The organism is Intrasporangium mesophilum, assembly GCF_054783095.1.
The window spans coordinates 112,350-163,860 of record NZ_BAAGRF010000016.1; the positions used below are offsets into that span (position 1 = coordinate 112,350).

Consider the following 51,511-nt stretch of genomic DNA (forward strand, 5'->3'; position numbering starts at 1 on the left):
CCGTGATCACGGCACACCCATGGACGAGATCGAGCTCGATCGTCACGTCGACGACGATGTGCTGCGGCTGATGTTCACCGCGTGCCACCCGGTGCTCTCGGTCGACGCCCGCGTGGCCCTCACCTTGAGGCTGGTCGCCGGCCTGTCGACGGAGGAGATCGCGCGCGCATTCGTCGTGAAGCCGAGCACCATGGCAGCACGGGTCACCCGTGCGAAGAAGGCGCTGTCGGACGCCAACGTGCCCTTCGAGGTCCCGGTGGGCGAGGAGCTCGCCTACCGACTGAGCTCGGTGCTCGAGGCTGTCTACCTGGTCTTCAACGAGGGCTACACGGCCACCGCTGGCAAGGACTGGGCACGCCCTGACCTGTGCCATGAGGCGATGCGACTCGGCCGCATGCTTGCCGCGCTGGCACGCGACGAGCCGGAGGCGCACGCATTGGTCGCGTTGATGGAGATCCAGGCCTCCCGCCTCCGCGCCCGGACCGGGTATGCCGGCGAGATCGTCACGCTCGACAAGCAGGACCGCGCTCGCTGGGACCGGCTGTTGATCACTCACGGTCTTGCGGCGCTCGCTCGTGCCGAGGAGCTCGGCGGCACGGGCTCGTATGCGATCCAGGCGAAGATCGCGGCCTGCCACGCCCGCGCTCCGCGGGTTGGTGACACCGACTGGGCGCGCATCGCCGGCCTGTATGGCGATCTCCTCGTGTTGACGCGTTCGCCGATCGTCGAGCTGAACCGCGCCGTTGCCGTGTCGATGGCCGACGGACCGGCCGCCGGGCTCGCGGTGACCGACGAGCTGCTCGACGTCCCTGCCCTGCTCAGCTACCACCTGCTCCCGAGCGTGCGAGGCGACCTGCTGGCCAAGCTCGGACGCTCGACGGATGCGCGAGCCGAGTTCACTCGCGCGGCCGGCCTCACGGCGAACGAGGCCGAGCGCACACATCTTCTCGCCCGGGCCAGCAGCGCCTGACCCAGACATCCACGGTGGGGTGAGCCGCGTCAGGCCGGTCGTGCGGCGAGTGCGTCGAGGTCACGCACGGCATACCGGTGGTGCTCCCATTCCTCCTCGAGGATCGTGCGCAGGCACGAGAGCACCGTCTCCTCGATATCGGGGTCGTGTGGGTTCCTTCGGGGCGCCGCGAGGTCGAGTGGGACAAGATCGGCCAGGAAGTCGCGCACCATCGCCTGCCGCCCTGCCCGCGCCTGGAGAACCCGGTCGTAGGGCACCTCGGCGGGGGACGCGGACTCGTCGTGGACCCTGGCGGCCTCGGTGTCGGGGTCGTCGTTGGGCAGGCCCGCCGGGTGATAGGGCTGCTCCCGCTCGAGGATCGCCTTCCCGAGCCAGGTGTCTGTCGCATGGACCAGATGGCGCAGCGTCTGGGCCAGCGACCACTCGTTGTCGACGGTCGCGTCCACTGTTCCGGCAGGCATGGCGTCGGCGCGCTCGAGCGTGGCGGCCCAGGTCACCTCCAAGGCTGCCCAGGCGGAGCGCAGGCCGGCGGGGTCCGCTGCCACACGCAGCTCACGACCTGGAAAGCGGTGGTTCAGCTCAGCGTCCACGATCGGCACGACGTCGACACCGTTGACGAGCAGCCGGCCGCCGTCTTCCAAAAGCCACGGGGAGTCGATCTCCATCCCGGCGACCTCGCTCCCGCGCACCACGACCCCGCTCAGGTCGCAGCTGATGAATCTCGTCTGCCGCAGGGTCCGGTTTCGGAAGATCCGGCGGCTCAGGTCTTCGGGGTGCTTCTCCGGCTGGCTCTCGCTCATGTCGTGACCCTGGCACAGCGCACCGACAGCGACGTCGTTCGGGCCCGGTCTCGGTGAATCCGATGGTGAAGGTGACCTACGCGGCTTCCGGAGGGGTCCGCGGTGCCATGAGCCGGATGCGACTGGCGAGGTCGTGGGCGGTCGGGAGGTCGCTGTGCGCGTACACGAGCACGCGGCCGAAGACCAGGACCGAGCTGTTGGGTGACGAAATCTGCCTCATCCCGGCAGGAACCTGCCCCGCCCAACCCGGTCCGGTGATGAGATAGTCGCCTGCCTCCGTCCCCGTGGTGCGCGTGCCGACATAGGCGAAGTTCGTGTTCGTGGACGGATCAGTGAACTGGAGGCTGTAGTAGCGACCTGCCGCGTCCGGCACGTGCACGAGCTGAGGGCCCTTGCGGAGATCCAGCCACCCCGCGGCCATGAGCGTGTCCCTGTTCACTCCCGTGGTCGCCAGTCTCGAACCCGTGGTGGCTCCGAGAGGATCAGCGAAGAGCGCCTGGGACTCCACGTAGAGCGAGTTCACCGGGACAGGGCCGTCGCCGAATCCCTTGACGAGGATCGCTCTCTTGAACACGGACAGGAGCAGGCGGGGCCAGAGATAGATGGCCAGGAACCAGGCAATCGCCATGACCGCGCCGAAGACGAGCAGGTGTTCGAGCCTCATCGCAGAGGTCACGCCGCCTCGGCGACCGGCGGCACGGCATACGCCCCGTCGAGGATGACCTGGCCGGGCAGGTAGACCCGCAGCCAGAGCGTGAACTTTCCTGCGGGCGCAGGCAGCCAGTTGGTCTCGCGACCTGGCGGTGCGCTGTTCTGGATGTAGATGTCGACAGAGCCATCGGCGTTCGGTGCCAGCCCCGACCGGTCGCTCACGCTGTATCGGTCGATCGGGTTCGGAACGAAGCGATTCCTTGTGTCGCCCATCGTCAGCGACCAGAACGCGTCGTTGGGCGGGAGGCCACCCGCGGGAAAGCGCATCACGTAGCGGTGCTGGCCGCTTAAGGACCGGCCCGCCCCGTCGACCTGAGTGATCCAGTACGTCGCCTCTTCGGGCACGTTGACCGGTCCTGGGAAAAGCCATGTACAGGTGGCCCTCATGAGTGGGCCGTTGCCGGGGACGCCGCACCCGAGAATCGTGGTCCAGCCGTTGACTTTCGTGGCCTTGACCCTCGAAAGGACTTCGAGGGTGACGACCGCGAGCCCAATGCCCACGAGTGCGCCCTGCACGATGTCGTTCCGTACGAGTCGCTCAGGGGCCAGCACGATTCTGACGATCGCGTAGACACACACTGCGCCAACGACGGTCGCCAGCAGGGCGGACGTTCTCCTGGTCATGCGAACAGGATTACAGGCCGATCGTCCGGGCGACACAGACAGAGCGCTGCGCCTGTACGACTGGCCGGACGCGGCACAGCCGTATGCCGATCCCCGGCGCTGCGGCGACGCTAGCCGATGGCCTCTGCCAGCTCCAGGTAGGCGGGGACGAGCTCGCCCCACCGAGCCTCGGCGTCGCCGGGCTCGCGGCCCGCGAGGTAGGTGGCCAGGTCCTCGGCGTGGATCTGCCATCCGGCCCCGTAGAAGGCAACCTTGTCCACAGGCATGCCGTGCACCTCGATGACGAGGATGGTCTGACCTCCGTCGGCGGTGAGCGTCGCCGTGACCAGCTCGTCGAACGGCGGCACGCCTTCGCCCTGCTGAAAGGACTCGTCGGTCTCCCTGGTCAGGACCCGCAGCCGGCGCGGAGGCTCGCACTGCTCCACCCGACCGTGCGCGCGCAGGCCGGCATTCTCCAGGTACAGGGTGAACTGCCCGCCAGAGCGGAGGTCACCCTCGACCTCGCCGTACCAGCGCGCCAGACGGAGCGGGTCGGTGAGGGCGGACCACAGGTCCTCGATGTCGGTGTCGTAGCGATCCTCGATGCGTACGACGCCCGTGCCGTCGGCTGATCCGAGGCTTCCCAGGATGCGGGTGCTGCGACCTGCGTGGTCGGTCATGCGGCGCTCCTGCGTGCTCTTGGTCATCTGGTCTTCCTCCGTTCGTGCTGCACCACTACTTCTACAGCATGAGCGTACCGGCATGGTTACGTAACCGTCAAGGTACATAAGGTGGAGGCTTGCCTCGACGCCCTGCACGTATGCCGCGCACCCCCTCGGCGCCGGTGCGCGCGAGCGCTGTTGGCCTCGCCTGTGCCGCCAGGCTGTTGTCGCTCACCGCGCCACAGAGGAGCATGTAGTCATGTCGACGCCCGCGATCGACTCCGTGCGCCGCGTCCCTTCAGCGGCGGCCGTCGGTGGCAGGATCCGTCCTGCCCTCGAGATGCGCCGCGACATGGTCGGCTACCACGAGCGGATGTGGCGCAGACACGGCGACATCGTTCGGCTGCGCATCGGGCCGCCAGGACTCGAGGTCGACGTGTGGATGCTGCACCATCCCGACGCGGCGGCCAGGGTGCTGGGCAGCAGCTCGTGGACCAACTACTCGAAGAACGGGCCGGTCTACGACGAGATCGCGCACTGGCTCGGACACGGGCTGCTCACCTCGCAAGGCGAGCAGTGGACTCGGCAGAAGCGGTTCGTGCAGCCGCTGTTCACGCATGCGGCGGTCGACGGCTACGGCGAGCTCATGGTCGACGAGATCGTCGCCGCCGTGGGCAACCTGCAGGTGGTGAGCCCGACACGGCTCGACCTGGCAGAGCAGATGCAGCGTCTGACTCTGCGGGTGGTCGTTCGGGCGCTGTTCGGCGGATCCGCAGACGAGGTCGTGCCGCACATCCGCGAGTCTTTCCCGATCGTCAGCGACACCATCATGCGGCGAGGTCTCGGCGCGGTTCGGTTGCCACGGTCGGTGCCGACCCCGCGGATCCGGCGTGGCCGAGTGGCCCAGGCCGACCTGCTTCGCGTGTGCGACCGCATCATTGCCGACCGGCGGCTCGGGGCGACCTCAGGTGAGACCGACCTGCTGGGGCGACTTCTCGCGGCGCGCGACGGCGAGGAGCGCATGACCGACGAGGAGATCCGGGACCAGGTGCTCGTCTTCCTCCTTGCCGGCCACGAGACGACGTCGACGGCCCTGACCTTCGCCCTGCACCTGCTCGGCCGCCGCCCCCACCTGCAGCAGCAGGTCCGCGAGGAGTTCGGCACGGCGGTCGCCGGTGCGGCCAACGGGCGGCCCACTGCGGCGATGGCTGCCGGGTTGCCCCTGACGAACGCGGTGCTCAAGGAGACGATGCGGCTCTACCCCTCGGCCCCCTTCTTCGGGCGACTGACGGTGGCCGATGACGAGCTGCTCGGACAACCGGTCCCGGCGGGCACGGTCGTCGTGGTCGCACCCTGGACCATCCACCGCCACCCCGGCTTCTGGGACGACCCCATGACGTTCGACCCCGGCCGGTTCCTCGACCCGGAGGCAGCGAGGTCCCGCCACCGCTATGCGTGGATGCCCTTCGGAGGCGGACCGCGGGCCTGCATCGGCCAGCACTTCTCGATGGTCGAAGCAGCGCTCGCGCTCGGTCTTATCCTCCAGGACCACGGCATCACGTCAGTGAGCGACTCCGACGTCATGCCCGTCGGGTCGCTCATCACCCTCTATCCCCGAGGGCCCGTGATGGCTGACGTGCGGCCGATCGAGCGCTGACGGCGGTTCGGCCTTCGGATTCGCGCGGTTCGCGGGACAGGGCCGGGCAGGTCAGGCAGCCTTGGGCCATGGCGGGGGCACGGCACGCGGCTGGGCACGCGGCCGAGCGCGCGGACGGGCACGCGGACGGGCACGCGGACGGGCACGCGGACGGGCACGCGGACGGGCACGCGCCGGAGAGTCCGAGGCGCATTCCGGCTCTGGACGGCCTCCGGGCCTGCGCAATCCTGCTCGTCGTCGCCGCGCACACCAGCCAGCCGCAGAACCCGTCCCTCGCTGCCGCCGGCGTCACTCTGTTCTTCGTGCTGTCCGGCTATCTGATCACCTCGATCCTGCTGCAGAGCCATGTCGCCGACGGCCGAGCAGTCAGGCTGCGGTCGTTCTACGCGCGCCGGGCTCGACGGCTCCTGCCCGCCCTGGCCATGCTGCTGGCCTTCGACGTGGCATTGAGGGTGGCATCGGGCCAGACGCTGGTGCCGGTGTTCCTGGCGGCCGGGTATGCGACCAACGTCCAGGCATCGATGGGTGAGTGGTCGTCGCTGACGCACACGTGGTCGCTGGCGATGGAAGAGCAGTTCTACCTGCTGTGGCCGTTGCTCCTGCCGTTCTTGGTCCGTCTGCGACGCCCGGTGGTCGCGTTGGCGTGGGCGGCTGTGGCGTCAGCCGCACTGCGGCTCGCGACGTGTCTCGCAGGGGCGTGGGCCTTCGGGTCCTACAGCCCGGTCACGCGCGCCGACGGTCTGCTGGTCGGTTGCGCGCTGGCGTTCAAGGTCGCCCGCGGCTGGCGCTTTCCGGCGGGCTGGGTCGGTCGCGGACTGACATCGGCTGCGCTGGCTGTGTTCGGCGTCTGCTTTGTGTGGGGCGACGGCGTGCTGGCCCTGTTGCCACTCGCCGTGGTCGCGTCCGCGGTGCTCGTCGCCCGGTGCATCGAGGTGACGCGGCCGGGCCTGATGGTCTCGGCATTGCAGCTGGGCCCCTTGCGATACGTCGGGCGCGTGTCCTATGGCGTCTACCTGTGGCACGCGGCCGTGCTCGGGCTCGTGCTGGGGTACGGGCTACCCGTGCCGTTCGTGCTGGTGATGCTGGTGTCGCTCCTGATCGCGTCGGTGTCGTGGGTGCTGATCGAGCGGCCCGTTCTGCAGTCGCGGCCCGTCAGATCGGCACGAGCGAGCCGGCCTGCTCCGTCCACCGCTTCGGGTGGCACGCTTCCGACGCGTGCTTCACCGGCAGCGGGCGAGACGTGAGCGAGCCGACCGAAGAGGTGCCGAGCGAGCACATCCCCGTCGGCCGGGCCGGCATACGGGCTCGGCCAGCGGCAGCTCGCGGTTGAACCATCACCCGGCGAGCACGGCATACGGGCTCGGCGAACGGGAGCTCACGGTTGTGCCCGCCCGCGGCGGCTCACGGCTGAGCCATCACCCGGCGAGGTGGCCCCACCTCTGGGAGAGCTCGCGCCACGGAGCGGTCTCGACAACCCGGCCTCCGTCGAGGACGACGACTCGGTCGGCTTGAGCGAGCGCAGCCGCCTTGCTCGTCGCGCCGATGACGGTCGCCCGGCCGGAGCGCAGCGCCGCCCAGAGCTCGATCTCCGTCGCCGCATCGAGCGCCGAGGACACGTCGTCAGCCAGCAGCAGGTCAGCCTCGCAGGCGAGCGCCCGGGCGAGGGCCAGCCGTTGAACCTGCCCACCGGACAGCCGGACCCCGCGGTGGCCGACGAGCGCGTCGGGTCCGCCGGCTTCGGCAACGTCCCGCTCCATACGAGCCGTGGCGAGTGCGGGCCCGACCTGCCGGTCGGCGTGGTCGAGGGCGATGTTGCCGGTGAAGGTCCCGGACAGGACCCGCGGCACCTGGGCGATGTGGGACACCCGTCCGGGGCGCAGCTCGACCTCCGGCTCGGCCAGGGTGCGGCCGTTCCAGACCACCTGCCCGGTGTGGGAGGTCAGGCCGGCCAGTGAGGAGAGCAGGCTGGACTTGCCCGAGCCGACCTGGCCGAGCAGGAGCACCAGCTCGCCTGCCTCTACCGTGAGGTCGACGTCCTGCACTCCGATGGTGCCGTCGTCGTGGACCGCGGTCAGCTTGCGCAGACTCAAGGTCCGCAACGGCTCACGCTGCCCGGGCCGTGGCTCGTCGGCAGTGCCGTGTACCAGGTCCATGCCCGGCGGGAGGTTCATCAGGTCGCCACCACCGGCGAGCTTGCTCGTGGCCCTCATCCACGCCCGCACCCCGGGTGCCTCGGTCACGACCGAGCCGGCGACCCGGCCGAACCAGTTGAAGCCGCTGACGGCGTTGGCGACGAGCAGGGTGATGGCGAGCGTCCATGTGCCGTGGAGGTAGCCCGCCCAGGCGGCGACGACACCGCACTGGACCATGACCATGGGCACGCCGTCGAGCAGCGCCTGGACCCGATGCTCGCGGACGGCGGCGTCGACTCGGCCACCATCGACCTGGCGAAGGTGCTTGTGCACCTGCGGGGTCGCCGCGGCGAGCTTGACCGTGCGGATGGACTCCAGTGCCGAGACCAGGGAGCGCCCGAAGTTGGCTCGGGCCGTCGAGGCGGCCGCGGCCGAGCGCCCGGCCACCGGTCGGCCGAGGGCCGAGGCCAGCCCCGAGACGACCATGACCACGAGCAGGACCGCGCCCGCGATCCAGGTGCCGGCGATCAGCGCCGTCATCGAGGCGACGACGAGGCCGTTGACGAAGTCGACCCAGCGGTCGGTGTACCGAGCCAGGCGATCGGCGTCCATCGTGCGCGCGACCACCTCGCCCGGCGGGGTCCGCACGAGCCGGCGCTGCGCGGTCTGGCCGGCGAGCACAGCGGCGCGCACGCGGAGCCTGACCTCGACCCACCAGTGGGGATAGGTCCGGAATGCGTGAGACAGCAGGAACGGAGCGACGACCAGGGAGACGACGAGGGCCACGACGAGCCAGCCGGGGTTCTGCGCGGCCTGCAGGTCGGTGACGACGAGCCCCCAGATCCAGCCCGTGACTGCTCCGAACGCGCCCGTCAGCGACGCGACGAGGAAGAGGGAGGCGCCCAGCAGCCCCCACTGGGGCAGGATGCGCACTGCGTGCAGGACCTGCCGGGCCAGGCTCGGCGTCGGACTCAGGGCCGGAGGCGGTGGCGGGCTGGTGCTGCGACGGACCGAGCCGATCGCGGCGTCATCGTGGTGGTGCTCCTCGACCGCCACTTCGTGGGCGGCCGCCTCGAGCAACCGCCGGAACGGCCCCTCGTCGGCGGCCAGTCGGCCGCGGGGACCCTGCTGGACCACGCGGCCCGACTCGAGGACAGCCACGTGCTCGGCCCGCTCGGTCGTCGAGAGGCGATGGGCGACCAGGATGCCCGTGCGCCCCGAGATCAGGCGGTCCGCAGCCCGGACAACGCGCGCCTCGGTGACCGGGTCCATGCGGGCCGTGGCCTCGTCGAGGACGACGACGCGCACGTCGCGCACGAGCAGCCGCGCGAACGCCACGAGCTGCTCCTCGCCCGCCGAGAGGGTGGTGCCACCAGGGCCGAGCATCGTGTCCAGACCGTCGGGCAGCCCGGCCACCCACTCGCTGAGGCCCAGCTCGGCGACCGCGGCCTCGACCCGGGCACGGGGCACGTCGCCGAAGAGCGTCAGGTTCTCCGCGAGGGTGCCGGCGAGCACCTCGGTGCGCTGCGTGACCACACCGACCGCGGCGCGAAGCTGCTGCAGGTCGAGGTCGAGAACGTCGGTGCCGCCCAGCAGCACGGATCCGCGCGGCGGTTCCACAGCGCGTGACAGCAGGGAGGCGAGCGTGGACTTGCCGGAGCCGGTGCGTCCGACGAGCGCGCAGGTGTGTCCCGCGGGGACGACGAGGTTGATGTCCCGCAGAGCGAAAGTGCCTGTGCCATAGCTGAACTCGAGGTCGCGGAAGGCCACGTCGAGCGGTCCCTCGCGCAGTGGCAGCCCGCCGGTCGGCTCGGCCGGAGAGGCGAGCATGGCCCGCAGCCGCAGGACCGCGCCAAAGCCCTCCTGAAGGTCAGGCAGGTGGCGAGCGAGCATGTCGACGCCGCCGACGAACATCGTGGTGACGAGGAAGAGCGTGACCAGCTCGGCGGTTGACAGGTCGTCGGCGAGCACGAGGGCGGTGCCGACGACCGCGACCGCGGCGAGCGCGCCGTGCAGCAGCCCGCCACTGCGTCGGGTGATCCGGGCCTCGACCTGGAGCACCCTGTCGAGTGCTGCGTGGACCCGGGCGGCCATCCGCGCGTTGTGGCGCAGCACATGTGCCTGGCCGAGAGCGGTACGCAGGTCGTCCCGAGCGGTGACGCCCTCCTCGGTGGATGCTGCATGGTCGGTCCACGCGGCTTCCTCGACCACCTTGCGTTCGGCGACCTGGGGCAGCAGCCGGCGCACGACCCAGTACGTCGCGTACCCCGTCAGGGGGAAGAGAAGGGCAGCGGGCCACCAGGCAATGCTCGCGACCACCCACAGCGGTCCCGAGGCGAGCAGGGTGCGCACGGCCTGCCACACACCCCAGCGCATCAGCTGGCCGACCTCCCACGTGTCGTCGTCGATGCGGTCGAGCACCTCACCGACGGCCTGCTCGGACAGCTCGGAGAGCGGCTGGGCCATCGCGGCGTCGAGCAGGTCGGCGCGCAGCCTGCCCTCGGCCCGGTCGCACACCACCCCCCAGATGATCCTGGCGACGGTGTCGATGACGGCACCGCCGACGACACACAGCGCCAGCAGCACGACCAGCGTCGAGGTGGCTTGCTCGGCGAGCCGGCCGGCGACCATGGACCCGAGGGATGCCGCGACGGCACCCAACAGGGACATGGCGAAACACACGATCGTGAGGGGACGACGGACCCGGCGCCAGTCGACGGGGACCCGATCCGCAGGCACTCCCGCCCCGCGAAGGGCCCCGTGCTGTCTCGTGCCCTGCGCCTCGTCGTGCCCCAGTCTGGTCATCGTCACAGTCACCAAACGCTACCGATCGCCGCCGACAGTGCGCCTCCCGTTTTCCAGAGCCCGGTGAGTCGCGGTCTGATACGCCAGCTGAGTTCGCGGATGCAGAACTCCACGGCAGGTGTATGCCGCGCCCCGGCTGGGTTTTCGACCCTAGAGCTCCTGGATATAACAGAGCATTCGATAGTCCTTACCGGCCTCGATGTTGCTGAAACCGTGGCGCTCGTAGAAGCGGCGAGTGTCCTCGTCGATCTCGTCGACATTGATGTGCATCTCGCCCGCTCCCTTGGCGCGCACGGTCTCGATCGCCGTCCTGAGGATCAGAGTGCCGATGCCCTGGTCGCGGAGGGTGGGCACGACGTACAGCTCCTCGAGCTGCGCGAGCGATCCGTCGTAGTAAGGGGTCGGTCGCAGGGTCAGGAGAGCGAAGCCGACGGCTCGGCCGCTGCGGTTGGCCAGGACGACGGAAACGTCGTCCCTGGCCAGGAGCGTGGTGAACCGACCCGCGAACTCAGCAGCGGTCGGGCCTGCGGCCTCGAACTCGTCGTTGAAGTCCCGCAGCAACCGACCAACGGTGTCGGCGTCGGCGACGTCGGCGAGCCGCACGGTGACCTCAGCCATGCACCGATCATGCGCCTCCCGCGGGTCGTTGCGCTCCTCGTGCCCCGCGTTCTCGGCGCCGCAGTCCGGCGCAGCGATCTGGAAGGTCGGCCGATCCGGCTGGAACCCGTGCCAGCAAACCCGTCGCGCTGGTGGCGAGGTTCGCTCTACCGTGCGGTCGTGGACGACGTCGTTATCGAGCCTGAGCAGTTCGCCGACCACGCCGCAGTGGACGAGGTCGTGCGGCGAGCGTTCGCGGACCAGCCGCGGGTCGCCGACATGGTTGCGGCTGTCCGCGTCTCGCCGCGCTTCCGGCCGGGCCTTGCGCTCGTCGCGAGGGTCGGCCATCACGTCGTAGGTTTCGTGATGCTCAGCGGCACGGACCTGGTCGACCACCTGGGAACGCGGCGGGAGGTGCTGACCTTGACGCCGCTGGCCGTGGTGCCTGAGTACGAGCGCCGCGGGATCGGCTCGGCCCTGGTGCGTGCCGCGATCAAGGAGGCGGACCGTTGCGGTGAGCCGCTCGTGGTTCTCGAAGGTAGCCCGCACTACTACGGGCGGCTCGGATTCACCTTCGCGCCCGCGCATGGGATCACCATCGACCTGCCGGACTGGGCGCCGCGCGAAGCCGCGCAGGTATACCCGCTGTCTCGCTATGACCCCCACGTCACAGGACGGGTCGAGTATCCGCCCGCCATCGCGGGCCTCAGCGGCTGACCAGAGGCAGGTGAAACGGCTTTGGCCTCCACGTCCGGAGCCAGGTACGAGCCACGTCGGGAACAGGGGAAGTAGGCCTTTACCGCGCGGCGCACCGACCATAAGGTCGAACGATGTCCATCGGACAAGGGACGCGGGTGGGCCGGCTGAAGATCCGTGTCGATCGGCTGATCTACACGACGATCACGTTGGTGTCCGTCCTGATCATCTACGACGGCTGGAACCAGCTGACCTTCTGGGGCGTCCTGGCCGTCATGCTCGGGCCGTTGCTGGCGATCTTCCTCAGCCATCTGTTTGGTGCCGAGCTCGGGACTCGCGTTGCAAAGGGTCGTCCGCTCACTTCGCGCGAGCGCCGGACGGCATTCGCGGAGGAGTGTCGATTTCTCGTCATCGCCGTACCGCCGGTGCTCATCTTGATCGTGCTGAGCGTGGCAGGCGTCTCGTACGACGACATCATCCGGGTGATCGTTCTGACGGGAGCGGTCTCGCTGGGCGTCTGGGGTGCCGTCGCTGGGCGCAGAGCAGGGTTGACGGGCTGGCGGCTGGTGGCGTCGGCGGGATATGGCCTGCTGCTTGGCTGTGTCATCTTGGCGCTCCAGGCGTTGCTTCAACCTGGGCAGGAGCCTTTTCAGCGGTAGTCGAAGGAGCAGACCACGTTGCTGGGACAGCGCCTCGACGTGTCGTGGGCGGGGCCTCGCCTGGGCAACGTCCGCTCCTGCCGCTGAGCGGACCCGGCCGATTCCGGGCGGTACCGCGGGTGATGCCCTGCACGGGATTCGCCATGTGGTGCGCGATGTTGTCGAGGACCTTCGCGCGGGCGGTGAGCCGATCCCGGAGCCGCTGTCGTCTCGGACCTATTCGGGCAAGTTCAACCTGCGTGTCGGTGAGCGCCTCCACCGCAAGCTGGCCTTGGAAGCTGCGCAGGAGCATCTGAGCCTCAACCAGTACGTCGTGCGACGGCTCAGCGACGCATCCTGAACGGCCAACAGAGACGATGCGGTCTTGAGCCCGTCGGACCAACCTTCGGGCCGTGCAACAAAGTGTGGTCGTGCCGGCCGGTGAGGAAGGTCGGCGGTTGCACGTACGGGGAACGCCGCTGCGCGTGCGAAGGTTGGGAGCGTGAGTGACGAGCTGCCCGCTTTGACGGTCGCTGATCGCGCCGCGTGGCGCTCCTGGCTCCGAGAGCACGACGGTGATGACCGCGGTGTGTGGCTGACCCTGGCGCGGAAGGGCGCCGCCGAGCCCACGAGCCTCGCCTACGATGAGGCGCTTGAGGAGGCGCTGTGTCACGGATGGATCGACGGGCAGGTCCGCGGCGGCGACAAGCACAGCTACCGACAGCGCTTCACGCCTCGTACGCCGCGCAGCGGGTGGTCAAAGCGCAACGTCGCCATCGCTGAGCGGCTGATAGCGGAAGGGCGCATGGAGGCGTCGGGACTCGCCGCGGTGGAGCGCGCCAGGGCTGATGGCCGTTGGGACGCCGCGTATGCCGGACCGGCGAGCATCGAGGTTCCGGCCGATCTCCTCGCGGCCCTCGACTCCCACCCTGCCGCGCGGACGATGTTCCAGAACCTCAACAGCCGAAATCGCTACGCCATCCTCTACCGCATCGAGACTGCGAAGCGTGCCGAGACCCGCAGCCGACGTATCGAGCAGTTCGTCGCCATGCTTGCGCGGGGAGAAACCATCTACCCCACCACCGCGAGGGAACGCGATGATCACCGCGACGCGTAACTGGACGAAACCGCGGCAAGCTCGCGCTCGCAGTGGTTGAGCCTGCCGTGCGACGGGCCGGGAATCCCTGGTGGATCTACTCAGACTCGAGGAGCCTCTTCGCGGTGTCCAGAGACGCCATCTCACCGTCCATGGACTTCTGAACCGGTCCGGACATCACCAGCTTCTTGAGGCCGCTGAGCTCCGCGGTCAGGGAGAAGGTGACCTCGGTCGAGTCGGGCCCTGCGCTCTTGAACGAGAACTCACCGCGAGGCCGTGCGGGCCCCGCGACCACCTTGAAGGCATATCGCGACGATGCCGTGTACTCGGTCACCTCGATATCAGCATCGATGCCGCGACCGCCTGGACCGGAGATCACCTGCCGGACCCGTGCTCCGGTGCGCATCTCCGCCGGACCGTCGATCTCCTTGACGTGGGTTCGCCAGCGAGGATCGTTGGAAGGGGTGCTGAAGAACGCGAAGACGGCTTCCACGGGCCGGTCGATGACGATCGTTCGCTGCGCCGTTGGCATTGGACTCCTTCAGACGATGGTCGCTGCCTCGCGATTGTTGCGCGGCGCATCGCCGGCCACAAGGTCGGCGACCGGACTCGCAGGAAGAGGTCAGGTTGTCGGGCCCGGGAGTGAACATGGCCAGATTGCGGTCCGCCGCTGGTCGCCCTGATCATCTGTGTATGAACGAGACGCCCGCCACGGCAAGGCTAAGACGTGCGGTCCGGGCCGTGATCCTGGCCGAAGATGACCGTGTCCTGCTGTGCCGCTTCAGCTTCCCGCATCCAGCTGTACCGACGGGCGCAACAGTTGTGTGGGCTGCGCCTGGCGGCGGCATCGAGCCCGGTGAAGAGCCGCTGGCGGCCCTGCGCCGGGAGTTGCACGAGGAGACGGGGCTTGTCGTCGATGCCGACCCGCCTCACGTCTGGCACCAGGAGGTCACCGCTCCCGGCCATGCCGATGGCTACGACGGGGTGGTCAACGACTACTTCCTCGTCCGAACGGCGCGCTTTGACCCCCGCGGCGCGCTGTCCGATGACGACCTCGCCGCCGAGCACATCAGCGGCATGCGATGGTGGCGGCACTCAGACATCGCCGCATACGGCGGGACCGACCTGTTCTCGCCTCGTGACTTCGCCACACCGCTGGCGGCGCTGATCGCCGGTGACATCCCGGGCACGCCGTTGATGCTCGGCCTGTGACTCCCCTGCTCTGAGAGTCTCGTGCGTCACGACGACCGCGTGTCGTGGCGGGTCTGTTTTCGGGAGGCGGCCGCCAAGCCGACCGCGGCAACCCCAGCCGTCAAAGCGGCAGGCACGGCTAGAGCCGAGGGCCCGGCCTCCGCGACCAGAAGGCTCGCGGTGGCAGCACCGACGGCGATGCCCCCGTTGAACACCACAGGGATCAGGGCCGCAGCCAGGTCGCGGCGTCTCGTGCCCGCTCGGCGCAGGATCTCGGTCTGAGCCAGTGGCGGCAACGCGCCCGTGACCAGGCCGAGCGCGGGGATCATCACGAGACCAACTGCCGCATGCGATGCCCAGCCCAGGGCCAACAGCGCCGCGGCGGTGCCGGCCGCGGCGGCGACGAGCGCGGTCCCGGTTCGCCTCACCCGTCCGGCGATCCCGACGCCGATCGCGGAGGCGACGCCGAAGACCAGCAGCAGGCTGCTCGCGCCGCCGGGCAGCAAACCTGCGGCGGGTTCCCCGATCCTGGTGATGAAGGTGTACGTGCCGTAGAACCCGATGAGAAGGAGCCCGACGAGCCCGGTCAGGACCACCGTGGGCGCTAGCGATGTCTGTGCGCCAGCCTCGTGAGCGGTCGACTCGGCGCCCATGCGGCTGCGACTCGGTACGACCCCCCGCACGAGCAGGGCGACGCCGAGCGTGACGAGAGCGAGCACGCCGAAGGCCGCTCGCCAGCTCGCGATGTCGGCGATCAGCCGGGTGATCGGCGTACCGACCACCATGCCGAGGGTCGCCCCGCCGAGGACCACGGCGACCGCTCGACCGAGGAGCGCGACGGGAACCAGGTCGGCAACGTGGGCGTTCGCGGTGGACCAGAGCAGGCCGACCGCCGCGGCGCCGGCCAGCCGCGCGCCCAGCACAACGCCGTACGCGGGCGCCACGGCCGTCGCCAGCGAGGACAGGGCCAAGACCCCGAGTCCGTAGACGAGGAGCGTTCGACGGTCCAGTCGCCGGGTGAGGTGAGTCAGCGGCAGGCTGGCTACGACGACGGTGAGGGCCCACGCTGCAACGAGCTGTCCCGTCAGCGACTCGGCAATGCCGAGCCCGTTGCTCATCGGGACGAGGACGGCCGTCGGGAGCATCTCGGCAGTCACCATGACCAGGGTGGCCGTGCCGAGCGCGAGCAACGCAGGCCATGGGAGTTCGGCCGCCGGGACCGGGGTGGGAATGGTGCTGGTCTGGGTCACCCGCCTAACGTAAAGTCTGACACTAATGTCAATGTCAAACTCTGGGGTGAATCGGATGAAGATCGGTGAGGTGGCTGAGCGCACGCAGGTGGCGCCGCGGCTGATCAGGTACTACGAACAGCAGGGCCTGCTCGACGCCGATCGCGCGGACAACGGCTACCGCACCTACACCGAGGAGCACGTGGAGCGAGTCACCCGGATCGCCGGCCTCGTCCAGGCTGGCATCCCGACCAGGCTGGTCAAGGTGCTCCTCGATGCCGAGGATGCCGCCGCCCGGGACGAGCCGAGCTGCCCCGCCGAGGTCGCCGCGCAGCTTGCCGCCGAGCTCGGTCCGCTCGAGAGCCGGATCGCCTGCCTCACCCGCAGCCGCGACACCATCCGCACCTACCTCGAGCGCACCCGACACCAGGCCCTGCTCCACGGGTGACCGGGCCGCAGAACCTGCGGGTCTCAAGAATGTTTGCGCGCTGCTTTTGGGCGTCGCCGGCTCGGGTAGGCATCGGCGACTGGCTGACCAACATCCGGACGCCGAACGTCCGCATCCCCGGGTACATTGCCGAGCATGTCCGACTTCACGATCAAGGAGCTCACGCCGGAGACATTCGACGACTTCGCCGCTCTCGTCGAGCGGAACAAGGGCATGTTCGCCAGCTGCTGGTGCACGCATTTCCATCCCGACTGTGCGGAGAAGGGCCAGACCGCCGAAGGGAACCGGGCCCTCAAGCAACGTCTCGTGGCCGAGGGGATCGCGCACGCGGCACTGGTCTACGACGGCGACCGGGCCGTGGCGTGGGCGGAGTACGGATCACCCGAGGAACTGCCTAACCTCCAGCACCGGAAGGAGTACCTCGCCACCTCCGAGCGACTGCCCGACTACCGGGTCACCTGCATCCTGGTCGAGCGCGGCTTTCGCGATCAGGGCCTGGCGGCCACCGCCCTGCGCGGAGCCGTCGAGCTTATCGCGCGGGCCGGGGGCGGCCTCGTCGAGGGCTACCCGCACGACACCGGCGGGGTTCGGAAGAAGAACTCGTCGTTCCTCTACAACGGCACCCGCACGATGTACGAGCGCGAGGGCTTTACCTACGACCGTCCCAAGGGGCAAGGAAACTGCGTGATGGTGCGCGAGGTGGCCCCCACCGCCCGCGACTGACCCACGAGCCGGTCGCCCAGCTTCGAGAGCGTGACCAGATCGTTCACGGGGCGTCAGGCGAATGCCTCAAGGTCTCGTCGCATCACGCCAAACTCCCGTTGTGGACCGTAGAAGCTCTCCAGGTTCGTAGCTAGTCCATCGTCATTCCTCCACTTCGGCGACCTCTGGTGTTGCACAAGGTGCCACAGCTGGCCGGTCGATCGTGGCGATAGCCCGGATGCTTTGGCCTCGCGCGATCGTGCCCAGCGGAGGTCGCTGCTTTGCGGACCTTGCCGCCTACAGAATCCGGCCCGGGCTGGACCTCGTAGGCCGGGACGGAGGATTCGGCCACCAGGTCCATCCCCGGCTGGATCTTCTAGTGGGCCAGTGCCTTTACGGCCCCTGGCGCCACGACAATCGACCAGATGGTCAGGTGTCGCGTGCCGACCTGGGCCACCGACCGCAACAACCCGCCAACTGGTCGACTGTCGTGCCCCATCCGGAGCTGGGTTGTGGGCGAAGGGATCCCTCATACCGCGGTCGGCGCGGCATACAGTCGCCAGAACGGCGCTGGAGGCGCACGATTGACACCGTGGAAACTTGGGACGCCCTGCGGGCGCGGCGAAACGTTCGGCAGTTCACGGAGCAGCCAGTCCCCGACGAGGCGCTCGACCGCATTCTCGAGGCTGGTCGACGTGCCCCGTCGGCGGGCAACTGGCAGCCGTGGGACTTCGTGCTCGTGACGGACCGGGCGCAGCTGGTCGAGCTGGCGAAGGTCTGGCAGGGCGCCAGACACGTCGCCGGGGCGGCAGCCGCGATCGCGATCGTCGCGCCAGAGCCGCAGGATGACCGGCAGTCGGCTCTGCTCCAGTACGACCTCGGCCAGGCGACGTATGCGATGACGGTCGCCGCGGCTGACCTGGGCGTTGGCACGGGCCATGCGGCAGCTTCAGACCAGGACCAGGCGAGGGCGGTTCTGGGCATTCCGGAGGGACGCTTCCTGGCCTACATGCTTTCCGTCGGTTATCCGTCGGACAGGCCGTTGGCCGTCATCAAGCGGCCGGACCGACGTCCCTTCGACGAGGTCGTGCACCGCGGACGGTGGTGACCAGGCCGTAGGCGGCCTCTCAGGCCTGACGATGCGTAGGCTCGGGATATGGAGCGCATCAACCTGGGTGAGGCCGAGGGCCTGCCGCCGGTGGACTGGGCCGACGTCGTCGCGAAGCTCGAGGCAGGGTCGATCCCGCCACCCGAGGCGGCGAACGCCCGCGCGACCTGGCTGGCTACCGTCAACGAGGACGGCAGCCCGCACGTGACCGCCGTCGGTGCTCTCTGGGTGGACGGCGTGTTCTGGTTCCAGACCGGCGCGGGGACACGCAAGGGACGCAACGTCACGCGCGACCAGCGGTGTTCGGTCGCGGTGTCGATCCGCGACGCGGACGTCGTGATCGAAGGCGACGCGGTGCGGGTCACCGAGCCCGGCGCCCTGGCACGCATTGCCAAGGCCTGGGCGGACAACGGTTGGCCGGCAGAACCCGATGCGAGCGGGTCAGGCATCGCAGCCCCGTTCAACGCGCCGTCGCAGGGCCCTCCGCCGTGGAATGTCTATCGGATCGAGCCACGCTCAGCGACCGTGGTATCGGCAGCAGAGCCGGGAGGCCTGACTCGCTTTCTCTTCTGACGGGCTGAGCGTCGGGTCGTCTGACTGGCGCGGTGAACGCTGGCCCTGCGCCGACGCGGGAGACCACGCTCCCGAGAGCCCGAAGCCCGGTGATGAGTTGTCGCGCCCGCACCCGTCCTATCTACGACGGGACACCACGAGACGGAAGGATGACGTCATGGGTGCGGACACGCGACTGGAGGAGCTGGGCGTGAGCGGGCTGGGCGACGGCGGTCTGGGCGTGAGCGGTCTGGGCGTGAGCGGTCTGGGCGAGGTCGACGAGCCGGCGTTCTCGCGGCTGGCGCAGCGGCACCGGCGGGAGCTGCACGTGCACTGCTACCGGATGCTCGGGTCGTTCGAGGACGCCGAGGACACCGTGCAGGAGACGTTGCTGCGTGCCTGGCGGCGACGGGAGACCTTCGAGGGACGGTCGACGTTCCGGGCGTGGCTGTACCGGATCGCCACCAACGCGTGCCTGGACCTGCTCGCCAAGCGCCGCCCTGAGCCGGCGACCGGCGGCGAGGTGCTGTGGCTGCAGCCCTACCCGGACCGGCTGCTCGACGAGCTGCCGGCGGACGACGCGGACGAGCCGGAGACCGTGGCGGTCGCGCGGGAGACGATCGAGCTGGCGTACCTGGTTGCCGTCCAGCATCTGGCGCCGCGCCCGCGGGCCGTGCTGATCCTGCGCGACGTGCTCGGCTGGCCAGCGAAGGACGTGGCGGAGCTCCTCGGAGACTCCGTCAACTCCGTGAACAGCGCGCTGCAGCGGGCCCGTGCGGGGATGCGCGAGCACCTGCCCGCCGAGCGCCAGGACTGGACCGGGGGCGAGGAGGACGCCGGGACGCGCGAGCTCGTGCGCCGCTATACCGCCGCCAGCGTGGCCAAGGACATCGACGGCGTCGCCGCACTGCTGCGGGACGACGTCCGCTGCTCCATGCCTCCCACGCCGGGCCTGTACGTCGGCCGCGAGGCCGTGGTGAACGACTGGGTCGAGAGCGGATTCGAAGGCTTCGAGCGCCTGCGCGCCGTCCCCACGTCGGTGAACCGGCAGCCCGCCATCGCCTTCTACCTCTGGCAGAAGCAGGAGGGTGCGTACCTGCCGCTGACGATCGACGTCCTCCGCATCGCCGGCGGGGTGATCACCGAGATCGTCACGTTCCACGACGACCAGTTCCCGCGGCTCGGGCTGCCGGAGCAGCTGCCGGCGAACGGCACCGAGTAGTCCGGGTGCGGTCCCTCGCGCTGCGCCGCCACCATCACCTCCCTCATCGCGCTGAACCTGGTCGCCGCGACCGTGACGGTCCCGACCCGGGCGTGGACCCGTCGCCGCTAGAGCCACCTGCGCACGCGAGCGCAGTAAGCCTCGTAGTCCGAGCCGAATTTGCCTGACAGGTAACGCTCTTCGGGGCGGATCGCACCCCAGAACAGCGCGGCCACACCGATGGGCACGAACACGAGCGCCCAGAAAGAGCCCATCAGCGAGAGTCCGATGTCCAGCGCGATCAACCCGAGATAGAGCGGATTGCGGCTGAGACGGAACGGACCCGCCTGAAGGAGCTCGGTCGCCGGACCACCGGGCAGGATCGAGGTGCCGTGCGACGCCATGACCAGCAACGTCCAGCCGTTCCAGAGGGCGAACGCCACGATCAGCAGGCCGCCCGTCCATCTCGCCAGCGCGCCGGTGAGAGGAACCGGGTCGCCCAAGGTCGCCGTGAGGACCAGGCCGCAGGCGAGCGGGATGCCCAGCGCTACGGGTGGCCAGATCCGAAACGATGGCGCGTCCACTCCGTGATCCTCCCATCGGGCACACCGCCTGCACGGCGGGCCGGCTCGTAGGGTGCCTTCATGGCCAGATCCATTGCGACCAACAGCACCGTCGAGCTGCCAGAGCTCCTCGACTTCGTGCGTTCACGCCATCATCTGCTCCTTGCCACCGCTCGCCGGGATGGCCGCCCCCAGATTTCGCCGGTGACCGGGGGAGTGGACGCCCAGGGTCGAATTGTCATCTCGACCTATCCGTCCCGCGCGAAGACCCGAAACGCGGAGCAGGAGCCACACGTCTCGGTGCTCGTCCTCTCAGACGAATGGGACGGTCCGTGGGTGCAGGTGGACGGCGACGCCGAGGTCTTGCACATGCCCGAGGCGGCCGACGGCCTGGTCGACTACTACCGCTGCATCGCCGGAGAACACCCGGACTGGGACGAGTACCGCGAGGCCATGCGCATCCAGGACAAGTCCCTGATCCGCATCACCCCGACGCGCTGGGGCCCGATCGCCACGGGGGGCTTCCCGGCCGACGTCGCCGCCCGACTCGACGGCTGAGCCGGTCACGACCAGCGTCCCAGCGTCAGCGGCGCCCGTATGCCGCATCGTCATCCGCGCGGGTATGCCGGCTGGCCGGTCACGCGGTATGCCGGCTCGCCGGGCACGCGGTATGCCGGCTCGCCGGCACGCGGGCCACCGCGAGACCCGCTCGAGGGGCGGTCACCGGCTGGTGCACTGGGGTGGTCGCACCCGGGGTGCCGGGGTGGTCAGGGGAGCAGGAGGGACTTGATGGCGCGGCGCTCGTCCATGGCGGCATACGCCTCGGCGACCTGCGCGAGCGGCAGCGTGAGGTCGAAGACCTTCCCGGGCTCGATCCGGCGGTCCCAGACGCGCTGGAGCAGGTCGGGCAGGTAGGCCCGCACCGGCGCGGCGCCGCCGCGCAGTCCGACGTTCTTCCAGAACATGTGCTCCTGGGGGATGTCGGTGACGTGGGGGACGCCCACCCAGCCGACCATGCCGCCGGGCCGAGCCGCCTTCAGGGCCTGGACGACAGACTCATCGGTGCCGACGCACTCGAGGACCGAGTCGGCGCCGATGCCCCCGGTCTGCTCCTTGACGGCCTCGATCCCCTCGTCGCCGCGTTCGGCGACGATGTGCGTCGCGCCGAACTCGCGGGCGATCGCCTGCCGGTCGGCGTGCCGGCTCATCGCGATGATCCGCTCTGCGCCGAGCTGCGAGGCGGCCAGGACGCCGGACAGCCCGACCGCGCCGTCGCCGACCACGACGACAGTGCTTCCCGCGCGGACGTCGGCACAGACGGCCGCGTGCCAGCCGGTGCACATGACGTCCGACAGGGCCAGCAGGCTCGGCACGAGATCGTCTGCCGGGTGCTCTGGTGTGGCGACCAGTGTCCCGTCGGCGTTCTGCACACGGATCAGCTCGGCCTGGCAGCCGTCGTAGCCCGTGCCGCGCTGGCAGTTGGCCTGCGCGCCGGCCTTGCACACGGGGCAGGTGTTGTCGCTGGTCAGGAAGCCTCCGACCACGAACTGGCCCGGCTCGACGGTCACGACATCGGACCCGACGGCCTCGACGATCCCGACATACTCGTGACCGATCGGGGTCGGCCGGGGCACGTCGGAGATGCCGCGGTAACGCCACAGGTCAGACCCACATACACAGGCTGCGACGGTGCGCACGATGGCGTCGGTCGGGTCGACGATGGTGGGGTCCGGCCGTTCCTCGAGCCGAATGTCGTTGGGACCATAGATGATCGTTCCGAGCATGAGTGCTCCTGGTCAGCGTCTTGGGTTCGGGGACGGGCGCCGGCCAGGCGAGCGGGACCTCGACGGTCATGCGTCCGGCCGGTGCCGTCAGTACCCACTCCACCAGGGAAGCCTGCGATGTGGCAGGCCCTGACGTGACAGGCACTGCCAGGGCCTCCCTGGGCGGCGTCCTGGCACCGGGTGCCCGCCATCGGACGCGACGGTCCGGCAGGGTCAGTCCGGCAAGCGGCTCCCGTGCGCCTCCGCGACCAGGTATGCGGCATACGACGTGGGCCGGCTGGCGGCGTCGACGGTGACGGTGGTCATGCTGCCTCCAGCAGCCCGGCATACCGGGCCAGGTAGAGCGGCCAGCCCTGTGGGTCGTCGACGCCGTCCCGGACGGACGACCAGCCGGGCCCGTGGCGGTCGAGGTTGCGGTGCTCGAGCTCGACGCGGGTGCGGTCGGAGCCGTCGGCGATGAAGCGGACCTCGACCTCGCTGGCGTTCTCCGGCGGCTGGAGCTGCCAGGTCGGACCGATGTCCCAGCTGAACACCAGCCGGTCCGGTGGCTCATAGGTCAGGACCCGTGCCCATCGGCACTCGCTGCCGTCCTCGGCACGGTCGACGATGTGGCCGCCGACATAGGGCTCGAAGGTCGTCGAGACGATCGGCGAGGAGAGCAGGTTGTGTTCCTTGGGCTTGATGTCGCTCATCCGCTCGATGAATGCGGCGAACGCCTGTGCGGGCGTCCCGCGAACAACAACGTCGTGGCGCACCACTGGTGCTTCGGTCATTCGTTTTCCTCCTCCATCAGGTGTGCGAAGCCGGACATGGTCTGTCTCCAGAAGGTGTCGAGCTGATCCCGCAAGGCGCTGACCCCGGCCTCGCTCAGCCGGTAGATGCGCCTCGTTCCTTGGGCCCGGTCGCTGACCACGCCGACGTGCTTGAGGACCTTGAGATGTTGCGACACGGCCGGCTGGCTGACCGGCAGCGCATCGGCGAGCTCACCGACGGTCCGCTCGCCCTCGGCCAGCTCCATGACGATCGCCCGGCGCGTCCGGTCGGCCATCGCAGCCCACGCTTCGTCTGGTCCATAAGTCATCGCAAATAGAAGTTACGACTTATGGACGGCGTGGTCAACCACTGAGCGGGTCACGGCATGGACAGCACGAACCGGCGGCGCCCACTGGATGGGGACGCCGCCGGTTCGTGCCGCTCAGCGGGGATCAGGCCAGGTCGATGTAGACCGTCGCCAGCGCGAACAGGCTCGGGTCCGTCACCGTGATCCGGTAGCTGCCGCTGGTCAGGGCCGCGCCGCCGAAGAACTCGCTGCGCTTGGTCGACAGCGTGTAGTGGTAGTGGTCGTCAGTCCACCTCATGGCCTTCCCGTTCGTCGGCACCTCGGTGATCATGGCCTCGTTGACCGGTCCGCCCGGCACCGAGCTCACCTTGTCGAGCTGGACCGTCGGGGTCAGGGTGGTCACGAGAGCACCGGTGCAGTCGGTCACGGTGATCTTGAGCGGGATGGTGCTTCCGAGCCGGAAGACGCTGCGGTCCCCGCCCGCGTTGATCGGTGGGCCGAACCCGGATGCGGTGTTCTTCGTCGTGACGGATGCCGAGCCGGGCGCCGAGGCGCCGCCGTCGTCATCGGACACCGTGGCCCGGACCTGGAACGTGCCTGCTGCTGTGAACGCGTGCGTCGCTGACGCAGATCCGGATCCGAGCGACTCGGTGACCGAGGCCGGGCTCGACGAACCGTCACCCCAGTCGATCGATGCCGTGTGAGTGTCGTTCGTGCCGGCGTCGGTGAAGGCGGCGCTGACGCCGACGGTGCACGCGGACGTGAACGTCGGGGTCACCGTGCCCATGACCGGTGGCGCATTGACCACCGTCAAGGTCACGTCCTGGGACACCGGCGGGTTCTGCCCGTCGGTGCCGGTGAGCGTCAGGGTGTAGGTCCCGTCGTCGGTGCAGGTCACCGTCGTCGCGGGCGACGTGCCGTCACCGAACGCGCACGTCGCGCCCGGGTCGGCAGACGTGACGGCATAGGTCCACTGGGATGTCGCACTCACGTCGTCCGTGACCGTGCCGGCCAGGGCCACGGGCTGTCCCTCGGTCCCCGTGTAGGGGCCGCCCGGGGTGACGACCGGAGGGCCGTCGATCGGCTGGTAGCAGTTGATCAGCGTCCAGTCGAGGACGTCGTGGTCGGCGGCAGCAGCGCCCGTCGCGGCGGTGAAGCCGACGAAGGCGTCGGTGACCCCACCCAGCGTGGCCGGGATGTCGATCGACGTGGTGAGGATCGGTGCCGTCGGACGCGCGCCGTCGGAGATCCGCACCTCGAGGACGTCGGTCGCGCCGTTGTAGTCGACCCAGGCGTGGTGGACCGCGTTCGGGTCATCCAGCGTGAGCAAACCATTGAGCGTCGCCCGCGGGTTGGAGTTGATGTCGCCATTGACGTCGATGCCGACGTGGTTGTCATCGCTGTCGAACCCCTGGTTGAACCAGCTGTCGAACTCCACGCCGATGCTCAGCGGCAGGCCTTGGTAGCCCATGCCGCCGCCGAGCGTGCCGACATTGTTGGCGACGTTCTGCACGACGAAGACCATCCCGTCCGCTCCGCCGAACTGCTGGTTCGAGAACCTGAAGCTGAATGCGGTGCTGAATGACCCGTCGTTGAGAAAGCTCACCTTCTGGGTCGTGAAGCTGCTGCCCCCGCTGGACAGCACGGACGGCACGAGGCGCAGCACCCCCGGCGAGCCGACAATGGCGGCATCGCCGTTCAGGGTGAGGTCGCCCGGCTGCACATTGTCGAAGTTCGGATAGTTCTTCGTCTGGCATACGGGATCGATCGCCTGGGCGGCGGTCGACTGGGTGACGATGAGCCCGGCGCCGGCCAGTATGGCGGCGGTCAGGCTGGCCAGTGCACGCGAACGAGGGCGTGCGGCATGACGGTGCATGGAGGAACCCCCTTCGGCCGCGCCGCCGGGGTACGGCAATGGCCGCCAAATCCTCACCTCGGCCCCGCGCTGCCCCTGTGGCTCCCCGGATTACGCGCAAACGCCGCACTTTCGAAGGTAGGGGTAATGCCGTCGGGGTGTCAGCAGAATGGCCATTTCCCGGCGTAATCCCGCCACTCGGTCACAAAGTGTGGTGATAGCGCAGAACGAGAGTAAAGCGCTGCAGCCCACACAACGCGCACGGTGGGCGTTCGGGACTACCTCACGCTGGCTGCGGTCCTGGTATGCCGGATCGCCAGCTCACGAGACACGGACGGGGTCTGTCGCTCGTCCCCGCCGACCGCCGCCGGGCGGTCACGCTCGCCTGGCGCCTCTCAGAGACCCAGGGCGACGGCGGTGCCGACGCCGACGAGCACGACCCCGCTCGCGACGCTGACGGTGCGATGCGTCGCGGGCCGGCTGACGAACGAGCGTCCCCGTGAGACCAGGGCCACGAAGACGATGTACCAGGCTGCCGTGACGGCGGACCAGACGGCGCCCAGGCCGAGTGTCGGCCAGAACGACCCGACTGAGGCACCGGCGAAGGTCGGCAGGAGCGAGATCGCGAACACCCCTGCCTTAGGGTTCGCGAGGTTGGTCGCGAGGCCGGCGAGATACGCGCCCCAGCGGCTGTCGGGGACCGGGACGTCCGCGTCCGGTGGGACGCCGGTCGTGCCGCGTCGCGCGGCCCACAGCGTGCGAAGCCCCATGTACCCAAGGAACGCCCCGCCGGCCAGGGTGAGCACCCGGTAGACGGCCGGGTCCGCCAGTAGCGCAGCGGACAAGCCCGCCCCGGCCGCGGCAGCCCAGATCAGCAGGCCCGTCGCGGTGCCCACGATCGTGGCGATCGCCACCCGGGGACCGTGAGCCAGCGTCTGCCTGAGCATGAGAGCCTGGCCGACGCCGGGCAGCATCGCGAGCAGCCAGGTGGTGACGATGAAGCTGAGCAGCATGTCCGGTCCTCGAGGTCGATCCGCTGGTTTCTCACGCAAGCCTGGCCCGAGCGGCACGTGAAGAAAAGTAAGACAACTCGTGGTTGTATGAAGAATTGTGAAGAGCGATCTAGCTGACCAGCTGCTCCTGCTCGCACTCATCGAGGAGCACGGGACGTTGTCGGCCGCCGGCGAGGTGCTCGGGCTCACGCCCCCAGCGGTCTCCCAGCGCCTCGGCCGCGCCGAGGCCGAGTGGGGTGCGCGGCTGGTGGACCGCGGCCCGCGCGGCGCCCGCCTCACGCCGGCAGGCGCGGCGCTGGCCGGTCACGGACGGAGGATCGAACGTGAGGTCGCGGACGCGCTCGCGACCTTCCCGGCATACCGTCAGGGGCTCGTGCGGCGGCTCCGCGTGGGCGCCTTCCAGGCCGCGGCCCTGCACCTGCTCCCACCGGCGATGACCGCGCTGCGCCACCAGGTCTCGGACGTCGACCTGTCGGTCATCGACATCCAGTCGAGCGACGCCGTCGACCTCGTGGCCCGGGGCGAGCTCGACCTCGCCGTCCTCGCCTCCTGGGACGCCGCACCCGACCCCGGGCCGGACCTGGTCCTGCAGACCATCCTCGAGGACCCCATGGTGGTCGCCTTCGCCGACGACCATCCGCTCGCGTCGAAGACCGGACCGGTCTCGTTCGCAGCGCTCGCCGACGAGTCGTGGGTCGTCATCCGCGGCGGGACCGCGGCCCGGCAGCAGTTCGACCGCATCACCCGCGAGGCCGGGTTCGAGCCCAGGATCCGCTTCGAGACGGAGTCATACGACGTCGCACAGGCGCTCGTCGCCACCGGGTACGGCGTCGCGCTCGTGTCCCGGATGGCACTGCGGCACGATCCCGGCCTCACGCACCGGCCGCTCCGTCACCGGAACGCCCACCGCACGATCCACAGTCTCACGCCCACCGCCGCGCGAGCTGCACCGCTGGCCAGTGCCTTTCAGGAGCTGCTCGTGGCGGCAGCCTCGGACCTGGACTGATGAACGACCGCAGGGCGGACGAGAACGGACGACGGCATCCCATGAGTCCGCGTGCCGCCGGGGAGGGCTTGGCAGACTGGTCGTCATGACCCCCGACGCCGTGGACCTCAACGAGAAGTTCGCCCTGTTCTCAGAGCACTGGTCACCCAAGCTGGTGGCCCGGCTCAACGACTACGAGGTCAAGCTGGTCAAGGTGCAGGGCGACTTCGTCTGGCACACGCACGACGACACCGACGAGCTGTTTCTCGTCGTCGAGGGCAGCCTCACGATCCAGCTGCGCGACCGCGATGTGACGCTCGGGCCAGGCCAGCTGTTCGTCGTGCCGCGCGGCGTCGAGCACTGCCCCCGCGCCGACGACGAGGTGAAGGTGCTGCTCCTCGAGCCCACCGGAGTCGTCAACACCGGCGACGCCGGAGGAGCGCTGACCGCCGTGGTCGAGCAGATCTGAGCCACGGCCGCCTTCGGCGCATAGGTTGACGTGCATGCGGTTTGACGTAGAGGCCATCCTGTTCGACATCGACGGCACCCTGGTCGACTCCACGGGTGCCGTCGAGCGCACCTGGCGGGCCTGGGCCGCGGGCCGCGGCCTCGACGCCGACGAGATCCTGCGGATCTGCCACGGACGCCGCAGCGAGGACACCATCGCCCTGCTCCTGCCGCCGGCCGAGCAGGCCGCGGCGGTGAGCGAGCTCGAGCAGCTGGAGCTCGCGGATCTCGCCGACATCACCGCACTGCCCGCCACGAGCACCCTCCTCGAGGCGCTCCCGCCGGACCGCTGGGCGGCGGTGACCTCCGGGCCTCGCCGTCTCATGCACGCCAGGCTCGGCGCAGCAGGGCTGCCCGTCCCGGCGGTGCTGGTCTCAGCCGAGGATGTGTCGCAGGGCAAGCCTGACCCTGAGGGATACCGTCGTGCGGCCGCCACGCTCGGCGTCGACGTATGCCGCTGCCTGGTCGTCGAGGACGCACCCGCGGGGATCGAGGCCGGCCGGGCCTCGGGCGCCAGAGTCCTCGCCGTGGCGACCTCGCACCCTGCCGACGCGCTGGACCGCGCGGATGCCGTCATCCCCGACCTGACGGCATTCACCGTCGAGGCGATGCCGGACGGTCTCGCGGTCACGGCCTCTCGATAAGTTTCGAGGCAGCTGCGGGGCACGCGATCGGGGCGCCCTACCTCCTCACGAACCTGAGGTAGGACGCCCCGAAACAGGAGCACGGTCTCCTCGCACCCCCAAGAGGCTGGTGCAGGCGGACAGCGGTCAGACGGTCTTCGGACGGCCGAGCTGGACCACGAGCGCCCACAGGATGGCCACGTCGAGGATGATGATGACGATCGCCCACACGGGGTAGTACGGCAGCCACATGAACTGCGCCACGGCCTGCAGGATGACGACCACGAGCGCCACGATCTGCGCCCACGTCTGGCCCATGATGAGCGCGATGCCGAGGCCGATCGCGGCCAGGCCGAGGATCAGGTGGATCCAGCCCCACGTGGTGGTGTCGAACTTGTAGATGTAGTCGCCGGTCACGACGAAGCGCTGGTCGTTGATGATGGCGGCCAGGCCCTGGAGCGCCTGGAAGATGCCGACCGTGATGAGCAGCGACGCCGCGAAGACGGTGAGGCCCTCGGACCATGCCAGCTTGGTCGGTGAAGGTTGACTCGACATTCACTCTCTCCTTCATGTCACCGGCGCCCACGCGGCCGGATTGACCCCTCGGCTCGACGCTAGGCGCCACGCGTGCCAACCGAACTCATCCTTTGAAGGTGAAACTCGGTGGCCCGCGCCGTCGGTCGGAATATCTACGACACTGTGTCGTAGATCTCAACGACAGAGCGTCGTAGAAGGGTGCGAGCGGGACCCGGGCGTGCGATCCTTCCACCATGACGTTGCCTGGTGTTCACGGCTGTCAGATCGTCTCGACACGGGGAGTTGAGGACGCATGAGTGAGCGAGAGGACCCGCAGATTTCACCTCGCGAGAGTGAGAGGCCCGCGACCAGCGGTGGCCCCGCAGATGGCAGACAGGGCGGCGGCCCCAGGACCGCCACAGCCCAGATCGATGGCCCAGCCTCGGCGGCACTGCTCAAGGCCGGCCGCTACTTCACGAGGTGGGACGAGTCGAAGGACGGCCGCGTCGTCTACCGCGAAGGCGGGCGTGCCGGCGACGTGTTCTACCGCGACCGCTGGAGCCACGACAAGGTCGTGCGCTCGACCCACGGGGTGAACTGCACGGGCTCGTGCTCGTGGAAGGTGTACGTCAAGGACGGCATCATCACCTGGGAGACCCAGCAGACCGACTACCCGTCGGTCGGCCCCGACCGGCCGGAGTACGAGCCGCGAGGATGTCCTCGCGGCGCCGCATTCTCTTGGTACACATACTCGCCCACGCGAGTGCGTTACCCCTATGTCCGCGGCGTGCTCCTCGAGATGTACCGCGAGGCCAAGGCCCGTCTCGGCGACCCGGTGCTCGCCTGGGGCGACATCACGGGCGACCCCGAGAGGCGCCGGCGGTACCAAAGTGCCCGTGGCAAGGGCGGTCTCGTCCGCGCGTCCTGGGGTGAGGCTGTCGAGATCGCAGCTGCGGCCCACGTGCACACGATCAAGACCTACGGGCCCGACCGCTGCGCCGGGTTCTCGCCGATCCCGGCGATGTCGATGGTGTCGCACTGTGTCGGCACGCGGTTCATCCAGCTCATCGGCGGCGTCATGACGTCGTTCTACGACTGGTACGCCGACCTGCCGGTGGCCAGCCCGCAGGTCTTCGGTGACCAGACCGACGTCCCCGAGTCTGGCGACTGGTGGGACGCCACCTACCTGATGATGTGGGGCTCGAACGTCCCCGTCACGCGGACACCGGACGCGCACTGGATGGCCGAAGTCCGTTACCGCGGAACGAAAGTCGTCACAGTCAGCCCTGACTACGCCGACAACACGAAGTTCGCCGACGAGTGGATGCCGGCCCAGGCGGGCACCGACGCCGCGCTCGCGATGGCCATGGGCCACGTCCTGCTCAAGGAGTTCTTCGTCGACCGCGAGGTCGAGTTCTTCACGGACTACGTGCGTACGTTCACCGACCTTCCCTTCCTCGTCTGCCTCGACCCGGCCGCAGCCGACCAGATCGTCGGTGCGATGGTGCCGGGCAAGTTCCTCACCGCTGCAGACCTGGCCGAGCCCATCTATGAGCCGACGGCATCGGAAAGTGCTTGGAAGACAGTCATCCTCGATGAGGCCACCGGAAAGCCGGTGGTGCCGAACGGCTCGATGGGCTTCCGCTACGCCGACTCCGGCGTCGGTCGCTGGAACCTCGACCTCGAGGGTGTCCGGCCCGCGCTGACCATGGCCGGAGCCGACGCCCTCAAGATCGAGGTCTTGCTGCCCGCCTTCACCGAACCCGACGGCTCGGGCTCGGTGCTCCGGCGCGGCGTCCCAGCGCGCCGGGTCGGAGACCACCTCGTCACGACCGTCTTCGACCTCATGCTCGCGCAGTACGGCGTGGAGCGAGAAGAGCTCCCGGGTGAGTGGCCGACCGGCTACGACGACGCGTCGACGCCGTACACGCCGGCGTGGCAGGCCGAGGTCACGAACGTGCCCGCTGCGCAGTGCATTCGAATCGCGAGGGAGTTCGCGGCGAATGCCGAGCAGTCGCAAGGCCGCTCGATGATCATCATGGGCGCCGGCATCTGCCAGTGGTTCCACGGCGACACGACCTACCGGTCGATCCTCACGCTCCTGCTCCTGACCGGCTGCATGGGTCGCAACGGAGGCGGCTGGGCCCACTACGTCGGCCAGGAGAAGTGCCGCCCGATCACCGGCTGGATCTCCCTGGCCAACGCGCTCGACTGGTCACGCCCGCCGCGCACCATGATCGGCACGGCCTACTGGTACATGCACACCGACCAGTGGCGCACCGACGGGTACTCGGCCGACTCCCTCGCCTCTCCGCTCGCCAAGGGCCACCTCCGGGGCATGCACACGGCCGACGCCATCGCCCAGTCGGCCCGGCTCGGGTGGATGCCGTTCTACCCCCAGTTCTCTGCCAACCCGCTCGCGGTGGCCGAGGACGCCCAGCAGGCGGTCGAGTCGGGAGCGGCAGCCAGCCCGGCGGCATACGTCGCGGATGCCCTCAGCGAGGGGACGCTGACAGCCTCCATCGAGGACGTCGACGCCCCCGAGAACTGGCCCCGCACCCTGGTGCTGTGGCGGTCGAACCTCATGGGCAGCTCCGCCAAGGGCAACGAGTACTTCCTCAAGCATCTGCTCGGCACCCACTCCAACGTCATGGGCACCGAAAACCCCAACACGCCAAGGCCGTCCGACGTGAAGTGGCATGACGAGGCTCCGCAGGGCAAGCTCGACCTGCTTCTGTCGGCCGACTTCCGGATGACCTCGACGACCCTGCTGTCGGACATCGTGCTGCCTGCGGCCACGTGGTACGAGAAGCACGATCTCAGCTCGACGGACATGCATCCGTTCGTCCATGCGTTCACGCCGGCGATCGACCCGCCCTGGGAGGCCAAGAGCGACTTCGACCTCTTCCACCTTCTGGCAGAACGGTTCTCGGGTCTCGCGCGCAAGCACCTGGGCGTCCGCAAGGACCTCGTCAGCGTGCCCCTCATGCACGACACGGCGGGCGAGACCGCCCAGCCGGGCGGCCGGGTGGTGGACTGGCGAGGCACCGGTCGCCCCGGCACCCCGGGCCAGTCGATGCCGGTCTTCCAGGTCGTCGAGCGCAACTACACCGCGATCGCGGAGAAGCTCGCGACCGTCGGCCCGCTCGCCGACACCCTCGGCTTCACCGTCAAGAACGTCACGTTCCGGGTCGAGGAGGAGGCCGCCCGTCTCGCCAAGAAGAACGGCGTCATGCTCGGCGGCGCCGGCGACGGCAGGCCCGCGATCGACACCGACGAGAAGCTCGCCGAGGCGATCCTGTCGTTCTCGGGGACGACGAACGGGCACCTCGCCGTGCAAGGCTTCCGGACGCTCGAGCAACGCGTCGGCAAGCAGCTGGTGGACCTTGCGGAAGGCGCCGAGGAGAAGCGGATCTCCTTCGCAGACACCCAGGTTCAGCCGGTCCCGGTCATCACATCGCCGGAGTGGTCCGGCTCCGAGACCGGCGGCCGGCGCTACGCCCCCTTCACCGTCAACATCGAGCGGCTCAAACCGTTCCACACCCTCACCGGCCGCATGCACTTCTACCTCGACCACGACTGGATGCTCGACGTGGGCGAGGGGCTGCCGATCTACCGTCCGCCGCTCGACATGCACCGTCTCTTCGGCGAGCCGAGACTCGGGCCGGACGGCGCCACCCAGGTGACCGTCCGCTACCTCACACCGCACTCCAAGTGGTCGATCCACTCGGAGTACCAGGACAACCTGCTCATGCTGTCGCTCTCCCGTGGCGGCCCGACCGTCTGGATGAGCCCACAGGACGCCGGCGCGATCGACGTGTCCGACAACGACTGGGTCGAGTGCGTCAACGCCAACGGCGTTCTCGTCGGACGCGCGATCGTCAGCCACCGTATGCCGGAGGGCGTGGTGTACGTGCACCACGCGCAGGAGCGCACGATCGACGTTCCGAAGTCTGAGGCGACCGGTCGCCGCGGCGGCATCCACAACTCGGTGACTCGACTGCTCGTCAAGCCCACCCACCTCATCGGCGGCTATGCACAGCTGTCCTACACCTTCAACTACCTCGGACCCACCGGGAACCAGCGCGACATGGTCTCGACGATCCGCAAGCGCTCGCAGGAGGTGACGTACTGATGCGCGTCATGGCCCAGATGGGCATGGTGATGAATCTTGACAAATGCATCGGGTGCCACACGTGCTCGGTCACCTGCAAGCAGGCCTGGACGAACCGGGCCGGCACCGAGTACGTCTGGTTCAACAACGTGGAGACGCGGCCCGGCCAGGGCTATCCGCGCCGCTACGAGGACCAGGACACCTGGCGTGGCGGCTGGACGCTAGGCCGCGACGACAACCTCAAGCTGCGCGCCGGGGGCCGCGTGCGCAAGCTGCTCGGCATCTTCGCCAGCCCGGTCCAGCCCAAGCTCGCCGACTACTACGAGCCCTGGACGTACGACTACCAGACGCTCGTCGAAGCACCCCTCGGCGACGACTTCCCGGTCGCCCGTCCCAAGTCGCTCATCACCGGCGAGGACACCAAGGTGACCTGGTCGGCGAACTGGGACGACAACCTCGGCGGCGCCAGCCAGCTCGGCCACCTCGACCCGATCGTCGCGAAGCTGCGACGCGAGTCCGAGGATGCAGTGCGCTTCGAGCTCGAGAAGACGTTCATGTTCTACCTGCCGCGCATCTGCGAGCACTGCCTCAACCCGTCGTGCATGGCGTCCTGCCCGTCCGGCGCGATCTACAAGCGCGAGGAGGACGGCATCGTCCTCGTCGACCAGGACCGGTGCCGCGGCTGGCGGCAGTGCATCACCGGCTGCCCGTACAAGAAGATCTACTTCAACCACAAGAGCGGCAAGGCCGAGAAGTGCACCTTCTGCTACCCGCGCATCGAGGTCGGCCTCCCCACGGTCTGCTCCGAGACGTGTGTCGGCCGGCTGCGCTACCTGGGCCTGTTCCTCTACGACGCCGACCGGGTCACCGAGGCGGCCGCCACCCCGGACGAGAAGGACCTCTACGAGGCCCAGCTCGACCTGATGCTCGACCCCGACGACCCCGAGGTGGTCGCAGCGGCGAAGCGCGACGGCATAGCCGACGACTGGATCGCGGCGGCCCGGCGGTCGCCTGTCTATGCGCTCGCGAAGAAGTACCGCGTCGCTCTGCCGCTGCACCCGGAGTACCGCACCATGCCCATGGTCTGGTACGTCCCGCCGCTGTCACCGGTGGTGGATGTCCTTGCCTCGCAAGGACATGATGCCGAGGATCACGGCGTCCTGTTCGGCGCGATCGAGGCCCTGCGCATTCCCGTGGAGTATCTCGCCGAGCTGTTCACGGCCGGTGACACCGACGTCGTGACCGGGGTGCTGCGCAAGCTCGCCGCGATGCGCGCCTATATGCGCGACGTCTCGCTCGGGCGCGACGGCGACCCGTCGATCCCGGAGTCGGTCGGCATGACCGAGGAGCTCGTCTACTCGATGTACCGGCTCCTCGCGATCGCCAAGTACGACGAGCGCTATGTCATCCCCACCGCCCACGTCGAGCAGGCCCACATGCTCGAGGAGATCGGTTGCTCGCTCGACTACGACGAGGGGCCAGGGATGTACGAGTCCGGCCCGTTCGGTGAGGCGAGCGGCAGGCCGGCCCCGGTCGCGGTCGAGACGTTCGCTGCGCTCAAGCAGCGACAGCAGGCAGAGACCGCGGCGTCCACGACCAGCTCGGGCCAGCTGCGCGGTCGGGTCAACCTGCTCAACTGGGATGGTAACGGGACCCCGCCGGGCCTCTTCCCGGAGGGACACGAGACGGAGGCGACGCCGGTCGCTGCGCAGGCACCGCAAGCGCAGACGCGTGACGAGGAGTCGGCACCATGATCGGCCTGCCGCGCAGGCGTCAGCGGCATGGCCGCCCCGACGCCGACGACAACCGCGTCGTACACCTCGTCGCTGGTCGCCTGCTCGAGTACCCGACGGCCGAGCTCGTCGAGTCATTGCCCACGCTCACGAACGCCCTTGCGGAGCAAGGTGACTCGGCTGGCGCGCGGGACTTCGGAACACTGCTCGACCACCTCGCGTCGACCCCTCTCGCCGACCTCCAGAACGTGTATGTCGATGTGTTCGACCTCAGCCGCAAGCACGCCCTCTACCTGTCCTACTGGACCGACGGCGACACGCGCCGACGCGGCGAGGTGCTGGCACGGTTCAAGGCGGCATACCGGGAGAGTGGCTTCCTCGTCGACACGCGAGGGGAGCTGCCCGACTACCTCCCCATGGTGCTCGAGTTCGCGGCGTGCGCCGACCCCGACGCTGGTCGCGCGATCCTCGAGGAGTACCGCCCCAGCCTCGAGCTGCTGCGAATCGCCTTGCAGGAGAGACAGTCCCCGTATGCCGGCGCGGTCGTCGCCGTGTGCGCCACCCTTCCCGGGGAGTCGCCTCGCGACCGCGCCGCGGTCATGGCCATGGCGGGCGTGACCGGACCGCCGTCGCCTGAGTCCGTCGGCCTCGAACCATATGACCCGAGACTCCTTCCGCTGCAACCGATCTCGGCCCACCAACCAACGGGAGCATCACGATGAGCACATTCCTGTGGGGCGTCCTTCCCTACCTGTGCATCGCGAGCCTCGTCGGCGGCACGATCTGGCGCTACCGCTACGACAAGTTCGGATGGACCACCAGGTCGAGCCAGCTCTACGAGTCGCGCCTGCTGCGGATCGGGTCGCCGCTGTTCCACTTCGGCATCCTGCTGGTCTTCTTCGGCCACGTCGGAGGGCTCATCATCCCGGAGTCGTGGACCGAGGCCCTCGGCATCAGCGAGAACCTCTACCACTTCAACGCGCTGCTCTTCGGCGGCATCGCCGGGCTCTGCACCCTCGTCGGGATCCTCATCCTCGTCTACCGGAGACGTCGCACGGGACCCGTGTTCATGGCGACGACCCGCAACGACAAGCTGATGTACGTCTTCCTCGTCGGGGCGATCGTCCTGGGTCTCTGGACCACGCTCGTCAGCGTCGGCGCGGGCTCGGAGGCACACAACTACCGCGAGACGGTCTCGCCGTGGTTCCGGTCGATCTTCTACTTCCACCCCGACATCGCCGCCATGGAGTCCGCGCCGATCCAGTTCCACATCCACGCCATCGTCGGGATGCTGCTCTTCGCGCTGTGGCCGTTCACGCGTCTCGTCCACGCCTTCACGGCCCCGCTGCACTACCTGTTCCGCCCATACATCGTCTACCGGTCCCGCGATCGGCAGCCGGTGTCCGGCGCCCGCTCCTCCCGTCGAGGCTGGAGCACCGTCGGCACCCCTGACCGTGACCGCCGTCAGGAGTGATCATGACCCAATCCGCCCGCACTGCCGTGGTGCCCGACCTCCGGGGCCAAGGCAAGAACCTCGGCCTCGCAACGCTGGCCTTCGCCATCACGTTCTGGGCCTGGAACCTCGTCGGCCCGCTCGGGGTGCGCTACACCGAGCAGATGCACCTGTCGAGCACGCAGAAGGCGCTGCTCGTGGCCACGCCGGTGCTCGTCGGGTCGATCGGCCGCATCCCGGTTGGTGCCCTCACCGACCGCTACGGCGGGCGTCTGATGTTCCCGATCATGACGCTGGTCACGGTGCCCTTCGTGCTCCTGCTCGCCGTCGCCGGCAACATCGGCTCCTACGGCATGATGCTCGTCGTCGGCTTCTTCCTCGGCATCGCCGGTACGACGTTCGCGATCGGCATCCCGTTCGTCAACGCGTGGTACCAGGCCGACCGCCGCGGGTTCGCCACCGGGCTCTTCGGCGCCGGCATGGGCGGGACCGCGCTCTCGGCGTTCTTCACGCCACGGTTCGTCCAGTGGTTCGGCTACACCGCGACGCACATCATCATCGCGGTCGCCCTCGTCGCAGTGGCCGCCATCTGTTGGTTCGGCATGCGGAACTCTCCGCTCTGGAAGTCCAACACCGACCCGGTCATGCCGAAGCTGCGTGCCGCGGCCGCCCTGCCGGTCACCTGGCAGATGGCGTTCCTCTACGCCGTGACGTTCGGCGGCTTCGTGGCCTTCTCGACCTACTTGCCGACCTACCTCAAGGACATCTACTCCTTCAACCTCACCGACGCGGGCACCCGCACGGCAGGCTTCGCGATCGCAGCCGTGGTCGCCCGCCCGCTCGGCGGCATACTGTCCGACCGCATCGGGCCGCGCTCGGTGCTCGGGATCTCACTGGCCGGCACGACCGTCCTCGCCGTCGTCCTCGCCTTCGAACCGCCGCTCGAGGTGCCGGCCGGCATCTCGTTCGTCGCCATGGCCTTCTTCCTCGGCCTCGGCACCGGCGGCGTGTTCGCCTGGGTCGCGCAGCGTGCGCCGGCCGAGCGCGTCGGCACGGTGACCGGCCTCGTCGGTGCCGCCGGTGGCCTCGGTGGGTACTTCCCGCCGCTGGTCATGGGCGCGACCTTCGAGAAGGTCTTCGCCGGCTACGGCCTCGGCCTGGTCCTCCTCGCCGTCGTCGCCGCGGGCGCGCTGGTGTTCACCTACGCCGGCATCCGCGACAAGGATCGCACCGGTTCGGCTGCGGCCACCGGCGCCACCAAGACCGCCTGACCGCTCACCCGCCCCCGCAAGTCGAGTGGGCGCCCCGTCCCACCCGCCCCACGCCCCACCCGAAGTCGAGTGAGCGCGCCGTCCCACCAGGCACACGGCACACACGGCCTCGTGTGACCAGAGTGACGGGGCGCTCACTCGACCTGGGGATACGACGGGCACGGGCCCTAGCGGGGGAGCCGGTACGGCGTCTCCAGGTCGTTGGGCATGGGCACGGTGTCGACCCACGAGGTGCACCTGGCGTCCAGCGAGCACGCCTGAAGGCTGTTGCTCGCGGTGGGTGTCGCGTAGCTGACCACGTTGACGCCGACCCTCCCGTCGGGCAGGAACACGCTCAGCTGCGGGAAGACCGCCCCCGCGATGCGCAGGCTGATCCGGCCGGTGGCGACGTCCAGCACGTCCACCTGGGGGGCACCGAAGCCGTCGGCGCCGATGGGGTAGCCGACGAGCAGGTCTCCGTCGTCCGAGAACCCGTCGGGCACGAACCGCCCGCAGCTTTCGGCGATGGTCCGCTTCGTGGCGAGGTCGAGGATCTCGGTGCACCCGGTGGTGAAGTTCGCGTCGTGTGTCCACAGGGCGCCACGGCCGGCGGCCTCGTTGACGGCGTTGAGCACTCCGGAGTCGGTGTACCGGTCGATGACGTTGCTGTCGAGGTCCCAGACGTAGCTGCGGTCGACGTTGCTGTTGGCGAGGTACACCTTGTTGCCGACGAGTCCGACGAGGGTGACGTCGCGGCGAAGGTTGTCCTTCTGTGCGATGACCGCGCCGTCGACGGTGTAGGTCGTGATGCGGGCGTCGGACCCAGCGTCAGGGCGGCTGCCGTAGACCCCGGCGTAGACCGTGAACCATGTGCCGGAGTCGTTCGCCTTCACCTGTGCGGAGCGACCGATGGGCAGGTCCGCAAGCTTGCGCACCGTGGATCCGTCCGGTCCGACGATGCGAAGGGATTCCGGCTGACCCGGCGTGGAGTCGATGACGACGCCCCGGCCCGCGCTCAGCGGCACGTACGACCACGGGTCGCCGACGTCGAGAGTCGCCGAAGTGCCTCCACGGTGGAGGGTCTTGCCCTGGGTCCAAGCGGTGTCCGGAGCCGGGCCGCTCGGCGCGCTCGACGCGAGGCTGACCGTCCGCACCGGCGGGCGGTTGTTGTCGGCAGCGGTGACGCCGGATCCCGTTGGGCCCGTGGGCGGCTGCCCGGTGGCCGTGGAGGTGCCGGCGGTCCCCGACGTGCTCGTCGGCGGGGTGCTGGTCGCGGGCCCCGAGGTGGGCGGGGGTGTGGTTTGGGTCGGGACCGAGCTCTGCCCGGTTGCGGGCTGGGTCGTGCCGGGGACGAACGGCGGCTCGTCGGGGGAGCGCAGACTGCTCCAGGCCAGCGGCGTGGCCACGGCCAGGGCAGCAACGGTGGCGGCCACGCTCGTGGCAATGGTGCGGGTGCGCCGGATGCGACGGGAGCGGACCACGGAAGGGCCGGTGAGGTCGGTCGATGCGGAGACGGTGTCGAGGCGGCCGCGCAGGGCCGCGCCGAGGCGGGCCTCGAGGTCGTCGGGCCGGAAGCCGGTCGGGTCGGTAGTCATGCGGGGACCTCCTCGAGCTTGGTCCGGAGCGCCGCCAGGGCTCGGTGGGTCTGGCTCTTGACGGTGCCGACCGAGCAGCCGAGGATCTCAGCGGTCTGTGCCTCGCTGAGATCCTCGTAGAAGCGGAGTGCGATCGCGGCGCGCTGTCGGGGTGGCAGGGCCAGCACCTGCCGCCAGAGGTCGTCGTCGAATGGCGCGGACTGGGGGCCGGCGTTGGAGTCCGAGTGGGCGGTGTCGAAGTCGAGACGCTCACGGTGCCGCCACGCCCGGCGCCACCAGCTCGCGTGCTCGTTGACCATGACTCGGCGGACCCAGGCCTCGATGGCCTCGGTCTGGCGGATGGTGTCCCACTTCAGGTAGAGCCGGGCGAGGGCTGTCTGGGTGAGGTCCTCGCCGCTCATCCGGTCACCCGTGAGGAGGTAGCCGAAGCGCACGAGGGCGTTCTGCCGCGCGCGGACGAAGGCGGCGAAGTCCTCCTCGTGTCCCTGCATGGTGTGAGCCTCCTCGGCCGGGTCCCCCTGCGGACCCGTTGCCCCCATGACGCATCGGCGCCGCGTCAAGGTTGCCTCGGTCCCGGAAAACGTATGCCGTCCAGTCCCTCGCAGTCCCCCCGCGCGCCACCCCGCAACACACCCGGATGTCGTCAGGTCGCGATAGTTGCAACCATGCGCACCTGCAGGTTTCCGGGTGTGTTGCGGCGGCTTGGGTTCAGTTGTCGGCCAGCACGATCGGCCAGTCGTAGGTGTCGCGTTGCGCGGCGGTCACGCTCGCGGGCAGCGAGTCGATCGAGCATGGGGTCGGGAAGGAACAGGCGGCGAGGGCCTGGCGCGTGGGCGCCTCACGGTCGAGCAGCGTGAAGGTCAGGCCCTTGGCGTCGTCAGCAGTCCACGACGGCGACCATGCCCCGCCGGTGAGGGTCACCCGTCCCTCGATCCTGCCGTCGTCCGTGCGCGCCGACTTGAAGCCGGTCGTGCCGGCGCCGTCGGCGACCTCGGGGCCGACCACGATGTTTCCGCCGCCGCCGAAGTGGGTCGGGGCGAACGAGCCGCACGACCACCAGTTGACGCGACCCGCGGCGAGGTCGAACATGCCGTAGCAGGTGTGCCCGGGGTCGTAGTCCTGCTCGGGCCACAGGATCGCCAGACCCTTGAGCTCGCTGATGTCCACGATGCTGCCGGACGTGACGTCGCGGGTGTTGCCGCTGGCTGGATCCCAGGCGCGGGTCTTCGAGTGGCCGGACCCGTCGACGACCACGAAGTAGACGGCATCGCCGAAGAAGCCCCGGACGGTCACATTCGGGTCGCCGACCGCGAGCGACGCGAGGACCGCGCCCCGCGCGTCGCGGAGGCGAATCCTGCCCGTCCCGTCGACCGTCGTGAACCGGGTGCCGTCTCCGCTGGCCTTGATGTCTTGGACGTCCGACAGCCGCAGGACGATCGCGTCGTTGGAGTCGATGACGTACGTCGGCCGGGTGCGCCCCTGGGCGGGAGCGTGGACGAGCACCCCGTCCTGCGCGAGCATCGCGAGGTACTGGATGCCGGACGCGACCGGAAGTCGTCGTTCCGCCCCACGGAAGTAAAGGACGTCACCCACCGCGTATGCCGCCTCTGGGCTTCCGTCCCGGGGGCCGAACCCCAGCTCCTGTGCGTTCACGGGCGAGGCGTTCGAGTCCTTGGTCGGTGCTGCGGCCGGCTGGCTGGCCGGCGGAGGGGTAGATGTGGCCGGCGGACTACTCGTCCCGGTCGCCGACCGACTGGGCGGCGTCGTCGGGGCGGTCTCCGTCGGCACGCTGCTCGTCCCGGAGCTGGACGATGTGGGAGTCGTGATGGCTGGGGCGGGCGACGGGCCAGGCCCCTGCCGAGACCAGACGGCGGGGGTGGCGACCGCGACCACGGCCACCGCCGCGACCGCACCGAGCACGGCTCGGTTGCGCATCGTCCGACGCCGCGTCGCGATGGCCAGCGGAGCGAAGTCGCCCGGCACGTCGACCTTCTCGGCGCGCTGGCGCAGGAACGCCTGCAGCTCGTACTCGCGCTCGGGAGTGGTGGTCATGACGTGACTTCCTTCATCTTGCCGCGCAGGGAGCTGATCGCCCGGCTGGTGTGGCTCTTGACGGTGCCGACGGAGCAGCCGAGGATCTCCGCCGTCTGGGCCTCGCTGAGGTCCTCGTAGAAGCGCAGGACCACGGCCGCACGCTGCTGTGGCGCGAGGCTCTGGACCTGGGCCCAGAGATCGCCGTCGTGAGCGACGTCCGGCACCGCCGCCGGGTCGATCACGCGGATGAGGTCGCTGTCGGTGCGCTCGCGATGCCGCCACTGGCGGCGCCACCACGAGGTGTGCTCGTTGACCATGACCTTGCGCACGTAGGCGTCGGGCGACTCCACTGTGCTCACGCGGTCCCAGTGGCCGTACACCTTCGCCAGCGCCGACTGGACCAGGTCCTCGGCGTTGTGCGGGTCACCGGTGAGCAGGTAGGCGAACCGTGCGAAGGACTTCTGCCTCGCGCGCACGTATGCCGTGAAGTCGGCCTCGCGCTCGGTGCTTGACACTGACGTTCCCCTGTTCGGTCGGGCGTGATGCTCTCTGAACGCGCTGGCACCTCATCCGGTTGTCATCGAACGTTGTGCTGGCTCTCAGAGACCGTCCAGGGGCTGCCCGATACGTGCCGGCGAAAGGGGAACGCCCGGCCGAGCAGTGAGCTCGACCGGGCGCCGGGGTCAGTGTGTGCTGGGAGTCAGCGCGGCGGCATACGGAGCGCGCCGTCGAGGCGGATGACCTCGCCGTTGAGCATCGGGTTGTCGACGATGTGACGGACCAGGCTGGCGTACTCCTCCGGGTTGCCGAGGCGCGACGGGTGGGGGACCTGCTTCTCGAGGATCTCCTTCACCTCGCCGGGCAGACCAGCCAGCATCGGCGTCTCGAACGTGCCCGGGGCGATGGTCATGACGCGAATCGCCTTGTCCGCCAAGTCTCGAGCGGCTGACAGAGTGAGCCCGACGATTCCGCCCTTGCTCGCGGCATACGCAGCCTGCCCGATCTGACCGTCGTATGCCGCGATGCTGGCGGTGTTGACGATGACCCCGCGGTCGCCCTCGAGCGGCTCGTTGTCGAGCATCGCCGCGGCTGCGAGGCGCATGACGTTGAACGAGCCGACAAGGTTGATGTCGACGACGGTGCGGAAGGTGTCGAGCGCGAGCGGGCCGCCGCGGCCGACGACCCGGCCGGGCGTCGCAACTCCGGCACAGTTGACGGCGACGCGAAGCTCACCGAGGTCCTTCGCGGTCGCGACCGCCGCCTGGACCTGTTCCTCGTCGCGGACGTCGGCCGGGCTGAACACCGCGCTGCCAGAGCGGCTCGCGTTGAGCTCGTCGACGAGGGCGGGCGCTGCCGACCCCTCGAGGTCGAGGATGACGACGCGAGCACCGTCGGCGACGAGACGCCGTGCCGTGGCCCCGCCGAGGCCCGACCCGCCTCCCGTGACGATGGCGACTGCGGACGAGTTCAGCTGCATGGCAAGGCCTTTCGGGTCTTCGGCGTGCTGGGGTGGCTCAGGGGCTGGTCAGCGGGCGAGTAGGTGTCGAGAGATGACGAGGCGCTGGATCTGGTTGGTGCCCTCGAAGATCTGGGTGACCTTGGCCTCGCGCATGTAGCGCTCGAGGGGGAAGTCCTCGGTGTATCCGGCACCGCCGAGCACCTGCACTGCGTCGGTCGTCACCCGCATCGAGGCGTCGGTGGCGACGAGCTTGGCGACCGCTGCTTCCTTGCTGAACGGGCGCCCGGCGTCGCGCAGCCGGGCGGCGTGCAGGTAGGTGGCGCGTGCGGAGGTCACGGCTGCCTCCATGTCGGCGATGAGGAACGCGATGCCCTGGAAGTCGGCGATGGGTCGGCCGAACTGCTCCCGCTCCTTCGCGTAACCTGCGGCAGCGTCGAGGGCTGCCTGCGCGAGTCCCGTTGCGGCAGCAGCGATTCCGAGCCGGCCCGAGTCAAGTGCCGCAAGCGCGATCTTGATGCCGTCGCCCTCCTTGCCGACGAGGCGTGCGCCGTCCACCTTCACGCCGTCGAACATCACCTGCGCCACCGGGTCGCAGTGCAGGCCCATCTTCTTCTCCGGTTCGGCGAACGTCAGGCCGGCAGCGTCGGCTGGCACGACGAAGGTCGACAGACCCTTGCCGCCGTCGTCGGACGTGCGGGCGAAGGTCGTGTAGTAGTCGGCGTGGCCGGCGTGGGAGATCCAGGCCTTCGTGCCCTTGAGCGACCAGCCGTCGCCGTCGCGGGTCGCCCGGGTCGTCATCGAGCCGATGTCGGAGCCGGCGAGCGGCTCGGAGAGGCAGTACGCGCCGAGGTGCTCGCCGGAGAGCATGTCGGGCAGCAGGGCCTCCTGCTGCTCACGGGTGCCGTACGTCGCCACCGGGTATGCCGTCAGGCTGTGGACGCTGACCCCCACAGCCACGCTCATCCACACCGAGGCGATCTCCTCGACGACCTGGAGGTAGACCTCGTAGGGCTGGTCGGCGCCGCCGAACTCCTCCGGGTAGGGCAGTGACAGCAGGCCCGCACGACCGAGCGTCCGGAAGGTCTCCTCCGGGAACACCCGAGCCCGCTCGGCGTCGTCGACCTCGGGGGCGAGGTCCTTGCGGCAGATCTCGCGGGTGAGCTCGATGAGGTCCGTTGCGTCGTCGGTGGGCATCAGCCGCGTTGCTGGCATGGCCAGATACTAGGACGTCCGAGCATTTTTGACCAAAGGGCGAGAAAGGTCGGAGCTGGGTGCGGACCGCGCTCCGGTCGGAGCGTTCCTCGGCCTTCCATGGCCCCCGAGCGTCGCCCCCTTCCGGTCGAGTGAGCGCTCGGTCACTCTGGTCACTCTGGTCACGGGGCTGGTGGGGGCTGGTGAGACGGGGCGCCCACTCGACTAACTCGACCGGGCGTTTCGGGACGCTCACCCCTCTCGTCGAGTGGCCGTGTGGTCACTCTGGTCACTCTGGTCACGGGGCTGGTGGGGCTGGTGGGACGGGGCGCCCACTCGAGTTTCGCGGGCGGCCACCTTTCGACGAGTGGAGCGCTCGGTCACTCTGGTCACGGGGCTGGCGGGGCTGGTGGGACGGGGCGCCCACTCGACGTGGAGATTCGGGGGACGCGTGGGGGTTGACGGGGGCGGGCTGAGGTGTTGTAATCAATCAACTGATTGATCAAGGAGTTGATTGACAATGTTGTTCGTGCCGACGTCCGAGGCCGAGCTGGACCGCGCGTTCGCGGCCCTCGCCGACCCGGTTCGTCGCGCGATCGTGGCCCGGCTCAGCCGGGGTCCGCTCACCGTCAACGAGCTCGCCGAGCCGTTCGACATCAGCAAGCAGGCCGTGAGCAAGCACATCCAGGTGCTCGAGCTCGCCGGCCTGGTCACCCGCACCCGTGAGGCGCAGCGCCGGCCGGTCCATCTCAACGGAGCCCGGCTCGAGGCCCTGACGGCCTGGATCGACCGCTACCGCCTCATCCACGAGCAGCAGTACCGCAAGCTCGACGCCCTCCTCGCCGAGGGGACGTCCTCGCAACCGACACCACCAAGGAGTGACCCGCAGTGACCAGCACGCCCAGCACCCCCAGCACCGCCAACTCTCTGTCCATCTCCGCCCCCGAGGGCGAGCTCTACTTCGACATCGCCCGCGAGTTCGACGCACCCGTGGCCGACGTCTTCGAGGCGCACCGTGACCCCGAGAAGATCTGCCAGTGGCTCGGCCCGGACGGCTACGACATGCGGATCGACCGCTACGACTTCACCAGTGGCGGCGGCTACCGCTACGTCCACACGAACCCGGCCGGCGAGGCGTTCGGCTTCCACGGTGTCTTCCACGCCGTTCGGGAGAACCAGCTGGCGATCCAGACCTTCGAGTTCGAGATGGTCCCGGACGTCGTCGCCCTCGAGACGCTCGTCTTCGAGGACCTCGGCGACGGCCGCACCCGCCTGCGGATCCACTCGGTCTACCCCAACCAGGAGTCGCGCGATGCCATGACCCAGAGCGGCATGGACCAAGGGCTCACCCAGGGGTACGCACGCCTCGACGCCCTGCTCGCGGGCGCCACGGCCGACGCCACGGCTGACGCCACGGGAGCCTGATCGTGGACTGGACCCTCGAGGTGGTCATCGTGCCGGTCAGCGACCTGGACACGTCGATCGCCTTCTACCGCGACCAGGTCGGGTTCGACCTCGACCACAACACCGAGATGGGCGAGATGCACTTCGCCCAACTGACGCCCCGGGGCTCGGGCTGCTCGATCGTCCTGGGCAACCTGCCCGCGCAGAACGAGATGGCCCCCGGCTCGCTCAAGGGCGTTCAGCTCGTCGTCGCCGATGCAGAGGCGGCCCGCGCCGAGCTGGTCGGCCGGGGCGTCGAGTGCTCGGAGATCACGGTCATCGACCCTCGCGATGGCGGGACCTTCTTCGGCTTCTCCGATCCCGACGGCAACTCGTGGGCCGTCCAGCAGCTCACGGTGCGCGCCGACAAGCCGCTCATCCCGCACGAGTACCGCGGCCGCTTCGGCGAGGGCGTCGAGCTCTGAGCCGCCGACACGCAGACCGATCGCAGACTGATCCGCAGACGAATCTCCGTCTGCGGATCAGTCTTGCATTCGGGGCGGGCGTCGTCAGTGGCCGTGCACCGCGTTGACGAGGTCCGGCAGGAGGACGGCGGCGTCCGGCGTCCCGAGCCCGGTGACCGGGTCCCAGCCAGTCGTCGCCGGGTAGCCCGGGACCCCGGCCGCGGCGGTGTTGTTGCCGAGCGTCACGTCGTGGAAGTCCGCGGCATACCGTCCGGCGTCGCTGCCGATCCGGTAGAGACCGTCGTTGATCGGTCCCAGCCCGCCACCGTTGATCTGGTCGGCGATGGCGACGAGACCGGCCCACTCAGGGCTCGACAGCGATGTGCCGCCGATGTCGTACCAGCCCGTGCTGCACGGCGCTGAGCCGCAGATCAGGCCGCTCAGGCCGTCCGGGGGCAGCGTCAGGTAGACCAGAGCACCGGTGCCGGCGCTCGCCTGGAGGGCGATGTCCGGAACGCCACGCTTGGTCCCGATCGGCGTGCTCTGAGCCGGAAGGGTCGCCTGGTAGTCGGGCTTGTCGAACACGTGGCTGAAACCACCACCGGAGAACGTCCAGCCGACCTCGGCAGCGCCGGGGTGGCTCGTGCAGGCGGTCGGCGGGTGCGCACTGTCGACCACGCGGCCCGACGTCGCGAGCGCGTCGGTGCACAGGTAGGTGCCGCCGACGCCGGTGACGAGCGGGTCGGAGGCCGGCCAGCCGACGACGGGGACCGGGATGACCGGCCCGGCGTTGGGGCCGCCCACCGGCGCCTTCATCGTGCCCGAGGAACCGTCGTCACCGGAGGATGCGAGCACCGTGACGCCGTTCTGTGCGGCGGAGATGAACGCGTGCCGAAGGTTCAGCAGTGACTTCGCACTCCCGAAGGCGTCCTCGGCCGAGCCGAAGCTCTGCGTGATGACGTTGGCCAGGTGGTGATCGACGACGTACTGCTCGGCCGCCATCATCTGCGGGAAGCCTTGCACGCCAAGGGTTTCGGAGTTCGGCGTGGTGACGAGGAGGATGTTGGCCCCGGGCGCCATCGAGTGGGCCGTCTCCACGTCGAGCGAGACCTCGAGGGCCCAGGCCGACTTGTCCTGCAGGCCGGGGCTGTTGCTCTTGGACGGCGGCGCCTTGGTCGCGGGTGTGCCCTGCAGTGCCAGCTGGCTGAACGTCGGCATGTTGCCCGTACAGCTCACGCCTTCCTCACCACACATCGGCGGCAGACCGAAGGCCTGGTCGTAGACATGCAGGTCGTGGGCCATCGTGTCGCTGCCGTGGGAGTCCACGACAGCGATGGTGATGCCCCGGCCGTCCTGGTGCTGGTCGATGAGTGCCTGCACGTCGTATGCCGCCCGCGTCGAGGTGGGCGTGAAGCAGCGGCGCCCGACCGAGATGCACTGCGCCTGGGTCGGCGGTGTCGTCGAGGTCGAGATCTGCTGGTAGTCGGACACGGAGGGCCGTAGGGCCGGGTAGGCGGCCTTCGCGGCGGAGGCCGAGGTCGCGGCGGATGCCTGCGACGCCGACCCGGTTGATACGGCGCCGCTCGTGGCGAGGCCGAGTGTGGCGAGCGCGAGGGCGCCGGCGGCGGCCACGGCTCTGGGGTGGGTGTGAATCATGGTTTCTCCGAAGCTCCCCGAGTGGACGTGATCGGTGGATCTGACCCTTCGGCTGGCCGGCGCGAACCCTCGGCCAGGAGCCTCGAGCGGACCGTCAGCGCCGACAGTCGACCCGCTCAGCCAAACCCCGCCACGCCGCCGCCACCAGCGTTCACCAGGGATTCTGGGCAAACTCCCATCGGGCTCCCATCCAACGCGCAACCTGCACCGAGTGCTCACCCGGGCGGGTATCCACAGCCCCGACCGACCGGCATACGGCCCGGCACGCCCAACGGCATACTGAGCCCATGACGAACGTCGACCAGAAGCGGGTCCTCACGACCGCGATTCCCGGCCCCAAGTCGGCCGCCCTCCACGCACGCAAGGCGGCCGCAGTGTCGGCCGGGGTGAGCACCGGCCTGCCGGTCTATGTCGAGAGGGCCGGTGGCGGCATCCTCGTCGACGTCGACGGCAACCAGCTCATCGACTTCGGCTCCGGCATCGCCGTGACGACCGTCGGCAACGCCGCGCCGCGCGTCGTCGAGCGTGTCACGGAGCAGGTCCAGGACTTCACCCACACGTGCTTCATGGTGACGCCCTACGAGGAGTACCTGCTGGTCTGCGAGGCGCTCAACGAGCTGACCCCCGGCGACCACGAGAAGCGGTCCGCCCTGTTCAACTCCGGCGCCGAGGCGGTCGAGAACGCCGTCAAGGTCGCCCGGCACTACACCGGCCGCAACGCCGTCGTCGCGTTCGACCACGCGTACCACGGCCGCACCAACCTGACGATGGCGCTCACCGCGAAGAACATGCCGTACAAGCACAGGTTCGGGCCCTTCGCGGGCGAGGTCTACCGCGCTCCCATGAGCTACCCGTTCCGCTGGCCGGGCGGCCCCGCCGACTGCGCCAAGGAGTCGTTCGACGTCTTCGTCCAGCAGGTCCACGCGCAGGTCGGCGAGGACAACGTCGCCGCCGTCATCCTCGAGCCGATCCAGGGCGAGGGCGGGTTCATCGTCCCCGCACCGGGGTTCGTCAAGCAGGTTGCGCAGTGGTGCACCGACAACGGCATCATCTTCATCGCCGACGAGGTGCAGACCGGCTTCTGCCGCACCGGTGACTGGTTCGCCAGCGAGCACGAGGACGTCGTGCCTGACCTCATCGCGACCGCCAAGGGCATGGCCGGCGGCCTCCCGCTCGCCGGGGTCACCGGGCGCGCCGAGATCATGGACGCGGTCCATGGCGGCGGGCTCGGCGGCACGTACGGCGGCAACCCCGTCGCCTGCGCCTCCGCCCTCGGCGCGATCGAGACGATGAAGGCGGAGGACCTGTGCGGCCGGGCTCGCCAGGTCGAGGCGATCTTCATGCCGCGCCTGACGGCGCTCGCAGCCAAGTACCCGCAGATCGGCGACATCCGCGGCCGTGGGGCCATGCTCGCGGTCGAGCTCGTCAACGGCGGCGGAGACCTGACGCCGAACGCCGCGCTCACCGCAGCCATCAACAAGGCCTGCCACGCCGAGGGGCTCGTCACCCTCACGTGCGGCACCTACGGCAATGTCTTCCGCTTCCTGCCCCCGCTCGCCGCGGGCGACGAGCTGCTCGCCGAGGGCCTCGACATCTTCGAGCAGGCCTTCGCCGCGTCCGTCTGAACAGCCCGTCTGAACAGCCCGTCTGAACAGCCCGTCTGAACAACCCGTCTGAACAACCCACGTATGCCGTGAGGCCCGCCACCGGTCGGGAGCGGGCCTCACGTTGTCGCTAGGACGGAATCCGCCTCAGCGCAGCCACGTCTTGATCGTCATCGACGTGCCGCTCTGCGACTCGACGAGGACGTTGACGCCGTTGTTCGGCACCTTGACGCCGGTGTACGGCGTGTCGGCGAACCAGAACTGCGCGTTGTCCGCGAAGAGCGGGCGCGAGACGGCACCGTTGACCGGGTAGCCCACGCCGTTCTTGTGGTAGACGAACGAGTCCGACTTCTCCTTGGAGAACGGCGCGTCGTAGCCGGCCACGCGGGCCCGCAGGAACGTGCCGTCGGCCAGCTTGACCGGCGTCGGGTTCGCGTCGACCGGGAGGATCAGACCCTCACCCGGGTGGTCGCCCGTGTTGTTGTTGGACTGCGACAGGTCCCAGTAGCTGATGAGCAGGCCGTCCTGGTACGGGAAGTGCTCCACCAGGTCGGGCTTGCTGTTGAGCCAGCCGAAGTTGTACGGGCCGCTCTGCAGGTACTTGTCGAACGAGACGTAGTCGCGGTGCGAGGCGATGTAGTAGTTCGGGTAGTCAGCCTCGATGGTCGCGCCCACTGCGGAGAAGCCGTCGGCCGTCCAGCCCTCGGCGCCCGACTCGGCACCGGACTGGAACACCGTCGACCCGCCGGACACCAGCTTGACGTCGTCGGCGAAGAAGCCCTTGCCGCCGGCGGCCGGGTCGGTCGTGTAGCGGAAGCGCAGGCCCACCGTCTTGCCGGCATAGGCCGACAGGTCGAAGGTCGCGGGCACCCAGCCCGAGCTCATGCCGTCGATGCCGTTGCCCTCGCTGGGCTTGGTGATCGAGCCGGCCAGGACGGTCCACGGAGCCGAGCCGTCCTTGACCTCGACGTAGGCGTAGTCGCACGGGTCGGGACCGCAGTCCTCGATGTCCCAGTTGGCCTGGAACGTCAGGGTGGCGGCGCCCTGGCCGAGCGTCACCTCACGCGACAGGGTGTGCGTGAAGCTGTTGCCGCGCCCGCTCCACCACGACTTCGAGCCCACCGCCAGGGCGACGAGGTCGGTGGTGACCGTCTTGTCCGGCAGCACGACGATGGCGGCCTGCTTCTTCGCGGAGTTGTACTCGTGCGGCCCGAGCTCGGTCTTGACCGGACGGGCGTTGGGGACGACGACGTCGTAGTCGAGCCAGCCGAGCATCAGCTTCTCCCAAGCGCCGAAGTCGGAGCCACGCGAGCCGATGGACTGGTCGTTCGGGCCGGCCTGGCGGCTCTGCGACATCATCGACCACCAGTTGACGCCGTTGTCGGCGCCGGTCGTCGTGTCGTAGAGGTCCGGCAGGCCCAGGTCGTGGCCGTACTCGTGGGTGAAGACCGACATGCCGCCGTTCTCCGGCTGGATCGTGTAGTCGCCGATCCAGACCCCGGAGTCACCGATCTGGAAGCCACCGAACGGGTTGAAGGCGGGGCCGACTGTGCCGTTGAAGATCTGGTTGACGTACCAGCGGTGCGACCAGATGGCGTCCTCGCCGTAGTACGGGTCGCCGTCGGCCTGGTCGCCACCGGCGTGCACGATCTGGAAGTGGTCGATGTAGCCGTCGGGCTCGTTGAAGTTGCCGTCGCCGTCGTAGTCGTAGCGGTCCCACTGGTCGTAGGACTTGAGGTCGGCGATGACCTCGGCCTTGGGGCGGCCCTTGGCGATCTGGTCGTTGTACCAGACGTTCGCGGCGTCGTTGACGAGCGCCCACGTGTTCGTGCAGACGTTGCTGGCGCACGGTGAGCCGTTGGAGCGGCCGTACCGGGCCTGGTTGTACCTGACCTTGACCCAGTCGGAGACCGTGCCGTCGATGCTGTAACGGCCAGAGCTCTGACGCTCGTACCACTCCTTGACGGTCTCCTGGGTGCCACCCTCGCCGATCGTCCCGCCGTCACCGAAGTAGAGGTTCTGGAAGTACTCGCGGCTGTAGTTGGCGTTCCAGTTCGTCGAGTTGTCGACCGACCGGTCCGGCTGGGGGATCTGGTTGTTGAGCGGGCCGTCGAACAGCACCGGTCCGGGCGTGTTCGGGTCGGTGTCGCGGTCCGGGTACCTCGGGTCGCGCTCGTTGCCGAAGTCGGTGAGGATGACGAAGATCTTGTCAGTCCCCTCGCGGCTGAGCTCGACGTACTCGTCGCTGCCGCCGCCACCCTTGCCCTTGGCGAGCTTGGCGACGGTGCTCTTACCCACCTTCTCCGGCTTGACCTTCCCGGAGATGACCTCCTTCAGGGCCTCCTCCTTGAGCGCCCTGCGCTTCGTCTCGGGCGGGCTCGACAGCTCGTCACTCGACTGCGGCTGCTGGTCTGCCGCCTTGACCGCGGGCGCGACCGTCGGCGCAGCGCCCACTGACGGCGCTCCGATGGTCACCCCCACCCCGGTTGCCAGCGCGAGGCTGAGCAGCCCCACTGACGTCCTTCGCACGGATCCTCCTCGATCGGCGGTGTGTTGCCGCCGGTGCGCGCGACGTGCGACCCCGTTCGGAGGTCGCACGTCCTGGTTGATGGATGGGCCTACGGTTCCCCGCGCAGCCCGAGGGAGAGACTTCCATCGCCGGGCTCGTCAGCGCCAGAGGACAAATCGCCCATTCTCGTGGTTTCTTCAGGGTGCACTCGGCGAGTTCCGATGAAACAGGTGTATGCCGCGCCCCACCTCGGCGGCCCACCCGCAGCCCCAGTCGAGGGGGCGCCCCACCCCACCCGTCCCGGTCGAGTGGGCGCCCCACCCCACCCGTCCCGGTCGAGTGGGCGCCCCACCCCACCCGTC

The 51,511-nt window shown here is 69.3% G+C and carries 49 protein-coding genes (1 of these 49 running past the window's edge); 26 read left to right on the forward strand and 23 right to left on the reverse strand.

The features are described 5' to 3' along the window. A protein-coding gene (locus tag ACYVLP_RS15610) for an RNA polymerase sigma factor (RefSeq protein ID WP_460628260.1) crosses the window boundary here: on the forward strand, positions 1-970 show its 3' portion. Its footprint begins 272 nt before the window's first position; only the last 970 of its 1,242 coding nucleotides appear in the window; its start codon lies off the left edge, out of view; it ends in the stop codon at positions 968-970. Between the two features lie 29 nt (positions 971-999). On the opposite strand, the gene ACYVLP_RS15615 is transcribed toward ACYVLP_RS15610, so the two are convergent. From ACYVLP_RS15615 to ACYVLP_RS15630, 4 genes are all read right to left on the reverse strand, one after another. Then, positions 1,000-1,770: a DinB family protein gene (locus tag ACYVLP_RS15615; RefSeq protein ID WP_460628261.1), complete on the reverse strand. Its 771-nt coding sequence runs from the start codon at positions 1,768-1,770 to the stop codon at positions 1,000-1,002. 76 nt (positions 1,771-1,846) lie between these two features. Then, positions 1,847-2,434, reverse strand: a complete 588-nt coding sequence (locus tag ACYVLP_RS15620) for a DUF1254 domain-containing protein (RefSeq protein ID WP_460628262.1) — start codon at positions 2,432-2,434, stop codon at positions 1,847-1,849. An 8-nt stretch (positions 2,435-2,442) separates the two neighbouring features. Further along, the gene (locus ACYVLP_RS15625; RefSeq protein ID WP_460628263.1) at positions 2,443-3,105 is read right to left on the reverse strand and encodes a DUF1214 domain-containing protein; all 663 of its coding nucleotides are present in this window, start codon (positions 3,103-3,105) and stop codon (positions 2,443-2,445) included. A gap of 110 nt (positions 3,106-3,215) precedes the next feature. Beyond that, positions 3,216-3,791 carry an SRPBCC domain-containing protein gene (locus tag ACYVLP_RS15630; RefSeq protein WP_460628264.1) on the reverse strand — a complete coding sequence of 192 codons (576 nt, stop codon included), beginning with the start codon at positions 3,789-3,791 and terminating at the stop codon, positions 3,216-3,218. Between the two features lie 214 nt (positions 3,792-4,005). Between ACYVLP_RS15630 and ACYVLP_RS15635 the strand changes: the two genes are divergently transcribed. Together ACYVLP_RS15635 and ACYVLP_RS15640 are read left to right on the forward strand one after the other, a co-directional pair. Beyond that, entirely contained in the window at positions 4,006-5,403 is a 1,398-nt protein-coding gene (locus ACYVLP_RS15635) for a cytochrome P450 (protein WP_460628265.1), read from the forward strand. Positions 5,404-5,471: 68 nt separating this feature from the next. Further along, a complete protein-coding gene (locus ACYVLP_RS15640) occupies positions 5,472-6,647 on the forward strand; it encodes an acyltransferase family protein (protein ID WP_460628266.1) in 1,176 nt (391 codons plus the stop codon). A 171-nt stretch (positions 6,648-6,818) separates the two neighbouring features. On the opposite strand, the gene ACYVLP_RS15645 is transcribed toward ACYVLP_RS15640, so the two are convergent. Both ACYVLP_RS15645 and ACYVLP_RS15650 read right to left on the reverse strand, forming a co-directional pair. Further along, positions 6,819-10,340 carry an ATP-binding cassette domain-containing protein gene (locus ACYVLP_RS15645; RefSeq protein ID WP_460628267.1) on the reverse strand — a complete coding sequence of 1,174 codons (3,522 nt, stop codon included), beginning with the start codon at positions 10,338-10,340 and terminating at the stop codon, positions 6,819-6,821. A 150-nt stretch (positions 10,341-10,490) separates the two neighbouring features. After that, on the reverse strand, positions 10,491-10,958 hold the full coding sequence (locus ACYVLP_RS15650; RefSeq protein WP_460628268.1) for a GNAT family N-acetyltransferase: 468 nt from the start codon (positions 10,956-10,958) through the stop codon (positions 10,491-10,493). A 159-nt stretch (positions 10,959-11,117) separates the two neighbouring features. Here ACYVLP_RS15650 and ACYVLP_RS15655 point away from each other — a divergent pair, with 159 nt between their 5' ends. From ACYVLP_RS15655 to ACYVLP_RS15670, 4 genes are all read left to right on the forward strand, one after another. Further along, positions 11,118-11,654 carry a GNAT family N-acetyltransferase gene (locus ACYVLP_RS15655; RefSeq protein ID WP_460628269.1) on the forward strand — a complete coding sequence of 179 codons (537 nt, stop codon included), beginning with the start codon at positions 11,118-11,120 and terminating at the stop codon, positions 11,652-11,654. A gap of 113 nt (positions 11,655-11,767) precedes the next feature. Then, positions 11,768-12,292, forward strand: coding sequence for a hypothetical protein (locus ACYVLP_RS15660; protein WP_460628270.1), 525 nt, complete (start codon positions 11,768-11,770; stop codon positions 12,290-12,292). Between the two features lie 148 nt (positions 12,293-12,440). After that, positions 12,441-12,632, forward strand: a complete 192-nt coding sequence (locus tag ACYVLP_RS15665) for a toxin-antitoxin system HicB family antitoxin (protein ID WP_460628271.1) — start codon at positions 12,441-12,443, stop codon at positions 12,630-12,632. 141 nt (positions 12,633-12,773) lie between these two features. Next, positions 12,774-13,388 (forward strand): YdeI/OmpD-associated family protein, encoded by a 615-nt coding sequence (locus ACYVLP_RS15670; RefSeq protein ID WP_460628272.1) that lies wholly within the window; start codon positions 12,774-12,776, stop codon positions 13,386-13,388. 76 nt (positions 13,389-13,464) lie between these two features. Here the strand turns inward: ACYVLP_RS15670 and ACYVLP_RS15675 are convergent, their stop codons facing one another. After that, entirely contained in the window at positions 13,465-13,899 is a 435-nt protein-coding gene (locus ACYVLP_RS15675; protein WP_460628273.1) for an SRPBCC family protein, read from the reverse strand. Positions 13,900-14,060: 161 nt separating this feature from the next. Here ACYVLP_RS15675 and ACYVLP_RS15680 point away from each other — a divergent pair, with 161 nt between their 5' ends. Continuing rightward, positions 14,061-14,579, forward strand: a complete 519-nt coding sequence (locus ACYVLP_RS15680) for an NUDIX hydrolase (protein WP_460628274.1) — start codon at positions 14,061-14,063, stop codon at positions 14,577-14,579. A 26-nt stretch (positions 14,580-14,605) separates the two neighbouring features. Here ACYVLP_RS15680 and ACYVLP_RS15685 read toward each other — a convergent pair whose 3' ends face one another. Beyond that, on the reverse strand, positions 14,606-15,808 hold the full coding sequence (locus tag ACYVLP_RS15685; protein WP_460628275.1) for an MFS transporter: 1,203 nt from the start codon (positions 15,806-15,808) through the stop codon (positions 14,606-14,608). A 55-nt stretch (positions 15,809-15,863) separates the two neighbouring features. Here ACYVLP_RS15685 and ACYVLP_RS15690 point away from each other — a divergent pair, with 55 nt between their 5' ends. The 5 genes from ACYVLP_RS15690 to ACYVLP_RS15710 all read left to right on the forward strand — a co-directional run bounded on the left by ACYVLP_RS15690 (position 15,864) and on the right by ACYVLP_RS15710 (position 19,819). Then, a complete protein-coding gene (locus ACYVLP_RS15690; RefSeq protein WP_460628276.1) occupies positions 15,864-16,235 on the forward strand; it encodes a MerR family transcriptional regulator in 372 nt (123 codons plus the stop codon). Positions 16,236-16,370: 135 nt separating this feature from the next. After that, on the forward strand, positions 16,371-16,958 hold the full coding sequence (locus tag ACYVLP_RS15695) for a GNAT family N-acetyltransferase (protein ID WP_460628277.1): 588 nt from the start codon (positions 16,371-16,373) through the stop codon (positions 16,956-16,958). Between the two features lie 571 nt (positions 16,959-17,529). After that, on the forward strand, positions 17,530-18,045 hold the full coding sequence (locus ACYVLP_RS15700) for a nitroreductase family protein (protein WP_460628278.1): 516 nt from the start codon (positions 17,530-17,532) through the stop codon (positions 18,043-18,045). Between the two features lie 48 nt (positions 18,046-18,093). Further along, entirely contained in the window at positions 18,094-18,618 is a 525-nt protein-coding gene (locus ACYVLP_RS15705; RefSeq protein WP_460628279.1) for a pyridoxamine 5'-phosphate oxidase family protein, read from the forward strand. 157 nt (positions 18,619-18,775) lie between these two features. Beyond that, positions 18,776-19,819, forward strand: a complete 1,044-nt coding sequence (locus ACYVLP_RS15710; protein WP_460628280.1) for an RNA polymerase subunit sigma-70 — start codon at positions 18,776-18,778, stop codon at positions 19,817-19,819. A 107-nt stretch (positions 19,820-19,926) separates the two neighbouring features. Here the strand turns inward: ACYVLP_RS15710 and ACYVLP_RS15715 are convergent, their stop codons facing one another. Beyond that, entirely contained in the window at positions 19,927-20,382 is a 456-nt protein-coding gene (locus ACYVLP_RS15715) for a methyltransferase family protein (RefSeq protein WP_460628281.1), read from the reverse strand. A gap of 60 nt (positions 20,383-20,442) precedes the next feature. On the opposite strand from ACYVLP_RS15715, the gene ACYVLP_RS15720 reads away from it, so the two are divergent. After that, entirely contained in the window at positions 20,443-20,919 is a 477-nt protein-coding gene (locus ACYVLP_RS15720) for a PPOX class F420-dependent oxidoreductase (protein WP_460628282.1), read from the forward strand. Positions 20,920-21,128: 209 nt separating this feature from the next. Here ACYVLP_RS15720 and ACYVLP_RS15725 read toward each other — a convergent pair whose 3' ends face one another. From ACYVLP_RS15725 to ACYVLP_RS15745, 5 genes are all read right to left on the reverse strand, one after another. Beyond that, a complete protein-coding gene (locus ACYVLP_RS15725) occupies positions 21,129-22,145 on the reverse strand; it encodes a zinc-dependent alcohol dehydrogenase family protein (RefSeq protein WP_460628283.1) in 1,017 nt (338 codons plus the stop codon). Between the two features lie 302 nt (positions 22,146-22,447). Continuing rightward, entirely contained in the window at positions 22,448-22,918 is a 471-nt protein-coding gene (locus ACYVLP_RS15730; protein ID WP_460628284.1) for an SRPBCC family protein, read from the reverse strand. Further along, entirely contained in the window at positions 22,915-23,226 is a 312-nt protein-coding gene (locus ACYVLP_RS15735; protein ID WP_460628285.1) for an ArsR/SmtB family transcription factor, read from the reverse strand. Before ACYVLP_RS15735 ends, ACYVLP_RS15730 begins: the two co-directional genes overlap by 4 nt. A gap of 124 nt (positions 23,227-23,350) precedes the next feature. Then, positions 23,351-25,081 carry a lectin-like domain-containing protein gene (locus ACYVLP_RS15740; RefSeq protein ID WP_460628286.1) on the reverse strand — a complete coding sequence of 577 codons (1,731 nt, stop codon included), beginning with the start codon at positions 25,079-25,081 and terminating at the stop codon, positions 23,351-23,353. A 374-nt stretch (positions 25,082-25,455) separates the two neighbouring features. Next, positions 25,456-26,073, reverse strand: coding sequence for a LysE family translocator (locus ACYVLP_RS15745; RefSeq protein ID WP_460628287.1), 618 nt, complete (start codon positions 26,071-26,073; stop codon positions 25,456-25,458). Positions 26,074-26,170: 97 nt separating this feature from the next. Between ACYVLP_RS15745 and ACYVLP_RS15750 the strand changes: the two genes are divergently transcribed. The 3 genes from ACYVLP_RS15750 to ACYVLP_RS15760 all read left to right on the forward strand — a co-directional run bounded on the left by ACYVLP_RS15750 (position 26,171) and on the right by ACYVLP_RS15760 (position 28,209). After that, a complete protein-coding gene (locus tag ACYVLP_RS15750; protein WP_460628288.1) occupies positions 26,171-27,079 on the forward strand; it encodes a LysR family transcriptional regulator in 909 nt (302 codons plus the stop codon). A gap of 85 nt (positions 27,080-27,164) precedes the next feature. Continuing rightward, positions 27,165-27,527: a cupin domain-containing protein gene (locus ACYVLP_RS15755; protein ID WP_460628289.1), complete on the forward strand. Its 363-nt coding sequence runs from the start codon at positions 27,165-27,167 to the stop codon at positions 27,525-27,527. Between the two features lie 34 nt (positions 27,528-27,561). After that, positions 27,562-28,209 (forward strand): HAD-IA family hydrolase, encoded by a 648-nt coding sequence (locus tag ACYVLP_RS15760; protein ID WP_460628290.1) that lies wholly within the window; start codon positions 27,562-27,564, stop codon positions 28,207-28,209. A 126-nt stretch (positions 28,210-28,335) separates the two neighbouring features. On the opposite strand, the gene ACYVLP_RS15765 is transcribed toward ACYVLP_RS15760, so the two are convergent. After that, positions 28,336-28,743 carry a DUF7144 family membrane protein gene (locus ACYVLP_RS15765; RefSeq protein ID WP_460628291.1) on the reverse strand — a complete coding sequence of 136 codons (408 nt, stop codon included), beginning with the start codon at positions 28,741-28,743 and terminating at the stop codon, positions 28,336-28,338. A gap of 274 nt (positions 28,744-29,017) precedes the next feature. On the opposite strand from ACYVLP_RS15765, the gene ACYVLP_RS15770 reads away from it, so the two are divergent. The 5 genes from ACYVLP_RS15770 to ACYVLP_RS15790 are packed head-to-tail and all read left to right on the forward strand — an operon-like array spanning position 29,018 to position 37,275. Further along, the gene (locus tag ACYVLP_RS15770; RefSeq protein WP_460628292.1) at positions 29,018-32,839 is read left to right on the forward strand and encodes a nitrate reductase subunit alpha; all 3,822 of its coding nucleotides are present in this window, start codon (positions 29,018-29,020) and stop codon (positions 32,837-32,839) included. Beyond that, positions 32,839-34,572, forward strand: coding sequence for a nitrate reductase subunit beta (gene narH / locus ACYVLP_RS15775; protein ID WP_460628293.1), 1,734 nt, complete (start codon positions 32,839-32,841; stop codon positions 34,570-34,572). The genes ACYVLP_RS15770 and narH overlap by 1 nt, the downstream gene beginning before the upstream one ends. Next, complete coding sequence (gene narJ, locus ACYVLP_RS15780; protein WP_460628294.1) at positions 34,569-35,273, forward strand: nitrate reductase molybdenum cofactor assembly chaperone; 705 nt, start codon at positions 34,569-34,571, stop codon at positions 35,271-35,273. Before narH ends, narJ begins: the two co-directional genes overlap by 4 nt. Next, positions 35,270-36,025, forward strand: a complete 756-nt coding sequence (narI, locus tag ACYVLP_RS15785) for a respiratory nitrate reductase subunit gamma (protein WP_452267368.1) — start codon at positions 35,270-35,272, stop codon at positions 36,023-36,025. The genes narJ and narI overlap by 4 nt, the downstream gene beginning before the upstream one ends. Before the next feature lie 2 nt (positions 36,026-36,027). Beyond that, positions 36,028-37,275, forward strand: a complete 1,248-nt coding sequence (locus ACYVLP_RS15790; RefSeq protein ID WP_460628295.1) for a nitrate/nitrite transporter — start codon at positions 36,028-36,030, stop codon at positions 37,273-37,275. 167 nt (positions 37,276-37,442) lie between these two features. Here the strand turns inward: ACYVLP_RS15790 and ACYVLP_RS15795 are convergent, their stop codons facing one another. The 6 genes from ACYVLP_RS15795 to ACYVLP_RS15820 all read right to left on the reverse strand — a co-directional run bounded on the left by ACYVLP_RS15795 (position 37,443) and on the right by ACYVLP_RS15820 (position 43,554). Then, positions 37,443-38,849 (reverse strand): hypothetical protein, encoded by a 1,407-nt coding sequence (locus tag ACYVLP_RS15795; RefSeq protein WP_460628296.1) that lies wholly within the window; start codon positions 38,847-38,849, stop codon positions 37,443-37,445. Further along, positions 38,846-39,340 carry a SigE family RNA polymerase sigma factor gene (locus tag ACYVLP_RS15800; protein ID WP_460628297.1) on the reverse strand — a complete coding sequence of 165 codons (495 nt, stop codon included), beginning with the start codon at positions 39,338-39,340 and terminating at the stop codon, positions 38,846-38,848. Before ACYVLP_RS15800 ends, ACYVLP_RS15795 begins: the two co-directional genes overlap by 4 nt. 217 nt (positions 39,341-39,557) lie before the next feature. Then, positions 39,558-40,901, reverse strand: a complete 1,344-nt coding sequence (locus tag ACYVLP_RS15805) for a hypothetical protein (RefSeq protein ID WP_460628298.1) — start codon at positions 40,899-40,901, stop codon at positions 39,558-39,560. Beyond that, the gene (locus tag ACYVLP_RS15810) at positions 40,898-41,398 is read right to left on the reverse strand and encodes a SigE family RNA polymerase sigma factor (RefSeq protein WP_452267363.1); all 501 of its coding nucleotides are present in this window, start codon (positions 41,396-41,398) and stop codon (positions 40,898-40,900) included. Before ACYVLP_RS15810 ends, ACYVLP_RS15805 begins: the two co-directional genes overlap by 4 nt. A gap of 185 nt (positions 41,399-41,583) precedes the next feature. Further along, positions 41,584-42,360 carry an SDR family NAD(P)-dependent oxidoreductase gene (locus ACYVLP_RS15815; protein WP_460628299.1) on the reverse strand — a complete coding sequence of 259 codons (777 nt, stop codon included), beginning with the start codon at positions 42,358-42,360 and terminating at the stop codon, positions 41,584-41,586. Between the two features lie 48 nt (positions 42,361-42,408). Next, on the reverse strand, positions 42,409-43,554 hold the full coding sequence (locus tag ACYVLP_RS15820; RefSeq protein WP_460628300.1) for an acyl-CoA dehydrogenase family protein: 1,146 nt from the start codon (positions 43,552-43,554) through the stop codon (positions 42,409-42,411). 508 nt (positions 43,555-44,062) lie between these two features. On the opposite strand from ACYVLP_RS15820, the gene ACYVLP_RS15825 reads away from it, so the two are divergent. From ACYVLP_RS15825 to ACYVLP_RS15835, 3 genes are read left to right on the forward strand one after another with little or no spacing between them, the layout of a single operon-like run. Beyond that, positions 44,063-44,425: an ArsR/SmtB family transcription factor gene (locus tag ACYVLP_RS15825; protein WP_460628301.1), complete on the forward strand. Its 363-nt coding sequence runs from the start codon at positions 44,063-44,065 to the stop codon at positions 44,423-44,425. Next, on the forward strand, positions 44,422-44,958 hold the full coding sequence (locus ACYVLP_RS15830; protein ID WP_460628302.1) for an SRPBCC family protein: 537 nt from the start codon (positions 44,422-44,424) through the stop codon (positions 44,956-44,958). Before ACYVLP_RS15825 ends, ACYVLP_RS15830 begins: the two co-directional genes overlap by 4 nt. 2 nt (positions 44,959-44,960) lie before the next feature. Next, positions 44,961-45,401, forward strand: a complete 441-nt coding sequence (locus ACYVLP_RS15835; protein WP_460628303.1) for a VOC family protein — start codon at positions 44,961-44,963, stop codon at positions 45,399-45,401. An 84-nt stretch (positions 45,402-45,485) separates the two neighbouring features. Here the strand turns inward: ACYVLP_RS15835 and ACYVLP_RS15840 are convergent, their stop codons facing one another. Continuing rightward, positions 45,486-47,036, reverse strand: a complete 1,551-nt coding sequence (locus tag ACYVLP_RS15840) for a S53 family peptidase (protein ID WP_460628304.1) — start codon at positions 47,034-47,036, stop codon at positions 45,486-45,488. A 287-nt stretch (positions 47,037-47,323) separates the two neighbouring features. On the opposite strand from ACYVLP_RS15840, the gene gabT reads away from it, so the two are divergent. Beyond that, entirely contained in the window at positions 47,324-48,661 is a 1,338-nt protein-coding gene (gene gabT / locus ACYVLP_RS15845) for a 4-aminobutyrate--2-oxoglutarate transaminase (RefSeq protein WP_460628305.1), read from the forward strand. A gap of 126 nt (positions 48,662-48,787) precedes the next feature. On the opposite strand, the gene ACYVLP_RS15850 is transcribed toward gabT, so the two are convergent. After that, positions 48,788-51,169 (reverse strand): immune inhibitor A domain-containing protein, encoded by a 2,382-nt coding sequence (locus tag ACYVLP_RS15850; protein ID WP_460628306.1) that lies wholly within the window; start codon positions 51,167-51,169, stop codon positions 48,788-48,790. Positions 51,170-51,511: the final 342 nt, after the last annotated feature.

Coding starts and splice junctions, on each gene's coding strand:
- ACYVLP_RS15720 (WP_460628282.1), top strand. CDS start 20,443: ATGGCCAGATCCATTGCGACCAACAGCACCGTCGAGCTGCCAGAGCTC.
- ACYVLP_RS15815 (WP_460628299.1), bottom strand. CDS start 42,360: ATGCAGCTGAACTCGTCCGCAGTCGCCATCGTCACGGGAGGCGGGTCG.
- ACYVLP_RS15625 (WP_460628263.1), bottom strand. CDS start 3,105: ATGACCAGGAGAACGTCCGCCCTGCTGGCGACCGTCGTTGGCGCAGTG.
- ACYVLP_RS15620 (WP_460628262.1), bottom strand. CDS start 2,434: ATGAGGCTCGAACACCTGCTCGTCTTCGGCGCGGTCATGGCGATTGCC.
- ACYVLP_RS15630 (WP_460628264.1), bottom strand. CDS start 3,791: ATGACCAAGAGCACGCAGGAGCGCCGCATGACCGACCACGCAGGTCGC.
- ACYVLP_RS15635 (WP_460628265.1), top strand. CDS start 4,006: ATGTCGACGCCCGCGATCGACTCCGTGCGCCGCGTCCCTTCAGCGGCG.
- ACYVLP_RS15795 (WP_460628296.1), bottom strand. CDS start 38,849: ATGACTACCGACCCGACCGGCTTCCGGCCCGACGACCTCGAGGCCCGC.
- ACYVLP_RS15615 (WP_460628261.1), bottom strand. CDS start 1,770: ATGAGCGAGAGCCAGCCGGAGAAGCACCCCGAAGACCTGAGCCGCCGG.
- ACYVLP_RS15640 (WP_460628266.1), top strand. CDS start 5,472: ATGGCGGGGGCACGGCACGCGGCTGGGCACGCGGCCGAGCGCGCGGAC.
- ACYVLP_RS15755 (WP_460628289.1), top strand. CDS start 27,165: ATGACCCCCGACGCCGTGGACCTCAACGAGAAGTTCGCCCTGTTCTCA.
- ACYVLP_RS15745 (WP_460628287.1), bottom strand. CDS start 26,073: ATGCTGCTCAGCTTCATCGTCACCACCTGGCTGCTCGCGATGCTGCCC.
- ACYVLP_RS15705 (WP_460628279.1), top strand. CDS start 18,094: ATGGAGCGCATCAACCTGGGTGAGGCCGAGGGCCTGCCGCCGGTGGAC.
- ACYVLP_RS15675 (WP_460628273.1), bottom strand. CDS start 13,899: ATGCCAACGGCGCAGCGAACGATCGTCATCGACCGGCCCGTGGAAGCC.
- ACYVLP_RS15820 (WP_460628300.1), bottom strand. CDS start 43,554: ATGCCAGCAACGCGGCTGATGCCCACCGACGACGCAACGGACCTCATC.
- ACYVLP_RS15805 (WP_460628298.1), bottom strand. CDS start 40,901: ATGACCACCACTCCCGAGCGCGAGTACGAGCTGCAGGCGTTCCTGCGC.
- ACYVLP_RS15680 (WP_460628274.1), top strand. CDS start 14,061: ATGAACGAGACGCCCGCCACGGCAAGGCTAAGACGTGCGGTCCGGGCC.
- ACYVLP_RS15770 (WP_460628292.1), top strand. CDS start 29,018: ATGAGTGAGCGAGAGGACCCGCAGATTTCACCTCGCGAGAGTGAGAGG.
- ACYVLP_RS15740 (WP_460628286.1), bottom strand. CDS start 25,081: ATGCACCGTCATGCCGCACGCCCTCGTTCGCGTGCACTGGCCAGCCTG.
- narJ (WP_460628294.1), top strand. CDS start 34,569: ATGATCGGCCTGCCGCGCAGGCGTCAGCGGCATGGCCGCCCCGACGCC.
- ACYVLP_RS15760 (WP_460628290.1), top strand. CDS start 27,562: ATGCGGTTTGACGTAGAGGCCATCCTGTTCGACATCGACGGCACCCTG.
- ACYVLP_RS15735 (WP_460628285.1), bottom strand. CDS start 23,226: ATGACTTATGGACCAGACGAAGCGTGGGCTGCGATGGCCGACCGGACG.
- ACYVLP_RS15730 (WP_460628284.1), bottom strand. CDS start 22,918: ATGACCGAAGCACCAGTGGTGCGCCACGACGTTGTTGTTCGCGGGACG.
- narH (WP_460628293.1), top strand. CDS start 32,839: ATGCGCGTCATGGCCCAGATGGGCATGGTGATGAATCTTGACAAATGC.
- ACYVLP_RS15840 (WP_460628304.1), bottom strand. CDS start 47,036: ATGATTCACACCCACCCCAGAGCCGTGGCCGCCGCCGGCGCCCTCGCG.
- ACYVLP_RS15650 (WP_460628268.1), bottom strand. CDS start 10,958: ATGGCTGAGGTCACCGTGCGGCTCGCCGACGTCGCCGACGCCGACACC.
- ACYVLP_RS15725 (WP_460628283.1), bottom strand. CDS start 22,145: ATGCTCGGAACGATCATCTATGGTCCCAACGACATTCGGCTCGAGGAA.
- ACYVLP_RS15765 (WP_460628291.1), bottom strand. CDS start 28,743: ATGTCGAGTCAACCTTCACCGACCAAGCTGGCATGGTCCGAGGGCCTC.
- ACYVLP_RS15660 (WP_460628270.1), top strand. CDS start 11,768: ATGTCCATCGGACAAGGGACGCGGGTGGGCCGGCTGAAGATCCGTGTC.
- ACYVLP_RS15690 (WP_460628276.1), top strand. CDS start 15,864: ATGAAGATCGGTGAGGTGGCTGAGCGCACGCAGGTGGCGCCGCGGCTG.
- ACYVLP_RS15645 (WP_460628267.1), bottom strand. CDS start 10,340: ATGACCAGACTGGGGCACGACGAGGCGCAGGGCACGAGACAGCACGGG.
- gabT (WP_460628305.1), top strand. CDS start 47,324: ATGACGAACGTCGACCAGAAGCGGGTCCTCACGACCGCGATTCCCGGC.
- narI (WP_452267368.1), top strand. CDS start 35,270: ATGAGCACATTCCTGTGGGGCGTCCTTCCCTACCTGTGCATCGCGAGC.
- ACYVLP_RS15800 (WP_460628297.1), bottom strand. CDS start 39,340: ATGCAGGGACACGAGGAGGACTTCGCCGCCTTCGTCCGCGCGCGGCAG.
- ACYVLP_RS15710 (WP_460628280.1), top strand. CDS start 18,776: ATGGGTGCGGACACGCGACTGGAGGAGCTGGGCGTGAGCGGGCTGGGC.
- ACYVLP_RS15695 (WP_460628277.1), top strand. CDS start 16,371: ATGTCCGACTTCACGATCAAGGAGCTCACGCCGGAGACATTCGACGAC.
- ACYVLP_RS15790 (WP_460628295.1), top strand. CDS start 36,028: ATGACCCAATCCGCCCGCACTGCCGTGGTGCCCGACCTCCGGGGCCAA.